Origin of the sequence: Pantoea sp. Mb-10, from assembly GCF_021272205.1 — a bacterium.
GTDB lineage: Bacteria > Pseudomonadota > Gammaproteobacteria > Enterobacterales > Enterobacteriaceae > Pantoea.
This window is the reverse complement of the sequence record NZ_JAJSDX010000008.1, coordinates 1-56,973: the sequence shown is the minus strand read 5'-3', so window position 1 is coordinate 56,973 and position 56,973 is coordinate 1. Positions and strand designations below refer to the sequence as shown.

Here is a 56,973-nt window from a genome sequence, read left to right as displayed (position 1 = left end):
GGTGGCGCATCTCATTGCTGCGTGGCACAGCGGCACAACGTGGGTCGTGGAGCCGCACGTCGACACCTTGCCCGCGCGGCTGGCGCACGAAGCGACGCTGGTTTCCACGCAGCAGGCGCTGCAGCAGGCGGATATCGTGGTGATGCTGGTGGATCATGCGGCGTTTCGTGCCATTCCGGCCGAACGCGTCACCCAGCCGTGGATTGTTGATACCAAAGGCGTCTGGCGCTAGCGCCCCGCGCTGCCAACGCCAAAAGGGGGTGGCCGATAGCATAGCCACGCCCCACGTTTAAGCCGGGAGCTCCATGTCTGTTTACGTCAATGTCGCGTCTCTGGAATGGGAGAGCGCTTTTTTTGATCAATCTTGCGCGCGCCTGACGCTGGACGGGGAAACCCCGTTAGCGCAGGCGCTCACGCAGCCTTACGCGCTGTGGCAGACTAAAGTGCCCGCTGCGCGCAGCGACGTGATTGATGCGCTGGGGGAGCACGGCTTCCACCTGGTAGAGGGTGAGGCGGATCTTGCCATCACGCTCAAACGTACTGAACGGCAAACCGGTGTCCGCATTGCGCGTGAAGCGCACATTCCCGCGCTGCGCCGCGCTGCGCAGCAGGCGTTTAGCCTGAGCCGCTTCCGCGCGCCCTGGTTTCAGCCTGAGGACAGCGGACGCTTCTATGCGCAGTGGGTTGAGAATGCCGTGCGCGGCACCTTCGACCATCAATGTTTGATCGCCTGTGATGAACACGGTGCGCTACAGGGGTTTGTGTCGATGCGGGAAGCCGACGGTGACATGCGGATTGGCTTACTGGCGGTGCTACCGGAAGCGCAGGGCTGCGGCGTGGGTCAGCGTCTACTGCTGGCGGCGGCAGACTGGGGACGGGCCCGCCAGTTGGAACGGCTGCACGTTGCCACACAGCTCAGCAATCTCACGGCAATGCGACTCTACCTCCGCAGCGGTGCCCGACTCGAGAGCACCGCGTACTGGTTTTACAGGAAGGCACCATGATCCCTTTTAATGCGCCCCCGGTTGTGGGCACTGAACTTGATTATATGCAGTCGGCGATGTCCAGCGGCAAGCTGTGCGGCGATGGTGGATTTACGCGCCGCTGCCAGCAGTGGATGGAGCAGCACTTCGGCAGCAGAAAGGTGCTCTTGACGCCTTCCTGTACCGCATCGCTGGAGATGGCGGCGCTGCTGCTGGATATTCAGCCGGGTGACGAGGTGATCATGCCGAGCTACACCTTTGTCTCAACGGCCAATGCTTTTGTGCTGCGCGGGGCGACCATTGTGTTTGTCGATATCCGCCCGGATACGCTCAACATTGACGAAACGCTAATCGAAGCGGCGATTACCCCCAAAACGCGCGCCATCGTGCCGGTGCATTACGCGGGGGTGGCCTGTGAGATGGATACCATTATGGCGCTGGCGGCCAAACACCAGCTGTATGTGATTGAGGATGCCGCGCAGGGCGTGATGTCGCAGTACAAAGGCCGTGCACTGGGGACCATTGGTCACATCGGTTGCTTTAGCTTCCATGAAACGAAAAACTACACGGCCGGCGGCGAAGGCGGAGCAACATTGATTAATGATGCCGCGCTGGTGGAGCGGGCGGAAATCATTCGCGAGAAAGGCACCAATCGCAGCCAGTTTTTCCGCGGTCAGGTGGATAAATACACGTGGCGTGATATCGGCTCCAGCTATCTGATGGCCGATCTGCAGGCAGCCTATCTGTGGGCGCAGTTGGAGGCCGCTGAGCCCATCAATCAACAGCGTTTGCGGCTCTGGCAGCGCTATCACTCGGCGCTTCAGCCGCTGGCCGCGCAGGGACGCATCGAACTGCCGGTCGTGCCAACGCACGTGCGTCACAATGCGCACATGTTTTACCTTAAGCTGCGCGACAGCGACGATCGCCACGCGCTGATAAACTGGATGAAAGAAGCAGAAATTTTAACCGTGTTCCACTACATTCCGCTGCACACATCGCCTGCGGGACAGCGTTTTGGTCGTTTCCACGGCCAAGATGTACACACGACGCGCGAAAGCGAGCGTCTGCTGCGTTTGCCGCTGTTCTATAACCTGTCGGATAACAATCAGCGCACGGTGATCAGTTCGCTGCTGAGTTTCTTCGCCTGATGTCGCTGGCAAAAGCGTCGGTTTGGACCGCCAGCTCTACGCTGGTGAAGATTGCTGCCGGTTTGCTGGTGGTGAAGCTGTTGGCGATAAGCTTTGGCCCGGAAGGGGTGGGGCAGGCGGGGAATTTCCGTCAGCTTATCACCGTGCTCGGCGTGCTGGCGGGCGCCGGTATTTTTAACGGCGTGACCACCTATGTGGCGCAATTTCGCGCGCAGCCCGCGCGGCTGCGCGCGTTAACCGGCTCTGCGTCAGCCATGGTGCTGGGCTTTTCCAGCCTGGTGGCACTGATTTTTCTGCTGGCGGCCGCGCCGATCAGCCACGCGCTCTTCGGCCACGAACGGTATGCGAACGTCGTGCGCATTGTCGCCTTCCTGCAGATGGGTATCGCCTGGGCTAACCTGGCGCTGGCGCTGCTCAAAGGCTTCCGCGATGCGCGCGGGAATGCGCTGGCCCTGATCTTCGGCAGCCTGCTCGGGGTGATCGGCTATGTGCTGTGCTGGTGGATTGGCGGCTACGCCGGTGCGTTGGTGGGCCTGGCGCTGGTGCCAGCGATGCTGGTGATACCGGCAGTTATCCGGCTGCGCCATCATCGCGCTGAATTACCGCTGCGCTGGTTGGTGCCGGTATGGCAGCCCGCGCAGGTGAAAAACCTGGCAAAATTTACCCTGATGGCATTGATCACCGCCGTGACGCTGCCCGTCGCGTGGGTGATGATGCGAAATCTGCTGGCAGCGCAGCAGGGCTGGGCGCAGGTGGGGCTGTGGCAGAGCGTCACGACCATTTCTGATGCCTACTTACAATTTATCACCGCCACGTTCAGCGTCTGGCTGCTACCCACGCTGGCGCGTCTGGAGCAAAAGCGGGAGATCGCCCGCGAGATTGGCCGCGCGCTGCGCTTTGTGCTGCCGGCGGTGGCGGCCGCCAGCTTTTGCGTGTGGCTGCTGCGCGATGTGGCCATCTGGCTGCTGTTCTCACCGAAGTTTACCGCCATGCGCGACCTGTTTGTCTGGCAGCTGTGCGGAGACGTATTCAAAGTAGGCGCCTACGTTTTCGGGTATTTGGTAATAGCCAAAGCGTCGCTGCGTTTCTATATTCTCACCGAAGTCAGCCAGTTCGTGCTGCTGACCGCGTTTGCACACTGGCTGATCCCCTTGCACGGGGCCACAGGCGCAGCGCAAGCTTATCTGGCGACCTATGTGGTCTATTTCGCGCTCTGCTGTGGCGCTTTTACAATGTATTGCCGAAGAACATGACTTTATTTCACGTGCTGGGTTCTGACATCCCGCATCACAACCAGACGGTTTTACGCTTTTTCAACGATGTGCTGAGCAGCGAGTTTCCCACTGCAACGCCGCGCCGCGTCATGGTGGTATCCCGCGCACCGGACACGCTGCGAGATTACACCCGGCTGGATATTGAAACCTTTGCCAGCAAACGTGCGCTGGCAGAGGCGGTTGCCGCGCGCGCCGCCGATCGCACGCAGCGCTTTTTTTTCCACGGGCAATTTAATCCCTTCATATGGCTGGCGCTGCTGCGCGGCAAAATTCGCGCGCAGCAGGCGTATTGGCACGTGTGGGGCGCGGATTTGTATGAGGAGCGTCGCGGCCTGAAATTCCAGCTGTTTTATCTGCTGCGGCGCCAGGCGCAGCGGCGCGTTGCGCGCGTATTTGCCACGCGCGGCGATTTACACCATTTCGCTCAGCGCGCACCCGACGTGCCGCAGTCGCTGCTCTATTTTCCCACCCGGATGCCAGACGTCGCGGTTCCCGTACCGCAAGCGCCGCACGAACTCACCATGCTGCTCGGCAATTCAGGCGACCGCAGTAATCGCCATATTGAAGGTCTGGCGGCGATTCATGCGCAGTTCGGCGATGCGGTAAAGGTGATCGTGCCGCTGGGTTATCCTGAGAATAATCATGCTTATGTTGATCAGGTTGCGGCGGTAGCACAGCAGTTTTTTCCACAGGGTCAGGTCACACTGCTGCGTGAAAAGCTCGATTTTGACGCCTATCTGCAAGTGTTAAGCCGCTGTCAGCTTGGCTATTTTATGTTTGAGCGCCAGCAGGGCATCGGCACGCTGTGTCTGCTGATTCAGGCCAATATTCCGTTTGTGCTTACGCGCAACAATCCGTTCTGGCGCGATCTCAGCGAGCAGGGTTTGCCGGTGCTGTTCAGCGATGACGAGCTGGACGCGGCGCGTGTGGCTGAGGCCCGCCGCCAACTTATGCTGTGTGATAAATCTGCCATCGCGTTTTTCGCGCCGGGCTATTTAACCGGATGGCGCGACGCGCTGGCCGCGAGCGAAGGGGAATCCGCATGAGCCTGGCGCAGTTTAGCGGTCTGCTGGTGGTGTATCTGTTCTCACTGGGGTTTATTTTGACCCTGACGTGGCGCGAGTTTAAGCGGGTGCGCTTCAACTTCCATATTTTTTTCACCGTGCTGTTTTTACTGACCTTTTATTTCGGTTTTCCCCTGACCAGCGTGCTGGTATTTCGTTTTAACGTCAACGTGGTGCCCGCAGGCTATCTGCTGCAGGCGCTGCTCGCCGCCACCGCGTTTTACGCCATTTATTACGTCAGCTATAAAGTGCGCCTGCGGCCTGGCGGCGCACCGCCGGCAAAACCGTGGCTGCAGATGAACCGTGTTGAAACCCATCTGACCTGCCTGCTTCTGGCGCTGGTGGCGATAGGCACGGTAACGGTGTTTTTCATGCACAACGGTCTGCTGCTGTTTCGGCTCTCCGCCTATAACCAGATCTTCTCCAGCGACGTGTCGGGCGTGGCGCTGAAGCGCTTTTTCTACTTCTTTATTCCGGCCATGCTGATTCGCTACTTCCTGAAGCCGACGCAGGCACAATGGCTGAAGTTCCTCGCGGTATCAGTGATGTTTGGCTTGTTGACCTATGCCTTGGTGGGCGGGACGCGAGCCAACATCATCATCGCCTTTGCGCTGTTTCTGTTTATTGGCATAACGCGCGGCTGGATCACGCTGTGGATGTTGGTGGGCGCGGGGGTAATGGCGATTGGCGGCATGTTCTGGCTGGCGCTGCGTCGTTATAATCTGGATGTGGTGGGTGACGAAGCCTTCTACACCTTCCTGTATCTGACGCGCGACACCTTTTCGCCATGGGAAAATTTGGCGCTGCTGCTCCAGAACTATGACAAGATCGATTTTCAGGGATTGGCGCCCATGTGGCGTGATTTCTATGTGTTTATTCCCAGCTGGCTGTGGCCCGATCGGCCGTCGATGATCCTGAACAGTGCCAACTACTTTACGTGGGAAGTGCTAAATAACCACTCCGGACTGGCTATTTCACCCACGCTGTTAGGCTCGCTGGTGATCATGGGCGGCGTGTGGTTCATTGCACCCGGTGCCGTCGCCGTAGGGCTGCTGATGAAAGGTTTTGATACCCTTTATCAGCAGGGCCGTAGCGACAGTAACCGCTATACCGGCGCCATCCTTCAAAGTTTCTGCTTTGGCGCGGTCTTCAACATGATTGTGCTGGCGCGTGAGGGGTTAGACGCCTTTGGCTCGCGCGTCGTGTTCTTCTGCCTTATTTTTACCGCCTGTGTGATGGTGGCTAAATTGCTGTATCGGCTGCTGGCGCGCGCGGGACTTATTCGTCCGCGCGCCACGGTCTTACACAGCGCTTCTTAACCTTTGGGTACGACGGGAAAACGCATCAATGGAAAGCGATAAGCCGCGCTATAGCCTGCGCGGAATCGAACTGCACGCATTCAGTGACATGGAGAGTTTTCTGCATTTTTTAGTGCCACAAGGCGTGCCACGCTGCGGCACGCTGGTGGCGATCAACGCCGAGAAAATGCTCACGCTGGAGCAGGATGCGCAGCTGCGCGCGCTCATTGCCGAGGCGGAATTTAAATATCCGGATGGCATCAGTATCGTGCGCTCGCTGCGCAAGAAATATCCTCAGCTTGAGGTTAACCGTATTGCCGGAGCCGATCTTTGGGAAGCGCTTATGGCACGCGCAGGACGTGAAGGCATTCCGGTGTTTCTGATCGGCGGTCAGCAAACGGTACTGCAGGAAACCTGCGCCAAGCTGCGTCAGCAGTGGAACGTGAATATCGTCGGCAGCCAGGATGGCTACTTTGCCCCGGAGGAGCGCGCTGCGCTATTTGCGCGTATCGCGGCCAGCCAAGCACAGATTGTGACGGTGGCGCAGGGCTCGCCGCGTCAGGAGCTGTTGATGCGTGACTGCCGTGCGCACTGGCCGCATGCGCTCTATATGGGCGTTGGCGGGACTTACGATGTGTTCACCGGACACGTGGCGCGCGCGCCAAAAAGCTGGCAAAAACTGGGGCTGGAGTGGCTCTATCGCCTCATCAGGCAACCTTCACGCTGGCGACGTCAGTTAAAACTGCTGAAATATTTGCGTTACCACCTGCGTGGCGATCTCTGATATCGCTGGTTTTTTCCACAATTGAGGCGGGTGCCGGACGCAAATTGCAGTATTTATCGACGGAATGCACAAAGCGTAAGCAAATGCGCTTTTTTTCTAAAAAAAGCGCTGGACAGGATCGGGTCAAGTCCGTAGTATGCCCATCCGCAACGGCGCTACGCGCCCGTAGCTCAGCTGGATAGAGCGCTGCCCTCCGGAGGCAGAGGTCTCAGGTTCGAATCCTGTCGGGCGCGCCATTTATCTTGGGCGCAAGAGCTTCGGTGGTTGGATTGACCGCGTTATGCAGTGAAAAGTAAGCGTTTAGCGCTTACGCACCAGAATTATGGTGGCTATAGCTCAGTTGGTAGAGCCCTGGATTGTGATTCCAGTTGTCGTGGGTTCGAGTCCCATTAGCCACCCCAGATTTTGCTGGGACATGCGAAGGTGGCGGAATTGGTAGACGCGCTAGCTTCAGGTGTTAGTGTTCTTACGGACGTGAGGGTTCAAGTCCCTCTCTTCGCACCAGGCAAAATTACGCGGTAGCGTGAAGGCAGTACAAAGTAGTAAAAAATCGGCGAGTAGCGCAGCTTGGTAGCGCAACTGGTTTGGGACCAGTGGGTCGGAGGTTCGAATCCTCTCTCGCCGACCATATTCGAAAAGCCTGCTTGAAAAAGCAGGCTTTTTTCGTTTTGTGCTACAAAGAGGATGAGAACCTCCGAAGGCGATTTGCGCCGAGCGCAGCGAGACAACGCTGCGCCAGCAGCGGCCCGAAGGGCGCTTACCGGCGGTAAGCGTCATCCTCTCTCGCCGACCCTATTCGAAAAGCCTGCTTGAAAAAGCAGGCTTTTTTCGTTTTGTGCGCCTAAGCGCGCGTGAAGAGTCTCCGCCACGTCCGTAGAGGGTCTGTGATTAAGGCCGAACGCGTGCTTGGGCGCAGCGTTTATCTTGGGTTGTCGTCAGATTGAGACGTATAACCTATTGAAGATAAGCCGTTTTACGCAACCTTGCATTGGCTGTCGCTGTGCGGCGACGCATAGCGTGCGCGTTGTCACAGATTGGCGACATACGGCGAGCCAGGTGGCGTTGTACATTTCCACAGGTTATTGAATAATAATGATTTATGTTTTCTGCCGCACCTTTGGCACGCCTTGTGCAATACTAACTGTGTAGATGCTCATTCCACTCCTTATGTTTGCTGATGCAACATAAACCTGGGAATGACGCAGAGCCCCTTATGGTATCCGTTGTCCAATCGGCAGTAACGCGCAAGCGCTACTGTAGTCAGAAGGACATTACGTTGAGTCGGATACCCTCAGTTGTCTTAGCGACCTGATGTTACACCTGCCACCGGCAGGTGTTTTTTTTTGCGTCGACGCTGCGCCGGCGTGTTTCAGGCATAAAAAAGCCGGGACAAGCCCGGCGTATGTGATACGTAGACAGCGTTATGCGGGGGGATTGGTTTTCAGCGTGCGCAGTAACCCTTCACGGCGCATTTTCGCTGCATCCTCTGGGCGGTGCAGTCGGTCGTAAACATCCGCTAACCAAGCGAAATCAAACGCATCCGGCCGCTGGGCCAGCGCCTGTTCAAACGCCTCTGCCGCCTGCTGCCATTCGCCGTGGCGCATGAGCATCTGTCCCAGCGTACTGTGCAGCAGCGGCGTGGCGCCGTGCTGTTTAATTTGCTGGCGTAGCGCTTTCTCTAGCGCCTGTGGATCGCCACTGTTGATGCGCGGCATTAACAGCACCAGCCGATCGTCATACTGGCGCTTGAGGCCTTCCAGTACGATAGCCTGCGCCGTATCGTGGTCGTCACACTCAATCAAATGTTCTGCCATCGCCACCTGCAGCGCCGTTTCCTGACGCGTCTTACGGCTCTGGTTGCGCCACCATTTTTTCAGCCCTTCGCTGCCCTGATCGGCCATGGCCTGATTCATCAAGCCCAGCCATGCCTGCTGCTGTAGCGCGTGACGCTTGTCTTCATCGTTAAGCTGCACTTTTTGCATAGCGGGCAGGATGTCCAGCAGCGCGCCCCACGCGCCAGTGCGAATATATGCCTGCTCGGCGAGACGCAGCACTTCAGGATGGCGCGGTGCGACCTCCAGCAAGCGATCGATACCGTGGCGCGCCGCGTGATCCTCATTGCGCGCCAGCTGCAAGCGCACGCGGGTAATCTCCACGGGAATGGTATCGTTCTCAGAGAGTTCAGCGGCGCGTGACAGATGCTGGTTCGCCCGCACCTCGTCTCCGCGCTGCTGCGCCGCCTCGGCGGCCAGCAAATAGTTGGCAACCGGCTGTTCAGCGTGATCGGCGTTTTTAGACAGCAGTTTCTCAACCTGTTTAAAGTCGCCTTCTGCCAGTTTCATCAGGGCGTTCTGCGTGTGGCGCTGGGCGCTGCGGCGCTTGCGGCTCATAAACCAGCCGCGCGTGCGTGCGCCGGTCCGAAACAGGCGACGCAGTACCCATTCAACCAGCAGAATGACCAGAAGACTTAGGATCAAAATGATCGCCAGACCGGTGACGCTGGTTTCGATATTCCAGTTATCGGTCTGGATCAACACATATCCCTGATGCCCGGCAACCATCGGGCCCAGTACCACGCCAGCAATCAGCAGCAGGAAAAGCACCAATACTTTCAGCATGGTTAGCCTCCCTGTTGCTGCGCTGAAACCGACGGCTGTGCCAGTAAGTTTCGCACGCGGGTTTGCATCAATTTTTCCAGCAGGGCCTGACTTTCCAGCGTATCGGGAACATCCATCGCGATATTTTGCTGGCTCAGCTCATCCAGCTGTGCGAGGAACGCTTTGGTGGCGGCATCATTGGTGTCGTACCAGGCGCGCACCCACGTGGAGACGGCATCAATAGACTGCTTATAGATTTCATCCTGATGACGCGGAACGGCCTGAGCGGCAATTAACAGACGTGAGCGAATATTCTCGCGGAGGTACACATCCTGATTCGGCGCCAGCAATGGTTGTGCGGTGTTATCACGACGGCGGATGGTAATGAAATCATCCATAAAGTTGTGCCAGCTCTTCACCAAATTCTGGCGCCACTCTTTGAGCGAGCTGGAGAGTTCGCCGCTGTCGGCATCCATCGGTGAGTCGTCGCTGTCGTTATCAGCCAGGCGGAGATTGTCGACGCCGTTCGAAAGCTGATTGAGCTTGAGAATGATGCCATCGTAGTCCACCTGGCTCACCGCAGAGAGCGTGCTAATATCCTGCGTCAGCGCGCGGCGCACGTTCATGACGCTGGGATCGTTCATCTCAGCCAGACTGGTGTCGGCGCTTTTCAACAGCGCGGCGGCGGTGGTGACATCTTGATCGCTCCACAGCTTGCGGCCCGCGAGCTTGACCAGGTAGTCCGCCTGCGCCAGCAGCCAGGTGCGGGTATCATTGCCGGAAATGGTGGCGACTTTGTCGCGCAGGCTTTCCAGCTCTTTGGCGCTGTTATCCTGCTGCGTGCGCGCTTCCTGCAGCGCGGCTTGGGTGCTATCGAGCTGTTGGGTGAGTTGTTTTTTATCGCTGCCCAACTGCTGCTGCAGGGCGCTTAACTGCTCGCTGAGTGCCTGGTTGGTTTGCGCCTGTGAATCGGCCTGATGTTTCCCATTAAGGTAAAGTCCGGCGCCAATCGCCAGCGCGATGACAATCGCCACGGCACTCAGCATTTTTCCATCACGTTTTTTATCGCGCGGTGGTTTGCCGGGTTGAGTCGACGGCTTGTCCGCTGAAGTGGTTTCTTCAACCATGGCGGAGGCGTCTTTTTGTTCCGTCATTATGGCTTTCCCATTGTTAAGTTCAGCGTAACGCGCGCAGCAGCGCGTCGTTATCGGCACCATCGGCTACGTCAACGTCCTGCCAGCCTAATTCGGCAGCCTGCGTAGCCAAACGTTCACTGACGACAATCAGTCGGCAGTGCAAAAGCCATTCCCGGCGATCGATTGGCGGAAATAGCGCAAACAGTTGTTGTAACATCTCGCCGCTGGTTACCACCAGCGTGGTAATACCGCGATCGCGCCAGCGACGACCTTCAATCGCGCCGTCATAGCGCTTTTCACAGCGTTGATAACACTCGCAATACGCCACGTGCGCGCCGCGGGCAACCAGCGTTTCCGCCAGCAGCTCACGGCCTGGGCTGCCGCGCAGGATTAACGCACGCTTGCCGTTCACCTGCTGGAGAGCATGAAGACGCACCAGCTCTTCGCTGGTTTCCCGCGCATGAGGATAGTCTACTTTCAGATTTGTGACGGTATGCAGCGCCAGCGCGGTGCTGCGCCCAATAGCATAATAGTCGAGGTCGTCTCGCCATGCCGCTGCGCTCGCCTGCATAACCGGATGCGCGAAGTGCACCACTTGCTGTGACAGGAGAAAAACCAGATCGCCTGGCTGCAGCGTGGCAAGCGTTTGTGGCAGAGAAGAGAGATCGCGACCCGGCGTAAATTCAATGAGCGGGAGCGTCCACGCCAGCTTGCCAAGCGTACGCAGTCGGGCGACCAGTTCGCTGGCGGCGGGCTCTGGCCGGGTCACAAGAATCGTCATACGGGCGGCTGTCCCTGATAGACTTCATGCAGGATTTCACGCGCGCCGCCGTTGAGCAACTCGTCGGCCAATGAAATGCCCATGTGTTCAGCCTGATCGCGGGGGCCGCGGCGTTCGCCGACCACCATTTGATGGCCATCTGGCGAGCCCACCAGCCCGCGTAGCCACAGCTCATCGCCTTCCAGCACGGCGAAGCTGCCAATCGGCACCTGGCAACCGCCTTCAAGACGGGTATTCATGGCGCGTTCCGCACGCACGCACACCGCCGTATCACTGTGATTAAGGGCGCTCAGCAGCGTGATCAACTCGGCGTCATCGAGCCGGCATTCAATACCCACGGCGCCTTGTCCCACGGCGGGCAGCGAATATTCAGCGGGCAGCGCCTGGCGGATGCGGCTCTCCAGCCCCAGTCGCTTTAGGCCTGCCGCTGCCAGAATAATGGCGTCGTATTCACCTGCATCAAGCTTACTGAGACGGGTGCCGACGTTGCCACGCAGCGAGCGAATAATCAGGTCGGGACGACGGGCGCTAATTTGACACTGACGACGCAGGCTCGAGGTGCCAACAATGGCGCCCTGAGGAAGCTCATCAAGGGAGGCGTAACGGTTAGAAACAAAGGCGTCGCGCGGATCGTCGCGCTCGCAAATCGTTACAAGGCCTAACCCTTCAGGAAACGCGACGGGCACATCTTTCATGGAGTGCACCGCAAGATCGGCGCGATTTTCCAGCATCGCCTGTTCAAGCTCTTTAACAAACAGTCCCTTACCACCTACTTTGGCGAGCGGCGTATCAAGGATGATGTCACCTTTGGTGACCATCGGCACCAGCTCAACGCGCAGGCCGGGATGGGCCGCCATTAGACGCTGTTGAACATATTGTGCCTGCCATAAAGCGAGGGGACTTTGCCTGGTAGCAATTCTGAAAATTTTGTTTAACATGCTGTTAACCATTTTGATCGTTCATCGATTATCCTATCATTGATAGGGGAATGCTGTCAGTTTCAACGGATTGAAAAGGCCGCGCGGATAAAACAGGGTGTCAAATGCCCCGTTCTGCCCAGTTCGCGCCCTGAAAAAGCAGAGAGTGAGCGGAACATGCTAAACTGTCAGCTAGCGTAACTTTCTTTACGGTCAATCCTCCTGGTGTTAAATTGATCACGTTTCCAGCAATTATTTGCCCACGATCTTTATTATTAAGCGGTGAATGCGGGAAGCAGGGTGTTTAACACTGGGACAATCAGGCGAAACGTCTTGTACCTCTATATTGAGACACTGAAACAGAGACTGGATGCAATCAATCAGCTGCGCGTTGATCGCGCGCTGGCTGCCATGGGGCCTGCCTTTCAGCAGGTCTACAGTCTGCTGCCAACATTATTGCATTGTCATCATCCCTTGATGCCGGGCTACCTTGAGGGGAGCGTTCCGCATGGCATCTGTTTCTTCACGCCTGATGAAAACCAGCTGCAACTCTTGCAACAGCTCGCCGGTGACCAACCGCTTAACCTGAACGCCACCGCCAAAGGTGAGCGTCCTATTACCGGTATCTATTCCATGGGCAGCACCTCGTCGGTGGGGCAGAACAGCGTCTCCGATCTCGACATTTGGGTATGCCATCAATCCTGGCTCGACAACGAAGAACGCCTGAATCTGCAGCGTAAGTGTACCTTGCTGCAAAAATGGTGCGTGTCGATGGGTGTGGAAGTGAGCTTCTTCCTGATTGACGAAAACCGCTTCCGTCACAATGAAAGCGGCAGCCTGGGCGGTGAAGATTGCGGCTCGACCCAGCATATTTTGCTGTTGGATGAGTTTTACCGCACCGCCGTGCGTATGGCTGGCAAACGTATTCTGTGGAATATGGTGCCCGGCGAAGAAGAGCATCATTACGACGATTACGTGATGTCGCTCTACTCGCAAGGCGTGCTGACACCCAATGAGTGGCTGGATCTGGGCGGCATCGGCACGTTGTCAGCGGAAGAGTATTTTGGTGCCAGCCTGTGGCAACTGTATAAGAGCATCGACTCCCCCTACAAAGCCGTGCTGAAAACCTTGCTGCTAGAGGCCTACAGCTGGGAGTACCCCAATACGCAGCTACTGGCTATGGACATCAAGCAGCGGCTGCACGATGGGGAGATTGTCTGCTTTGGCCTCGATCCTTACTGCATGATGCTGGAGCGCGTTACGCGCTACCTCACCAGCGTGGATGACATGGCGCGCCTGGACCTGGTGCGCCGCTGCTTCTATTTAAAAGTGTGCGAGAAGCTCTCCAGCGAAGAGCATCACGCTCACCGTTCGGGATGGCGGCGCGAGATCCTGTCCCAGTTAGTCAAAGAGTGGGGCTGGGATGACGAAAAGCTGGCGGTGCTGGATAACCGCGCCCAGTGGAAAATCGAACGCGTGCGCGAAGCCCATAATGAATTGTTGGATGCGATGATGCAGAGCTATCGCAACCTCATCCGCTTTGCGCGTCGCAACAATTTAAGCGTCAGCGCCAGCCCGCAGGATATTGGGGTGCTGACCCGTAAACTGTACGCCGCGTTCGAAGCGCTGCCAGGCAAAGTCACGCTGGTGAATCCGCAAATTTCGCCGGATTTGTCAGAAGAACATCTGACAATCATCCACGTGCCGGAAGGGCGTGCTAACCGCGCGGGCTGGTATCTGTACAACCAGGCGCCGGACATGGATTCGATCATTAGCCACCAGCCGCTGGAGTACAACCGTTACCTGAACAAGCTCGTGGCTTGGGCGTGGTTCAATGGCTTACTTACCAGCAAAACGCGTCTGCACATGAAAGGGAATGCGTTTTGCGACCTGCCGCGACTGCAGGAGTTGGTTAACGATGTGTCGAGCCACTTCCCGCTGCGTCTGCCCGCGCCAACGGCAAAAGCGCTCTACAGCCCGTGTGAAATTCGCCATCTGGCCATCATCATCAACCTCGAACAGGATCCCACCGCCGCGTTCCGCAATCAGGTGGTGCACTTTGATTTCCGTAAGCTTGACGTGTTCAGCTTTGGCCAGCAGCAGCAATGCCTGATTGGCAGCGTGGACCTGCTGTACCGCAACTCCTGGAATGAAGTGCGTACGCTGCATTTCAGCGGTGAACAGGCGATGATCGAAGCGCTGAAGACCATTTTGGGCAAAATGCATCAGGATGCTTCTCCGCCGGATACGGTGGAAGTGTTCTGCTACAGCCAGCACCTGCGTGGGCTTATTCGCACCCGCGTTCAGCAGCTGGTGTCAGAGTGTATTGAGCTGCGCCTCTCCAGCACGCGTCAGGAACCCGGTCGCTTCAAAGCGCTGCGTATGGCTGGCCAAACGTGGGGGCTGTTTTTTGAGCGCATGAGCGTTTCGGTGCAGAAGCTGGAAAATGCCGTGGAGTTTTACGGCGCGATTTCTAATAACAAGCTGCACGGTTTGTCGATCAAAGTGGAAACCCAGCAAACGCCGCTGCCGCCCGTGGTCAATGGCTACGCCAGCGAAGGGATTATTCAGTTCTTCTTTGAAGACACCACCAACGATCGCGGCTTCAATATTTATATCCTTGACGAAAGTAACCGCGTTGAGGTGTATCACCACTGTGAAGGCAGCAAAGAAGAGCTGGTGCGCGATGTCAGCCGGTTCTACTCCTCCTCGCACGATCGGTTTACCTACGGTTCCAGCTTTATCAATTTCAACCTGCCGCAGTTCTACCAGATCGTGAACACCGGTGAACGCTTCCAGGTGATTCCGTTTCGCAGTCAGACGCTTGCCCAACTCTGCGCCACGCCACCGGACAACGACAACGGTGACTTCCAGCCGCGCTACCAAATGCATTGATACTGCGCGCTCTGGCGCAAGGCAGACGTTTATGCTCTGACGGCCGCGTGGATTTGCGGCTATTTCCTGTTGCTTTTACACCATCAACTGCGATGATAAGCAGCCATGGCTTAAGGAAAAAACGAGCAGAAAACATGAGAAAAATGATAAGCCAGCTTGGCATGGCGCTGGCGCTGGCCAGCCTTGTCGGCTGTGGCCTGAAAGGACCGCTGTATTTCCCCCCGCAGGAAAAATCGACCACCGGCAAACAGCAGGTCACTGAGCAGCAGAAAAAAGCCGCGCAGAACGCCGATGTGAATGGTCTGGTGACCAGCAAACCGGGTATGCAGGCGAACTAATTTCTATGAGTCATCCGGCGGAGCAGAAAATGCAGTTCTCAAAAATGCACGGTCTCGGCAACGATTTCATGGTTGTGGATGCCGTCACGCAAAACGTTTTTTTTTCGCCGGAACTGATTCGCCGCCTGGCGGATCGGCATCTGGGGATCGGCTTTGATCAGCTGCTGATCGTTGAACCGCCTTACGATCCCGATCTGGATTTTCACTACCGCATATTCAACGCTGACGGCAGTGAAGTGGCGCAGTGTGGTAACGGCGCCCGCTGTTTTGCGCGCTTTGTTCGCCTGAAGGGCTTGACCAACAAAAGCGATATCCGCGTCAGCACCCAGACCGGACGCATGGTGCTCAGCGTCACCCACGACGAGCTGGTGCGCGTTAACATGGCAGAGCCCAATTTTGAGCCACAGCAGGTGCCACTGCGTGCAAACAAAGCCGAAAATCTCTATTTGCAGCGCGTCGCCGAACAAACGGTGATGTTTGGCGCTGTCTCCATGGGCAATCCGCACTGCGTTATCCAGGTGGAAAGCGTCACCAGCGCGCCGGTTGAGACGCTTGGCCCCGCGCTGGAGAGCCACGAACGCTTTCCCGAGCGCGTTAACGTCGGCTTTATGGAAGTCGTGAACGCCGAGCATATTCGCCTGCGCGTGTATGAACGGGGCGCAGGTGAAACCCAGGCGTGCGGCAGCGGCGCGTGTGCGGCCGTGGCCTGCGGTATTCAACAGGGTATCCTGGCAGAAAACGTTCGCGTTGATTTACCGGGCGGCACGCTGCATATCGCCTGGAAAGGCGCCGGTCAGCCGCTGTTCATGACAGGTCCAGCTACACACGTCTACGATGGGTTTATTCATCTATGAAAAATATCGAAGAGCAAACCGACAGCGCGGTTTTGCTGGACGATCGGTCGGTTAGCGATTATCTGCGCCAGAATCCCGATTTTTTTATCCGTAATGCGCGTCAGGTAGAGCAGATGACGGTGCCGCATCCGGTGCGCGGAAGCGTGTCGCTGGTGGAGTGGCACATGGCACGCCAACGCAACCACATTCGGCAGCTCGAAGAGGAGATCACGCTGCTGATGGAGCAGGCCACGGCCAACCATCAGCTGTTTGATCGCCTGCTGGCGCTGCAAGGCCATCTGGCCGCCGCCGATAGCCTGCAGGACATGCTAACGCGACTGCATCGCTGGGCGCGTGAGTTGGGCTTGGCCGGTGCCAGTCTGCGTCTGTTTAACGATCAATGGCACATCGGCGCGCCCTCTGATTTCACGCAGCTTGGGCTGTCGCGTCAGGCCTTTGAGCCGCTGCGCATTCAGCGTTTTGGCGATGCGCACCATTATCTCGGCAATCTGAACGGTCCTGAACTGCTGCTGCTTCTGCCGCAGGCCAAAGCGATTGGCTCGGTGGCGATGTCGCTGATGGGCGAGCACGGCGAGCTGGGCGTGTTGATCTTTACCAGCCGTGATAATCAGCACTATCAGGCGGGCATGGGCACGCTACTGCTACAGCATTTGGCGCAGATGCTGCCCGAGCTGCTGTCCCGTTGGATCGCGCGTGCATGAGTCCGCTGCTGCCCGCCGTTGATGGCTTTCTGCGCTATGTCAAAGTTGAACGCCAGCTCAGTCCGTTGACGCAAAAAAACTATACCCGCCAGCTACACGCCATCGTCGCGCTCGCCGACGAAATGCACATCGTGAGTTGGGCGCAGCTCGAGCCGGCGCAGGTGCGCCAGCTGGCGGCGCGCAGTCGGCGCGGCGGCCTGCAAGCCAGTAGCCTGGCGCTGCGCATGTCGGCGCTGCGCAGCTTCCTTGACTGGCAGGTCAGCCAGGGGATGATAAGCGCCAATCCCGCGAAAGGAATTGCCACACCGCGTAACGCTCGCCATTTGCCGAAAAACATGGACGTGGATGAAGTTAACCAGCTGCTGGAGATCGACTTAAGCGATCCGCTGGCAGTGCGTGACCGCGCGATGTTGGAAACGATGTACGGCGGCGGCTTGCGTTTATCGGAACTGGTGGGGATGGATTGCCGTCATCTTGACCTGGATGCCGGTGAAGTATGGGTGCTGGGCAAAGGCAGCAAAGAGCGTCGCGTACCTATTGGGGGCACGGCCGTCACCTGGCTTAAGCACTGGTTTACCCTGCGCGACACCTTCGCGCCAAAGGATGATGCGGTGTTTATCTCCTCACGCGGCAGCCGTATTTCCGCGCGTAATGTCCAAAAGCGCTTCGCCGAATGGGGAATTCGCCAGGGCGTTGCGAGCCATATTCATCCACATAAGCTGCGCCACTCGTTTGCCACGCACTTACTGGAATCAAGCGGCGACCTGCGCGCGGTACAGGAACTGCTGGGACACGCCAATCTGTCCACCACACAAATCTATACCCACCTTGATTTTCAGCACCTGGCGACGGTGTACGATGCCGCGCATCCGCGTGCTAAACGAGGAAAATCGTCATGAAGTTTTATCGCTCGCTCGGTCCGATCAAGGCGATCACCTTCGATCTGGACGACACGCTGTATGACAATCATCCGGTGATCCGCAAAACCACCGCCGAGGCGCACGCCGCGCTGCAGGCTTATCATCCTGCGCTGCACGACTTCACGCCTGCGGATTATCAGGCGATACGCGACGCGCTGCTGGCGCGCGAGCCGGACATTTATCACGACGTGTCAGAGTGGCGTCGACGCTCGGTAGAGCAGGCGCTGCTGAATGTTGGCCTGACCGCCACCGAAGCCCGCGCGGGTGCACATGAGGTGATGGCCGTGTTTCACCGCTGGCGCAGCGACGTGGCGATGCCGGACGAGACGCACCGCACGCTGGCGTGGCTGGCCGATCGCGTACCGCTGGTGGCGATCACGAACGGCAACGCCGATCCTGAAAAGCTCGGTATTCATACCTATTTTCAGTTTGCGCTCCGTGCCGGTCCGCACGGCCGCGCCAAACCGTGGCAGGACATGTATCACCTGGCCGCCGAACGACTGGCCCTGGCGCCTGAACATATTTTGCACGTTGGCGACGATCTCACCACTGACGTGGCGGGCGCGCTGCGCGCCGGGCTGCAGGCGTGCTGGATCAACCTGCGCGCCGGTAACCTGATGCACATTGCCGATGCCCGGCAACTCCCGCATCTCGAAATTCATCAGTTGGCAGCGCTGACCGCGTTGATATAATAGCTGTAAATATATCCAGCTGCATGCCTTCCGCTTTTGCTTGCCGCGCGCCGCGGCAGCCGCGAACGAGAAGGGATGCGCCCCCCACATCTTTAAACGGTGCTTATGGACGTTTCTGAACTGCTTAACGGCTTGAATGACAAACAGCGCGAGGCGGTGGCCGCTCCGCGCAGCAACCTTCTGGTGCTAGCCGGTGCAGGCAGTGGTAAAACGCGCGTACTGGTGCACCGCATCGCTTGGCTGCTGTCGGTAGAGAACTGCTCGCCGTATTCCATTATGGCCGTGACCTTTACCAATAAAGCGGCGGCGGAGATGCGCCATCGCATCGATCAGTTGATCGGCACCAGCCAGGGCGGCATGTGGATAGGCACCTTTCACGGTCTGGCGCACCGTTTGCTGCGCGCTCATCACCTGGATGCCGGGCTGCCGCAGGATTTCCAAATTCTCGACAGCGACGATCAGCTGCGCCTGCTCAAGCGCCTGATCAAGGCGATGAATCTGGATGAGAAGCAGTGGCCCGCGCGTCAGGGCATGTGGTACATCAATGGCAAAAAAGATGAGGGCCTGCGGCCCAAGCACATCGAAAGCTACGGTAACCCGGTTGAACAAACCTGGCTGCGTATCTATCAGGCTTACCAGGAAGCGTGCGATCGCGCCGGACTGGTGGACTTCGCCGAACTGCTGCTGCGCGCGCATGAGCTGTGGCTGAACAAACCGCACATTCTCAACCACTACCGCGAACGTTTTAGCAACGTGCTGGTGGATGAGTTCCAGGATACCAACAACATTCAGTACGCCTGGATTCGCATGCTAGCCGGGGAGACCGGCCGCGTGATCATCGTGGGCGATGACGACCAGTCAATCTATGGCTGGCGCGGCGCGAAGGTCGAGAATATCCAGCGCTTTTTGCAGGATTTCCCCGGCGCGGAGACCATTCGCCTGGAGCAGAACTACCGCTCTACCAATAACATCCTGAAAGCGGCTAACGCCCTGATCGCCAATAACAATGGACGCCTCGGCAAAGAGCTGTGGACCGACGGCAGCGACGGAGAAAAGATCTCGATTTACTGCGCCTTTAATGAGCTGGATGAAGCGCGCTACGTGGTGAATCGCATCAAAACCTGGCATGAAAACGGCAACGCGCTACAGGATTGCGCCATTCTTTATCGCAGTAACGCCCAGTCGCGCGTACTGGAAGAGGCGCTATTGCAAGCCAGTATGCCGTATCGTATTTACGGCGGTATGCGCTTCTTCGAACGCCAGGAGATCAAAGACGCGTTGGCCTACCTGCGCCTGATGGCGAATCGTAATGACGACGCGGCGTTTGAGCGCGTGGTTAACACGCCGGTGCGCGGCGTCGGCGATCGCACCCTTGACGTGGTGCGCCAGACGGCGCGTGAACGCCAGCTGACGCTGTGGCAGGCGACGCGTGAACTGCTGCAGAACAAAGCCCTGGCTGGCCGCGCCGCCGCTGCGCTTCAGCGTTTCTGCGAGCTGGTGGAGTCGCTGGCCACTGAAACCGCCGAGATGCCGCTGCACGTCCAAACTGACCGGGTCATCAAGGATTCCGGCCTGTGGGTGATGTATGAACAAGAGAAAGGCGAAAAAGGCCAGGCGCGTATCGAAAACTTAGAGGAACTGGTGACCGCAACGCGCCAGTTCAGCTACCAGGACGAAGATGAAGATCTGATGCCGCTGCAGGCGTTTTTGTCGCATGCGGCGCTGGAAGCCGGCGAAGGGCAGGCGGACAAATGGCAGGATGCGGTGCAGCTGATGACGCTGCATTCGGCGAAAGGCCTTGAGTTCAGTCAAGTGTATATCGTGGGTATGGAAGAGGGCATGTTCCCCAGCCAGATGTCGCTGGATGAGGGCGGACGGCTGGAAGAGGAGCGTCGCCTGGCCTACGTCGGCGTAACCCGCGCCATGCAAAAATTGACGCTGACCTACGCGGAAACGCGTCGCCTTTATGGTAAGGAAGTGTATCACCGTCCGTCGCGCTTTATCGGTGAACTGCCAGAAGCGTGCGTGGAAGAGGTGCGCTTACGTGCCAGCGTGAGCCGTCCGGTGAGCCATCAGCGTATGGGAACGCCCGTTGCCCAAAACGACAGCGGCTTCACGCTGGGCCAGCGCGTGCGCCACGCCAAGTTTGGTGAAGGCACCATTATCAACCTGGAAGGCAGCGGCGAGCACAGCCGCTTGCAGGTGGCCTTTACCGGACAGGGAATCAAGTGGCTGGTCGCTGCCTATGCCCGACTGGAAACGGTGTAGCGCGGTTGCGCTACCTTGACGACTTTTTCGTCTCAGCGTAACATGCGCCCACTATTATCAAGAGAGGACAATGCCTTGGACGCGCCCAGTCGATGCTGGCTCTATCCCCTGGTTTCCAGGATCATCTAAGGCTACCTCTCTGCTGGTAGCCTTCGATGTTATCAGCGACCTCCCTCTACACTCTCGTCGCATGAGTCAGCACTGATTTATCCTTGAAGCGAAAGTTTCCGCGTTCAGGCTTTGCCGTGCCCGTTTTGCCTTCGGCATCCCGGTTCACCGCCTTGTCCCATGAAGTCTGCAATGGGGAGTATTGCTATGCTGAGCGCCTTTAAACTTGAGCGCGATCGCCTGACGCGCATCGAGCTGGAAGAGAATAACGATAACCTGCACACCTCGGTGTGGGTGGATTTGATTGAGCCCGACGACAGCGAGCGTGAGCGCGTGCAGTCTGAACTGGGGCAAAGCCTGGCGACCCGGCCGGAGCTGGAAGATATCGAAGCCTCCGCGCGTTTTTTTGAAGACGAAGATGGCCTGCACATCCACTCCTTCTTTTTCTTTGAGGATGCCGAAGATCACGCCGGAAACGCCACGGTGGCGTTCACCATTCGTGAGGACCGCCTTTATACGCTGCGCGAGCGTGAACTGCCCGCGTTCCGTCTTTACCGCATGCGCGCGCGCAATCAGACGCTGATTGATGGCAACGCCTATGAGCTGCTGCTGGATCTGTTTGAAACCAAAATCGAACAGCTGGCGGACGAGATTGAAAACATCTACAGCGCACTGGAAAAGCTGAGCCGCGTGATCATGGAGGGCCAGCAGGGCGAAGAGTATGACGAGGCGCTGTCGCGTCTGGCGGAGCTGGAGGATATCGGTTGGAAAGTGCGTCTGTGTCTGATGGATACCCAGCGCGCGCTGAACTTCCTGGTACGCAAAGCCCGGCTGCCCAGCAACCAGCTGGAACAGGCGCGGGAAATTTTGCGCGACATCGAATCGCTGCTGCCGCATAACGAATCGCTGTTCCAGAAGGTGAACTTCCTGATGCAGGCGGCGATGGGCTTTATCAATATCGAACAGAACCGCATCATCAAAATCTTCTCGGTGGTCTCGGTGGTGTTCCTGCCGCCGACGCTGGTGGCCTCCAGCTACGGCATGAACTTTGAGTTTATGCCAGAACTGAAGTGGAGCTTTGGCTACCCAGGCGCGATTGGCCTGATGATTCTGGCCGGGCTGGCACCGTACCTCTATTTCAAACGCAAAAACTGGCTGTAAGCGAAACGCCCGCTTCCTGCATCTTCTGCGTCGCCCGCCTGTGGCGACGACTTGAATTATGATGAAGGAAGCGTAACCTGTTGCCTCCTCTCACTTTTCGCGTCCGAGCTTATGTCACGTTTCTCCTTATGGCAGCAGTGGACTCTGTTGCTGATCGCCTCGCTGCTGTTGGGCGTTGTTCTCCAGCTTTTCCATCTCCCCGCCGCGCTATTATTGGGGCCGATGATCGTCGGCACATTCATGGGGCTGTCCGGCGCCACGGTGCGCATTGATAAACGTTTCTTTGTGGGCGCGCAGGCGGTGCTGGGCTGCATGATTGGCCAGAGTTTGTCGCCCGCCATTCTGACACCGCTGCTGCACGACTGGCCGATTGTGCTGGCGGTGCTGCTGCTGACGCTGGCGGCCAGCGGGCTCTCTGGCTTCTTGCTGGTGCGCTTTAGTCACCTGCCGGGGCCGACTGGCGCCTGGGGCTCGTCCCCGGGGGGCGCATCGGCGATGGTCGCGATGGCCGGTGATTTTGGTGCGGATGTGCGCCTGGTGGCGTTTATGCAGTATCTGCGCGTGCTGTTCGTGGCCACCGCCGCGGCGGTGGTGGCGCGTATTGGCCTCGGCAGCGAAGGCGGCACAGCGGATCTGGTGTGGTTTCCGCCGCTGCAGAGCGGATTTTTACTGACGTTGCTGGTGATGGCGCTGGGTGCCTGGCTCGGGCAAACGCTGCGTATTCCCTCTGGCGCGTTGCTGCTCCCCGCATTGATGGGCGCGACCCTGCACGGCACGGGTATCGCTACGTTGCAGGTGCCGGAGTGGCTGCTGGCGCTGGCCTACGCGCTCATTGGCTGGAGCGTGGGGCTGCGCTTTACGCGTCCCATTTTCTTTCTGGCGCTGCGCACGCTGCCGCAAATGCTGGCCTCTATTTTCGGGTTAATGCTGCTCTGCGGCGGACTGGCCTGGATGCTGACGCGCGTGCTGCACGTGGATTTAATGACCGCTTATCTGGCGACCAGTCCGGGCGGGTTGGATACCGTAGCGATCATCGCCGCCGGTACCCGCGTTGATATGGCGTTTGTTATGGCCATGCAGACGCTGCGTCTGTTCACTATTCTGCTCACTGGCCCGGCGATGGCGCGCTTTATTTCACGCTTTGCGCGTGCGGGCTGAGAACCGCACGGCATCAACAATAAAGATGGCCAGCGCCAGCCAAATAAAGCCAAACGTAACCAGCTTGTCGGTGGTTAGGTGTTCACCGTAAAACAGCACCGCCAGCAGGAACATCAGCGTTGGGCCGAGGTACTGAAAGAAGCCCACCGTGGAGAGGCGCAGACGCGCGCAGGCCGCCGCGAACAGCATCAGTGGAATCGTCGTGACGATCCCGGCTGCCACCAGCTTGAGGTTCAGCATCAGCGGATTGGCGCTGAGGTGGCTGGTGGCGCTGTCGGCAAAACCAAACAGATAAATCGCCGCCAGCGGGAACAGCCAGGCGGTTTCAATGAGCATGCCGCTCTGCGCATCGACCTGAATCTTTTTACGTAGCAGAGCGTAGAACGCAAAACTCAGCGCCAGGCCCAGTGCGATAATGGGCAGCGAGCCAAACTGCCACAGCTGCACCAGCACGCCGAGGGTCGCCAGCGCCACGGCCAGCCACTGCAGCCTGCGAAAACGCTCGCGCAGGAACAGCATGCCAAACACCACATTAATCAGCGGGTTGATAAAATAGCCGAGGCTGGCTTCCAGCATGTGCTGATTGTTCACCGCCCAGATAAACAGCAGCCAGTTACCACCGATGGTTAGCGCCGTAAGCGCCAGCAGCAGCACTTTTTTGGGCTGCGTCACCACTTTCGAGACCTGTTTCCAGCTTCGGCTCAGGGTAATTAAGATCAGCATAAACAGCGCCGACCAAATCACGCGGTGAGTCATGATTTCGGTGGGAGGAACGGCTTTAACCAGCTTGAAGTAGGCCGGTGCGATGCCCCAGATAAAGTAAGCGCCGAGCGCGTAACCGATGCCCTGCCGCGTTTGTTGCGTATCCATGATGCGTGTCCAGAAAGTGGCGTGCAAGTGAGAGACGTTAACCGATGAGGTAAGTGGCGGTGGCGGTGGCGATGTAATCGCCCTGCTGATTATGCAGCTCAACCCGCGCCACGGCGACCTTATTGCCCGCGCGCAGCAGCGTGCTGGCCGCCAAAAAGCGCTCGCCGCGGCCGGGCCGGAGGTAATCCACGCGCATATCAATGGTGCCCATGCGCGCCAGACGCTGACGCAGCATCTCTTCACTGATCTGCGCGTCACGCGACAGCGCGTGGCTAACGCACACCAGACCGGCCGCCACGTCCAGCACCGAGGCGATGACGCCGCCGTGTAGAATCTGCTGTGCCGCGTTGCCGACCAGCATGGTTTTATTGGCGAAGCTGAGTTCGGCATAGTTGGCGTCCAGACGATCCAGCTCCAAACCCAGCGCCTGATTAAACGGCATGTGATACACGAAAATTTCGCCAATCAAGTGGCGCGCTTCCTGCGGTGTCAGCAACGGGGATGACATAAACCTTGCCTTAAAATGTTAACGAGTTGTGTATCTTAAGCTGCCCCTGCATCGCTTTCCAGTTTCAAAAATCGCCGCTGAACAATGTGGCGCTTTGCGTGTAGAATGGCCTGCTTTTTGAACCGTCGCCCTGATGAGACGATACATTGACGCCGTTCTTTCGGAGAATATTATGCGTAAGCTTTACGCTTTGATCGCTGCGGCATTGATGCTGCCTGCGCTGGCTTTGGCTGATGAAGCCACAATAAAAGAGGTGCACGATGCCCCTGCGGTGAGAGGCAGTATCATTGCCAATCTGCTGGAGAAGCACGATAACCCGTTTGTGCTGTACCCTTACGAAAACAACTATCTGCTCTATACCTACACCAGTGACATGAATAAAGAGGCGATTTCGTCTTACAACTGGGCAGACAAAGCCAAGAACGATGAAGTAAAATTCCAGCTCAGCCTGGCATTTCCGCTGTGGCGGGGCATTTTGGGCGACAACTCTGTGCTGGCCGCCTCTTATACTCAGCGTTCGTGGTGGCAGCTTTCTAACCGTGGTGCGTCGTCGCCGTTCCGCGAAACCAACTATGAGCCGCAGATTTTCCTCGGCTGGGCCACGGATTACGATTTCGCAGGCTGGACGCTGCGCGATGTTGAACTGGGCCTGAACCATCAGTCCAACGGCCGCAGCGACCCGACCTCACGCAGCTGGAACCGCGTATATGCCCGTCTGATGGCGCAGAACGGTAACTTCCTCGCGGAAATCAAACCTTGGTATCGTCTGCCGGAAAGCGCGAACAATGACGATAACCCGGACATCACCAAATACATGGGTTACTACCGCGCGAAGCTGGGTTACATGGTCGGTGACAGCATCTACAGCGTGGAAGGCAACTACAACTGGAACAGCGGCTACGGCGGCGCCACCTTCGCCTGGAGCTATCCTATCAGCGAGCACGTGCGTTTCTATACCCAAGTTTTCAGCGGTTATGGTGAATCGCTCATCGACTACAACCATCGTCAAACGCGCGTGGGCGTGGGCGTAACGCTTAACGATCTGTTCTAAATAGTCAAAACAGGATTACCGTGGCAACATCGGCAGTGCTAAATCAGGAAATGCTGGCGCAGCAGGTTCTTCATGACACCTTCGGCTATCAGCAGTTTCGTCCCGGCCAGCAAACGATTATCGAAACGGCGCTTGCCGGACGTGACTGCCTGGTGGTTATGCCCACCGGCGGCGGTAAGTCGTTGTGCTATCAAATTCCCGCGCTGGTGCGCGATGGGTTGACGCTGGTGGTTTCGCCGCTGATTTCGCTGATGAAAGATCAGGTCGATCAGCTGCTGGCCAACGGCGTCGCGGCGGCCTGTCTGAATTCAACGCAGACGCGCGAACAGCAGCAGCAGGTTATGGCAGATTGCCGCACCGGCAAGTTAAAGCTGCTGTATATCGCGCCGGAGCGGCTGATGATGGATAACTTCCTCGACGGCTTGCAGCACTGGAATCCGGTGATGCTGGCCGTGGATGAAGCGCACTGCATTTCGCAGTGGGGCCATGATTTCCGGCCGGAATACGGTGCGTTGGGGCAGCTGCGTCAGCGCTTCCCGGCGCTGCCAGTGATGGCGCTGACCGCCACCGCCGATGAAACCACGCGTAATGACATTGTGCATCTGCTGCAGATGCACGATCCGCTGATTCAACTGAGCAGTTTTGACCGTCCTAATATTCGCTATACGCTGGTGGAGAAATTCAAACCCAGCGAACAGCTGCTGCGCTACGTGCAGGAGCAGCGCGGCAAAAGCGGCATCATCTACTGTAACAGCCGCGCTAAAGTAGAAGATACTGCGGCGCGTCTGCAAAGTCGTGGCCTGAGCGCAGGGGCCTATCACGCCGGCATCGACAGCGAACAGCGGGCGCGCGTGCAGGAAGCGTTTCAGCGTGACGATCTGCAAATTGTGGTCGCCACCGTGGCGTTTGGCATGGGCATTAACAAGCCCAATGTGCGCTTTGTGGTGCATTTTGATATTCCGCGCAACATTGAATCCTATTATCAGGAAACCGGACGTGCCGGGCGCGATGGTCTGCCTGCCGAAGCGATGATGCTCTACGATCCGGCGGACATGGCGTGGCTGCGCAAGTGTCTTGAAGAGAAAATGCCGGGTCCGCTGCAGGACATTGAGCGCCACAAGCTGAATGCGATGGGGGCGTTTGCCGAGGCGCAAACCTGCCGTCGTCTGGTGCTGCTGAACTATTTTGGCGAAGGGCGTCAAAAGCCCTGCGGTAACTGTGATATCTGCCTCGATCCGCCGCGCCGCTATGACGGCCTGGTGGAAGCGCAGAAGGCGCTCTCCTGTATTTATCGCACCGGGCAGCGCTTTGGCATGAGCTATATTGTTGAAGTGCTGCGCGGCTCAACCAACCAGCGCCTGCGCGATAATGGTCACGATAAGCTGCCGGTCTACGGCATCGGACGCGATCAAAGCCAGGAGCACTGGATCAGCGTGCTGCGTCAGCTGATTCACCTTGGCATGGTGACGCAAAATATTGCCCTCCATTCGGCGCTGCAGCTGACCGAAGCGGCGCGACCGGTGCTGCGTGCGGAAGTGCCGCTGATGTTAGCGGTACCGCGTACCGTGGCGGTGAAAAGCCGCAGCGGCAACGCGCCTAAAGTCTACGGCGGCAATTACGACCGCAAGCTGTTTGCCAAGCTGCGTAAGTTGCGTAAAGCCATTGCCGATGAAGAGAATATCCCGCCGTACGTGGTGTTTAATGACGCAACGCTGATCGAAATGGCGGAGCAGGTGCCGGTGACGGCCTCCGAGATGCTGAGCGTCAACGGCGTGGGCCATCGCAAGCTGGAACGCTTTGGTAAGCCCTTCCTGTTAATGATTAAAGAACATCTTGATGAAGCCTAAAGGAAAGACAACATGCTGATGTTATTTGCCACCGTGGCGCTGGTGCATTTAGTGGCGCTGATGAGCCCTGGCCCGGATTTTTTCTTTGTGTCACAAACCGCCGCCAGCCGATCGCGTAAAGAAGCCATGCTTGGCGTGCTGGGTATTACGCTGGGCATTGTTATTTGGGCCGGTGTGGCGCTGATGGGGCTGCATCTGATTCTGGCCAAAATGGCGTGGCTGCATGACATCATTATGGTGGGTGGCGGCTTATATCTGTTGTGGATGGGCTGGCAGCTGCTGCGCTCCGCGCGCCACCGTCATCGGCATCCGCACAGCGCGCCACCTACGGTGGAGCTGCCGAAGCGCGGCATGAGCTTTTTAAAGGGATTTCTCACAAACCTGTCTAACCCCAAGGCCATTATCTACTTTGGCAGCGTTTTTTCTCTGTTTGTGGGGAACGATGTCGGTGCCATTGAGCGCTGGGGTCTGTTTTTACTGATTGTCGGTGAAACCTTTGCCTGGTTTACGCTGGTGGCCGCGATTTTTGCGCTGCCGTGGATGCGCGATAAGTACCAGCGCCTGGCAAAATGGGTGGACGGCACCGCTGGCGTGCTGTTTGCGGGCTTCGGTCTTCATTTGATCATCTCACGCTAAGCGCGACGTTTCCCCCGCCGTCGCGGGGGAGGCGGTGCGTCAGGCGATGCGTCGCGCGCTGGCTAGCAGCGCACCTACGGCCATAAACAGGCCGCCAAAGATACGATTTAACCGCTTCATCTGCTTCGGCCCTTTAATCCATCCGGCGATGCGCGTTGCCAGGGTGGCATAGCCAATCATTACGATGATATCCACCACAATGGTGGTGACGCCCAGGATCAGGTACTGCATCAGCTGAGGCTGATGCGGCTGGATAAACTGCGGGAACAGCGCGGCAAGAAACACAATGCTTTTGGGATTGGTGAGGTTCACCAGCAGCGCGCGCTGAAACAGCCGACGGCGCGGCATGGCTTTGGCGACGGCGTTGAGATCGATGCCGCCCGCTGCCCGCCACTGTTGAATGCCAAGCCATACCAGATAGGCCGCGCCGGCCCATTTCAGCACTTCAAACGCGACCATCGACTGAGAAAACAGCGCGCCCAATCCCGCACCCACCAGCACGATATGCACCGCCAGGCCAAGCTGCAAACCGGTAATCGACGCTACCGTGCCGCGATAGCCGTGGCTGATGCCGGTGCTCATGGTGTTGATGGCACCTGAGCCCGGAGAAAGGCTAAGAATTGTTGTGGTAAGCAGGTAGGTTAACCACCATTCAATGGTCATGGGTGACATTCCCTGAAGTAAGCGAAGTATGACACAATACGCCAGAACATCGCGGCACGCTATTCAGTGGATGCCTGCTAATGACGTTTTTTCCAGGAGGACGGATGCAGCATCACAAACAGAGCTGGCTCGGGCGTGAAAAGGCCTTTGCGGCGTTTGCGACCGGTCCGCTGCTGGACTTCTGGCGCCATCGAGAAGAGTGCGAATTTACCGGCGTTGGCAACCTCACGATCCGCTATGTCCGTTTTACTTCGCCGCAGCATCGTCGCGTGATTTTGATTGTGCCGGGACGCATTGAGAGCTACATCAAATACCCTGAGCTGGCCTACGATCTGTTTCACTGCGGCTACGACGTGGTGATCATCGATCATCGCGGGCAGGGCCGCTCCGATCGCCTGCTGGCCGATTCGCACCGGGGTCACGTGGTGGCGTTTAACGATTACGTTGACGATCTGGAAACGCTTTACCTGAAAGAGATCGTCAGTCATCACTATGAACAGCGCTACGTGCTGTCGCACTCGATGGGCGGCGCGATCCTCGCGCTGTTTCTGGCGCGCCAGCCGCAGGCGTTTCACGCCGCGGTATTCTCCGCTCCAATGTTTGGCATTGTGCTGCCGCTGCCGCCTTTTCTGGCGCATCGCATTCTTGACTGGGCCGAAAAGCTGCCGGCGCTACGCGATGGCTACGCGCTGGGAACCGGTCGCTGGCGTGCGCATCCGTTTGGCATGAATCGCCTAACGCACAGCCATGAACGCTATCGCCGCAGTCTGCGTTTCTACGCTGACGATCCAGCGATCCGCGTGGGCGGCCCGACCTATCATTGGGTGCGCGAAGGCGTACAGGCTGGGCGCGACATTCTGGCGCAGGTGGCGAATATCACCACGCCCACGCTGCTACTGCAGGCAAGCAAAGACGATGTGGTGGATAACCGATCGCAAGATGCCTTTTGCGCCGCGATGGCGCAGGCCGGCCATCCCTGTGAAGGCACCACGCCGTATGTTATTCAGGGCGCGCGTCATGAGATCCTGTTTGAATCCGATGCCATGCGTGCAGAAGCCCTCAACGCGGCGATCGCTTTTTTTGAGCGCCACGTTTAACCCTATAGCCCTTACCCGAGGTTTTACATGTATCACATTGTCGCATCCGATCTGGATGGCACGCTGCTTTCACCGGACCATCGCCTGACGCCTTTCGCAAGTAACACCCTTCAGGCGCTGGTGGCGCGCGATATCCACTTTATTTTTGCGACCGGACGCCACCACATTGATGTCGGTCAAATGCGCGATAAGCTGGCTATCCCGGCGTACATGATCACCTCCAACGGCGCGCGCGTGCACAATCCGGCGGGCGAGTTGGTGTTTAGCCACAACCTTGACGCCGACATCGCCAGCGATCTCTACGGCCTGCACTATCAGGATCCTGAGATCCTGACGCACGTTTATCGCGACGATGAGTGGTTTATTAACCGTCACGCACCGGAAGAGCAGGACTATTTCCGCGAATCGGTGTTTATGTATCAGGTTTACCAGCCCGGTATTCTGCCTACCGATGGCATCAGCAAAGTGTTTTTCACCTGTGACGATCCCGCGCGGCTGGTGCCGCTGGAGCAGGCGATTGAGGCGCGCTGGGGCGATCGCGTTAACGTCAGCTTTTCGCTGCCAACCTGTCTGGAAGTGATGGCGGGCGGCGTATCAAAAGGGCATGCGCTGGAGGCCGTTGCGCGCCAGCTGGGTCACTCGCTCGACGCCTGCATCGCTTTTGGCGACGGCATGAACGACGTTGAGATGCTAAGCATGTCTGGTAAAGGCTGCATCATGCGCAATGCGCAGCAGCGTTTGAAAGATACGCTGCCAACGCTGGAAGTGATTGGCAGCAACGCTGAAGACGCGGTACCGCATACGCTGCGTAACCTGTTTCTTGCGTAAATAAGGGCCGGGAAAACCGGCCCTTATCGATCACATCTGCGCCTGTTTATGCTTGTGCTCGCTCAGCATGGTGAGCAACAGCAGTACTACCGCTAACGCCGAACCGGCAATCATCACAATAAATCCGCCGTCCCAGCCGAAGAAATCCACGGTATAGCCGACGATAGCGCTGGCAGCGACCGATCCGCCAAGGTAGCCAAACAGGCCGGTGAAGCCCGCTGCCGTCCCGGCCGCTTTTTTCGGGGCCAGCTCCAGCGCGTGCAGGCCGATCAGCATCACCGGGCCGTAGATCAGGAAGCCGATCACGATCATGCACAGCATATCGATACCCGGATTGCCCGGTGGGTTGAGCCAGTACACCACGGTGGCGATGGTCACCAGCGTCATAAAGAACACACCCGTGGCGCCGCGGTTGCCGCGAAAGACCTTGTCTGACATCCAGCCGCACAGCAGGGTGCCTGGGATGCCCGCGTATTCATAAAAGAAGTAAGCCCAAGACGATTTATCCAGCGTAAAGTGCTTGACCTCTTTTAAATAGGTCGGCGACCAGTCGAGAATGCCGTAGCGCAGCAGATAGACAAAGACGTTGGCCAGCGCGATATACCACAACAGCTTGTTGGGCAGGATGTACTGCATAAAGATCTGTTTTGCCGTCAGCTCCTGTTCGTGATTTTCGCTGTAATCGGCCGGATAATCATTTTTCCACGCTTCAATCGGCGGTAACCCGCATGACTGCGGTGTATCACGCATCAGCGCGAAGGCAATAATCGCGACCAGAATCGCGCCGAAGGCGGGCATGTAGAGCGCCGCTTTCCAGTCGTTGAACCACGCCATACCCAGCAGGAACAGCAGCGGGGGAATGCCGCCGCCGACGTTATGGGCGCAGTTCCAGACGGACACAATTCCGCCACGCTCTTTCTGTGACCACCAGTGCACCATCGTGCGTCCACAGGGCGGCCAGCCCATGCCCTGAAACCATCCGCACAAAAACAGCAGCACAAACATCACCATGATGCTGGAGGTTGCCCACGGCACAAAGCCCATAAACAGCATCACGGCTGCGGCCAGAATGAGCCCGGCGGGCAAGAAAACGCGAGGGTTTGAACGGTCAGAGACCGACCCCATGATGAATTTTGAAAAGCCGTAGGCTATAGAAATACCGGACAGTGCAAAGCCGAGATCCCCGCGCGAGAAGCCCTGTTCCACCAGGTACGGCATTGCCAGCGCAAAGTTTTTGCGTACCAAATAGTAGGCAGCATAGCCAAAGAAAATGCCGATGAAAATTTGCCAGCGTAGCCGGCGATAAAGGGGATCGACGTGCGCGTCGTCGACCCGCGGGCGGTGCGGTGCAGGTTTGAAAATACTTAACATGTGAGGCCCTCCAGGGCGCGATAATAGTTATAAATTCCCAGCAGGTTAGAGCGGCAATCATTGACGCCTTAATTGGAAAGCGGCTTTCCAATTCGCGCAAAGAATAGAGAGCCAAAGCGAAGGTTACTGTGATGTATGACACATTTGTTACAGCTTGATGACAGTGAGGCGCGAAAACAGCCAAGAAATGGTGGATTTCGCGCATAAGAGAGGACGGTGTGCGCGGAGGTTAGGCTATGCGTATTGATTGTTTTATTTTTACTCACTTGTAAACCAGAAAAGCGCGTTTCGCGGCGGCGCTTTGTTTACACTAGCGCCACCGTAAATTGTGAGATCGCGACCGTGCTGTTATTGATCGTTACCACCGTACTTTGGGCGTTTTCGTTTAGCTTAATTGGCGAATATCTTGCCGGGCAGGTGGATTCCTGGTTCTCGGTGCTGATGCGCCTCGGCCTTGCCGCCCTGGTTTTTCTGCCGTTTCTGCGTTGGCGCGGCTATCAGGTCTCTACGCTGTTGCTCTACATGCTGGTAGGCATGCTGCAACTGGGTGTGATGTACCTGTTGAGCTTTGAAGCCTATTTGTATCTGAGCGTGCCGGAATTTTTGCTGTTTACCGTGATGACGCCGCTCTACGTCACGCTGATTTATGACCTGTTGAAGCGACGTCCGCTGCGTATCGGCTATGCCTTCAGCGCGCTGCTGGCGGTCGCGGGCGCGGCAATCATTCGCTATGACAAAGTCAGCGACCACTTCTGGTTTGGCTTGTTACTGGTGCAGGCGGCCAATATCTGCTTTGCCATCGGCATGGTGGGCTATAAGCGGCTGCAGGAAACGCGGCCAATGCCGCAGCATACGGCGTTCTCCTGGTTCTATCTTGGCGCGGTGATCATCGCTATTGTGGCGTGGACGCTGTGGGGAAATCCCCATAAATTACCGACCACTTCCTTGCAGTGGGGCGTGCTGGTGTGGCTGGGCGTTGCCGCATCGGGATTGGGCTATTTCATGTGGAATTACGGCGCGACGCAGGTGGATGCGGGCACGCTGGGCATCATGAACAACATGCATGTGCCCGCCGGCCTGTTGGTGAATCTGGCGATTTGGCAGCAAACTCCGCACTGGCCGAGCTTTATTGCCGGGGCAGCGGTGATCGTCGCGTCGCTTTACGTGCACAAGCGCTGGATTCTGGGGAACGCCACCGCCCGCGAAGAGGGCGGTCGGTAACCGAGAGGTCGGCGCTCATCACGTCGACCCGCGGCTTACGCCTTTTTCGCCGGGGCGGGGCGCTGGATCAGCGTCATGCCTTTCAAGAAATTGCGTAGGATTTGATCGCCGCACTCGCGGTAGTTTTTGTGATCGGGATTGCGAAAAATCGCGCCAATTTCCGCCTGCGAGACCTTGAAGTTCGCTTTTGCCAACACATCGGGAATGTCGCTGGTTTTCAGGGCAAAAGCGATACGCAGTTTTTTCAGGAAGATATTGTTGCTCATGCGGCGCTCTACCGACGGCGCAGGCGCATCGTCGCTTTTACCGCGACGGTAAAAGATCAGGCCATTGAGAAAATAGCCCATGAGCACATCGGGCAGTTTGCGAAACGCGGCGTCATCCTCTTTCTTCAGCCACGCCTGCACATCTTCCAGCGGCACGTCACTTCCCGCCAGGGCAAAAATCTCCACCACTTTGCTATCGCTCAGGTCAAGCATATAGCGCACGCTGCGCAGAACATCGTTATTGGTCATGGTGAAACTCTCCGGGGTAGCGAACAAAGCGGCGCATTATAGAGCAGGCAGAGCGGGGATAACAGCGCGGGCGAGGGCAATCGCCCGCCAATCAGTTTGACGCTAACGGCAATGTGCCGGGACGAGAAGCGTCGCGCACGTACGGCAAGTGTTCGCACGCGTGCTGTCGGGCGAAGCGCACAAAGGCTTCCAGCACCGGCTGACGTTGCTCGCCGTCGCGGGCGGCCGCATAAAGACGGCTCCAGAGACCGTCACCCAGCGTGCGCGTCACCACCAGGCCTTGCTGCTCAAAACTTTCAACCACCCAGTGCGGCAGCGCTGCGATGCCCATGCCCGCCGACACCATCTGAATCAACAGCAGGGTGTTATCCACATTTTTCAGCGCGGGAGAGACGCCAGCCGGCTGCAAAAAGTGTCGCCAGATATCCAGACGCTGGCGCTGCACCGGATAAATCATCAACACCTCATCGGCCAAATCTTCCGGTGAGATCGGTGCACGCTGCGCCAGGGGATGATCGGGCGCCAGCACTAAGCGCACTTCATAGTCAAACATGGGCGTATAAAACAGACCGCTGCGCGGCAGAATGTCGCTGGTCAGCACCACGTCCAGTTCGCCTTGTTGCAACGCGGGTTGGGGATCAAACGTCACGCCAGATTTGAAATCCATCATGACCTGCGGCCAGTGTTGGCGAAAATTATTCAGCGCTGGCGTCAGCCATTGAATGCAGCTGTGACACTCGATGGCGATGCGTAATGTGGTCTGGCGGGGCTCGTCACAGGCCTGAAGCGCCTGCTGAATCTGCGGTAGAACCTGCTCGGCTAACTGCAGCAATATTTCTCCCTGCGGCGTAAAACGCAGCGGCTGACTCTTGCGTACAAACAGCCGAAAGCCCAGCCGCTGTTCCAAATCGCTGAACTGATGCGACAGCGCTGATTGCGTCTGATGCAGCTGAGCGGCGGCGGCGGCTAACGAGCCGGTATTACGTAACGCCTGCAGCGTTCGCAGGTGTTTAAGTTCGATCATGAGCGTCCTTCACATCGAGAGAGCACGAAATGCGCGTGTGCCTATACAGTACCTGCAGTTCATGGCGGTGTAAACATCTGGACGGCTAAACAGCGTGCGTGGCGACAGGATTAATTTGGCGGGTTGCCCCTGTGGCGCACAGGGGCAAGGCCTGCATGACGGTGGCAGTTCGACGTTGCGTGTGGCGGGGAAGAAAAAACGGGCGCTTGCGCGCCCGCGTGCTATTCGGCTTTGGGCGCGACACCGTACTGTCTGAACCACGCCAGCATGCGCGTCCAGGCGTCTTTGGCAGACTCCGCGTGGTAGCTTGGACGATAATCGGCGTTAAAGGCGTGACCCGCCTCGGGGTAGACCACGATCTCTGCGGTGGCGTTGGCGGCATGCAGCGCCTGGCGCATTTTCTCGACACTTTCCAGGGGGATACCCTCATCCTGTCCACCATACAGGCCCAGCACCGGCGCATTAAGATCCACCGCCACGTCGATTGGGTGCTTTTGCTGTTTAAGGGTTTTCTCGCCTTCGAGGCGCCCGTACCACGCCGCCGCTGCACGCACCTGCGGGTTGTGCGCCGCGAACAGCCAGCTAATGCGACCGCCCCAGCAGAAGCCGGTAATCGCCAGGCGCTGCATATCGCCACCGTGGCGTGCCGCCCAGTTGGCGACGTGATCGAGATCGGAGAGCACCTGCGAATCCGGCACTTTACTCACCAGCTCTTTAAACAGCGTGGGTATATCGGCATAGTCGTTGGGGTCGCCTTCGCGGAAATAGAGCTCTGGTGCCACCGCCAGATACCCTTCATGAGCAAGGCGACGGCAGATATCGCGAATATGCTCATGGACGCCGAATATCTCTTGTACCACCAGCACCACCGGCAGCGTACCTTCATACACTTTTGGCCGAGCATAAAAGGCGGGGAGATTTTCCCCCTGGCTTGGTACTGTGGTTTCGCCAGCGTAGAGGTTATCGCTGGTGGTAATAATGGTGCTGTCGGCCGTGGGTTGAACAGCCTGAGCAAAACCGCCAGCGGCTAAGGATGGGGCCCCGTTTTCTTCACTTTTCATGGTTTTCTCCGTGCTAGCGTGTGCGCAATCCCGTAACTATAGCCTGGCGCCATGGCTGAGGATGGCCGATTAGCGCGTGGGCGCGCATAGCGTCTTCTATTAACATTGCCAACGAATTTCCACAGCACCGTACGCGGCAAATCCGCATGAAGGGCGTTGATTGTGTGAAATTAATCACATTTTGATTGGCGATGATTGCAAGTTTCATTAGCGGAAGTGAAATTAGTCACATATTTGTGCTGATGCTTGGCGTAAAGTGGCGCGCTTATTCCCTTTCTTTATCAGGAGTCTGTTATGGCCCAGTCTGACGTTTTCCATCTTGGCATTACTCGAGCCGATCTGAAAGGCGCCCAGCTCGCCATCGTGCCGGGCGATCCGGAACGCGTGAAGAAAATCGCGGCGCTGATGGATAACCCACAACATCTGGCATCCCATCGCGAATTTACGACGTATCTTGCAGAGATTGAGGGAAAACCGGTTGTGGTGTGCTCAACCGGCATTGGCGGCCCTTCTACGTCTATTGCGGTTGAAGAGCTGGCGCAGCTGGGCGTGCGGACGTTTTTGCGCGTGGGCACGACCGGTGCCATTCAGCCGCACATCAATGTTGGCGATGTGCTGGTCACCACGGCGTCGGTCCGACTTGACGGCGCCAGCCTGCATTTCGCCCCGATGGTGTTCCCTGCGGTAGCCGATTTCGGCTGTACCACCGCGCTGGTGGCGGCGGCAGAGGCATGCGGGGCAACAACCCATATTGGGATTACCGCGTCATCTGATACCTTCTATCCGGGACAAGAGCGCTATGACACCTTCTCTGGACGCGTGGTCAGCCGGTTTAAAGGCTCAATGGAAGAGTGGCAGCAGATGGGCGTGCTCAATTATGAGATGGAATCCGCTACACTATTGACCATGTGCGCCAGCCAGGGGCTGCGTGCGGGCATGGTGGCGGGCGTCATTGTGAATCGTACGCAAAAAGAGATCCCTGATGCCGTCACAATGAAGCAAACCGAAAGCGATGCGGTAAAAATCGTGGTGGAAGCCGCCCGTCGCCTACTGTAGTGCGCGAGTCAGAGGATAATTCGAGACCAGGCTTATGGGTCATGCACTCAAAGCCTGACTAAACTGCGCACAGTCCCAGCTAAAACTGAGAAATTTCTTATGCGCAAAACGGTTATCCCTGCTCGTTCCCCCTTATTGGGTTCTCCTGCTGCCGCGCAGGCGCGCGTTGAAAATGCCGCCGCGCGTTTTCGTCAGGCCATGGCGGAGTCCAATTATCCGCTGGCACGCCAATGTTGTGAAGACGTGCTGCGCGTGATGCCGAATAATATGCAGGTGCTCAGTGACTATGCCTTGACGCTTATGCGTGTGGGTGAATACAAGAAGTCCTACAAAATCTATCAAAAAATTTATCACTCCTCTGCGGCACAGCGCGCCCAGGCCACGGAAACCTGGCTAGATGGTTTAGCGGAAGTGTGCGGCTGGCTGGACAAGATGGAGGAAGTCGCGCGCTACGGTCTGGAGTCGCTGCAGCAGTCCGATCGTCTTTTCCGGGACGGGAAAAAAGTGGCGTATCCCGCGCCAACCCCACCGCCGTTTAATCCCAACAAGCCAGCGGAAAATATCATTGCCTTCAGTTTGTACGGCAGCCAGCCGCGCTACTGCGAAACGATGATCAAAAACGTCGAGGTCGCGCGTGAGCTTTATCCAAACTGGATGTGCCGTATCTATCTTGACGACAGCGTGCCGCAACACGTTTGGCAGCGTCTGCGTCAGCCGAACACGCAATTGATCGATATGACCGGCAAGCAAGGCCTCTTTCCCACGCTATGGCGCTTTTTAGTTGTGGACGATCCCAGCGTGACGCGTTTTCTGGTGCGAGATGCCGACTCTCTGCTTTCTGAGCGCGAAGTGGCCGCGGTGGACGCTTGGCTACAGTCACCCTACTGGTTTCACCATATGCGCGACTATTTCTCACATACCGAACTGCTATTGGCAGGCATGTGGGGCGGCTGTCACGGCGTTTTCCACCATGTCGAGCAGCAGATGCGCGACTTCGTGGCCCAATACGCGGGCAACACGCGCTTTACCGATCAATATTTTCTGAAGGTGGCGCTGTGGCCCACGGTGCGTGAGAGTTTACTTAACCATGACGAGATTTTTCGCTTTCATCATGCGCAATCGTGGCCGGCACATCCACCAGTGCGCTGGCAGACGGCGCACTTTCACGTCGGCAGCAACGCCGGTTTTGCCAGCATGGCCGGTAAAGCGGTTAATCCCGAAAACGGCGTACAGCAGGTTGAGATCGCGTACGACGGTCATCAATGGTGCTATCCTGCGCGGGTGATCAATGCGTCGGAATGGGTGCTGCCTATGCCGTTTTTTCTTGTGGACGCCTGGAAAGCCGGGGATCTTCAGGTGCGGGCGCTGTGATCGCGCCTTTTGCCGCCGAATGACCCCGTTAAGGCATGCTGCCTTGAACTGACAACACCCGGACAAGCGCACATAAAATTGTCTGGACATCTATACAGTGCGACCTTACCTTTTCCTCAGCGAGACGATCCGCGGAGGAATTATGGATCAGCAACTTATCATTAGCGGCGCGTTGGCGCTGGCCGGTTTGGGCTTGGGCTGGCTGTGTGCTCAACTGCGCGCCGGTCATCAACACGCCAGCTTCGTGACCGAACGTCGTCTGCTGGAGGACCAGCAGCAGCGTCAGCAACAGCATCTTGAGCAATTACAGCAGCAGATCCAGCAGCGTGAGCAGGAGCTGCGCCAGCTGCACGGTACGCTTAGCGCCGCGCAGGAGCGACTGCAGCAGCTTGACTACTGGCGCGGCGAAAGCGAACAGCTTGCGCGTGAACTGCGTAATCAACTGGAAGTGAACAGCGCGCAGGAGGCCGAACTGCGTGAGGTCACCATTCGTCTTGAGGAGACGCGCTACGCCGCAGAGGAGAAGCAGCGTCTGCTCACCAACAGTGAACAGCGCCTGAGCGCTCAGTTCGAGAATTTGGCCAACCGCATATTTGAGCACAGCGGACGTCGCGTGGATGAGCAAAACCGCCAGAGCCTGAACGGCTTAATTGGCCCGCTTCGCGAGCAGCTTGAAGGTTTCCGCCGCCAGGTTAACGACAGCTTTGGTCAGGAAGCGCGCGAGCGCCATACGCTGACGCACGAAATCCGCCAGCTGCAGCAGCTCAATGCGCAAATGGCCCAAGAAGCGTTAAACCTCACCAAAGCGTTAAAAGGTGATAATAAGATCCAGGGCAACTGGGGTGAAGTGGTGCTCAGTCGCGTACTCGAAGCCTCTGGGCTGCGCGAAGGCTATGAGTACCAGACGCAGGTTAGCGTGCAGCTGGAGCAGCAGGGCAGAATGCAGCCCGATGTGATTGTGCGTCTGCCGCAGGGCAAGGATGTGGTCATTGATGCCAAGATGACGCTTATTGCCTACGAACGTTACTTTAATGCGGAAGATGAAGCGACTCGCGAGCAAGCTATCCAGGAGCATGTCAGCGCCATGCGTAGCCATATTCGCTTGCTGGGCCGTAAAGATTATCAACAATTGCCCGGTTTACGCTCACTGGATTATGTGTTGATGTTTATCCCTGTCGAGCCCGCTTTTCTGCTGGCGATTGACCGTCAGCCAGAGCTGATTTCCGAAGCGCTGCAGCAAAATATCATGTTGGTCAGCCCGACCACGCTGCTGGTGGCGCTGCGGACTATCAATAATCTGTGGCGTTACGAGCATCAGAGTCGCAACGCGCAGCGCATCGCCGACCGCGCGGCGCGCCTGTATGACAAGATGCGGCTGTTTGTCGATGACATGAGCGGCATTGGCCAGAATCTTGATAAAGCCCAGCAGAGCTATCGGCAGGCGATGAAAAAGCTCGCTGAAGGTCGGGGGAATCTGATCGCACAAAGTGAAGCGTTTCGCACGCTGGGCGTGGAGATCAAACGCCCCATTAATCCCCAGCTGGCCGCGCAGGCACTGCCGGACGAAGCAGATGAAAATGGAATGGACGATCGCAGTACGGATGAAAATGCAACGGATTCATCTGACGAGGTGCTGCGGCGCATCAATGAATAGCGCGGTGGTTACGTGCTCGGATCGCACGACTCTGATACACTTTGACGAGTATTGTTTGTGGAACAGGTAAACCCGATGGCAGATGAATCACAGCAGGAAACTACCCACTTTGGCTTCCAGACCGTAGCGAAAAGTGAAAAGGCCGACAAAGTCGCAGACGTGTTTCACTCCGTGGCGGCGAAATATGACCTGATGAACGACCTGATGTCGTTCGGCATTCATCGCGTTTGGAAGCGCTTTACCATTGACAGCAGCGGCGTGCGCCGGGGTCAGCGCGTACTGGATTTGGCTGGCGGAACCGGCGACTTAACCGCGAAATTTTCCCGTTTAGTGGGCGAAACAGGTCAAGTTGTATTGGCCGATATCAATAGCTCTATGTTGAAAATGGGGCGGGAAAAGCTGCGAAACCTGGGGGTAACAGGCAACGTCAGTTACGTACAGGCCAATGCGGAAGCCTTGCCTTTCCCGGATAATCATTTCGATTGCATCACCATTTCATTCGGTTTGCGTAACGTGACCGAAAAAGAGAAGGCGCTGGCGTCAATGTACCGCGTGCTCAAACCGGGTGGACGCTTACTGGTTCTGGAGTTTTCCAAGCCGGTGCTGGAGCCGCTGAGCAAAGCCTACGATACCTATTCATTCCATATTCTGCCGCGCATCGGGCAGCTGGTGGCAAAGGACGCTGAAAGCTACCGCTATTTGGCGGAGTCCATTCGCATGCATCCCGATCAGGAAACCCTGAAAGCGATGATGAACGACGCAGGCTTTGAAAATACCACCTTTACAAACATGACCGGTGGTATCGTAGCGCTGCACCGTGGCTTTAAGTTCTAAACGATCATGACTTTTACCCCGCTTATCACGGGCGGCCTTGAAACCGCCCTCAACCGCATTCTCTATCGTGACCGAAGCCTGAAAGCGGCACGCCAACGTTTGGTCGGTAAAGTGCTGACCTTGCGCCTGCAAGAGCTGGATTTTCCCGTGGTGCTGGTGTTTAGCGAACTGCAGTTGGATGTGCTAAGCGACTGGCAGGACAGCAGCGATTGCACCGTGACGCTTAACGTCAGCACGCTTCCCAAGCTGCGTGACCGCCAGCAGCTGACTCACCTGATTCGCAGCGGTGAACTCAATGTGGACGGCGATCTGCAGGTGGTGCAGCAGTTCTCGGCGCTGATGGATTTGGCTGAACTGGATCCGGCGGAGTATCTGGCGCCGTGGATGGGCGACATTGCCGCGCAGGGCGTCAGTCAGGCTGCACAGCAGGCGCTGGCGTTTGTGCAAAAGCGCGTGCTGCGTCGGCGCGATGACCTTGGTCAGGTGCTGACTGAAGAGTGGCGCGTAGCGCCGGGTGCGCTGGAGCAGGCTTGGTTCAGTGATGAGGTTGAGGCGATGGAACGTTCGCTTAATGCGTTTGAAGCGCGTTTGGCACAGCTGGAGGCGAAATGACGCTGGGAGAAATTCGGCGCTTATACTTTATTATCAAGATCTTCCTGACGTACGGTCTTGATGAGTTGATTCCCCGTATGCGCATCACCTTGCCGCTGCGATTGTGGCGGCGCACCATATTCTGGATCCCGAACCGGCACAAAGACGCAGAGATGGGTATCCGTCTTCGCCTGGCGATGGAGCAGCTTGGGCCCGTATGGATCAAGTTTGGTCAGATGCTTTCGACCCGTCGCGATCTGTTTCCGCCGGCAATTGCCGACGAGCTGGCCATTTTACAGGACCGCGTAGCGCCTTTTGACGGCCACAAAGCCAAAGCGCAGATTGAGCACTCCATTGGCGGCCCCGTAGAGACGTGGTTTGAGGATTTTGACATCACGCCGCTGGCCTCGGCCTCGATTGCGCAGGTGCACACGGCCACGCTGAAGTCTAATGGCCGCCAGGTGGTGATAAAAGTGATTCGCCCGGACATTTTGCCGGTGATTAAAGCGGATATGCGGCTGATCTACCGTCTCGCGCGCTGGGTACCGCGTTTGCTGCCGGATGGCCGACGCCTGCGTCCGGTTGAAGTGGTGCGCGACTACGAAAAAACCTTGCTGGATGAACTCAATCTGCTGCGCGAAGCGGCAAACGCCATTCAGCTGCGCCGCAATTTTGAAAACAGCAGTATGCTTTACGTACCGGAAGTATTTTCTGACTACTGCAGCGAAACCATGATGGTGATGGAGCGCATCTACGGTATTCCGATTTCGGATGTGGCGACACTGGAGCAGCACGGCGTCAACATGAAGCTACTGGCTGAGCGCGGCGTGCAGGTGTTTTTCACCCAAGTATTCCGCGACAGCTTCTTCCATGCCGACATGCATCCCGGCAATATTTTTGTCAGTTACGACCATCCTGAAGATCCGCAGTACATCGGGATCGACTGTGGCATCGTGGGATCGTTAAACAAAGAAGATAAGCGCTATTTGGCTGAAAACTTTATCGCCTTCTTTAACCGTGACTACCGTAAGGTTGCCGAGCTGCACGTCGATTCCGGCTGGGTGCCGCCAGATACCAACGTAGAAGATTTCGAGTTTGCGATTCGCACCGTGTGTGAGCCCATTTTTGAAAAGCCGCTGGCGGAAATCTCGTTTGGTCACGTCTTGTTGAATCTGTTTAACACCGCGCGGCGCTTCAATATGGAAGTCCAGCCACAGCTGGTACTGCTGCAAAAAACCTTGCTGTACGTTGAGGGCATTGGTCGCCAGCTTTATCCACAGCTGGATCTGTGGAAAACCGCCAAGCCGTTCCTCGAAGACTGGATTAAAGATCAGGTCGGCATTCCAGCCATTGTGCGTGCGGTGAAAGAAAAAGCGCCTTACTGGGCGGAGAAGCTGCCAGAGCTGCCAGAATTGTTCTACGACAGTTTACAGCAGCATAAATTATTGCGGCACAGCGTGGATCGGTTAGTTAACGATTTGAACGCACAGCGCACGCGGCACCATCAGTCGCGCTACCTGTTTGGCGTAGGGGCGACGCTGCTGTTAACTGGCACCGCCGTGCTGCTCAGTCGCCCGGATTGGGATTTCTTCCCGGCACTCTTAATGGCGGCGGGCATCGTCACCTGGCTGGTCGGCTGGCGTAAGACAATCTGATTGTTTGGCCAGTACAAATCGCGTAATGTCGCTGGCTTAAGCCTAAATCCATAGGGGCTTTTGCGCATTACACACAACCGTTTTTACAGAATCACAGAGGCATATCTCATGGGCGGTATCAGTATTTGGCAATTGTTAATCATTGCCGTCATTGTTGTCCTTTTGTTCGGTACCAACAAGCTTCGTAACCTGGGTTCGGATTTGGGCTCTTCTATTCGCGGCTTCAAAAAAGCCATGAGTGATGAAGACGACAAAAAGGATCACCCGAAAGAGCAGGACGCTGACTTCAACGCCAAAAACCTGGCTGACAAACAGCATACCTCGGCGAGCAAAGACGACGCCCAAGATAAGTAAGGTAAAACCGTGTTCGATATTGGGTTTAGTGAACTGGTATTGGTGTTCGTGATCGGCTTGATTGTACTGGGCCCACAGCGCTTACCCGTCGCGGTGAAAACCGTCGTGGGCTGGATTAGAGCCATACGATCTTTGGCCGCTAACGTACAGCACGAGCTGGCGCAGGAGTTGAAACTGCAGGAGCTGCAGGACAGCTTGAAAAAGGTGGAAGAAGCCGGGCGCGGTACGCTCTCTCCTGAGCTTAAGCAGTCGATGGAAGAGCTGCGTAAAACGGCGGATTCCATGAAGCGCTCGGTTCAGCAAAGCAGTGAGATCGAGAAAGAGGAGGATGAAGCGAACACCATTCATCAGACTCGTCCTGCGCCAGCACCGTCCGAAACCGCCCCAGCGCACACCGTGGCGTCAGAAACGGCGCACGGCGTCCGCGAACCTGCGCCGCTGCCGGAAGAAACGCCCGGTGCCAGCGCCGTGAAACCAGAGAATGCGCATGCGTCTGACAGCACTGCGGCAGCCCCTTCTGCTAAAGATGAACGATAATCATGGCCGTTGAAGATACCCAACCGCTCATCAGTCACCTGATTGAGCTGCGCAAGCGTCTGTTAAACTGCATTATTGCAGTCTTTGTTATCTTTCTTTGTCTGGTCTACTTCGCGAACGACATTTATCACGCCGTCGCGTCACCGCTGATTAGCCAAATGCCGGTGGGTGCGAGCATGATTGCCACCGACGTGGCATCGCCCTTTTTTACGCCTATCAAGCTCACCATTATTGTCTCGGTATTCCTGGCCGTGCCGGTGATTTTGTATCAGGTGTGGGCCTTTGTCGCGCCCGCGCTTTATCGCCACGAGCGCAAGCTGGTCATGCCGCTACTGTTCTCCAGTACGCTGCTGTTTTATGTGGGCGTGGCCTTCGCGTACTTCATTGTGTTTCCGCTGGCGTTTGGCTTTTTTGCAAAAACCGCGCCGCAGGGCGTAACTATCGCAACCGACATCACGAACTACCTCGATTTTGTGATGACCATCTTTATGGCGTTTGGCGTTGCCTTTGAGGTGCCGATTGCGATTGTGCTGATCTGCTGGACCGGCATCACTACGCCAGAGGATCTGAAAAAGAAGCGGCCTTACATTTTGGTAGGCGCCTTCGTGGTGGGGATGCTGCTTACGCCGCCTGACGTTTTTTCGCAAACTTTGCTCGCTATTCCGATGTACTGCCTGTTTGAAGTCGGCGTATTCTTCTCCCGCTACTATGTGGGTAAAGGGCGTCATGCGTTACAGGATGAGGAACAGAACCCTGAATCCTGATGTCCTTTAGACAGGGCATTTCGTCACGGAACGAAATGAAAAGAGACGCTAAACCGCCCACCCGTTGGGCGGTTTGTCTATCCGGCGTTCGCTGCGCGCGAACGAGGATAGAAGCCATTGGGAGAGAACATGTTTGATATCGGTGTAAACCTGACCAGCACGCAGTTCGCAAAAGATCGCGATAAGGTGGTAAAACGTGCGCGTGAAGCAGGCGTCACCGGCCTGTTAATCACCGGCACTAATGCGCTGGAAAGTCAGCAGGCACGTCAACTGGCCGCCGCGCATCCCGGCTTTTGCTGGTCAACTGCTGGGGTGCATCCGCATCATGCCAGCGAGTGGTCGGCGGAAACGGCGAATACGCTGCGCCGTCTGGCGGAGAGTGAGCAAGTCGTGGCGATCGGCGAATGCGGACTGGATTTTAATCGTAACCTCGCCGCGCATGCGCAGCAGGAGTATGCGTTCGATGCTCAGCTGGCACTGGCCGCAGAGTTGCAGCTGCCGGTGTTTTTACACTGCCGTGAAGCGCACGAGCGTTTTGCTGCCGTACTGGAACCGTGGTTGCCCAAACTGGTTGGCGCGGTGGTGCACTGTTTTACCGGCACGCGCGATGAACTCGCCGCGTGTCTTGCGATGGGGTTATCCGTGGGCATCACCGGCTGGGTCTGTGATGAGCGCCGCGGCCTGGAACTGAGAGAGATGCTGCCGCTGATTCCGTCTGAGCGGCTACTGCTGGAAACTGACGCGCCCTATCTTTTGCCGCGCGATATGCGTCCACGTCCTACGTCGCGGCGCAACGAGCCCTGCTTTTTGCCGCACATTGTGCAGCAGGTGGCAATGTGGCGGGGAGAAGAGGCCGACGCATTAGGGGCCGTGGTGGATCGCAACGCGCGTCAGCTGTTTAGACTGGCTTAAAGCTTACGAAACTGCTTGTTATCAACGCTGCGCATGACCTGTTTATTCAACAAGTTAAGCAGCAGTACAGAGCGGGTTTCACCGTCGGGCTCGGCAAAAATTGCGCGCAGCCCTTCAAAGGTACCTTCGGTGATGATCACTTCATCCCCGCTTTGTGGCGTTTCTGGATCAAGCAGGATTTGCGGCACGTCGGTTTGCAGCGCGGCAATCACGTCCGACGAGACCGTCGCGGGCAGGGTGCCAAATCGGACAAAGTGGCTGACGCCGCGCGTGCTGCTAATGGTGGTGGTGTGAATCGCTTCCGGATCGAATTCGATAAACAGATAGTTAGGGAACAGCGGCTCGCTGACGGTGGTGCGCTTACCGCGCACGATTTTCTCCAACGCAATCATCGGGCTAAGGCAGGTCACCGCTTGCCGCTCAAGATGCTCTTTCGCACGCATCAGCTGCCCACGTTTGCAATAGAGTAAATACCAGGATTCCATAACTGCTCCGAAAGAATGGACCTCAAGAATATCAAACCTGCTGTCAGAGTTATAGCGCATCAGTACGGCTAAGCCCCGCCAAAAACGCTAATTCGAGGCTGTTTTATCCGTTCGTTGCGGCACTGCGGCGCTTTCCAGTAAGAATTGACGGCTGGCGCGCATCTGTATCAGACTCCCCTTTCATCATTAATAAGAACACGAAAAGGACCGGCAAATGGAACTGTTTCTGTTAAGCAACGGTAGAATGTCCAGCGAGGCGCCGCTGCTGAGTTATGCCCATCCGCAGTTACACGCGACGATCGCCCGTCGCGGCATTACTTCCGCGGTGCTGGTGCCTTATGCCATTCTGCGAGGCGACCCTGCGCAACGCGCGCAGGAGTTAACTGATTCGCTTGGCATTACCGTGCGTACGCTGGGTGAGTTTGCGTCGCCGCGGGTGGCCATTGAACAGGCGGAACTGATTCTGGTCAGCGGCGGGAATACGTGGTTCCTGAACCAGATGCTGCATGAGCAAGGCTTGATTGTGCCTATTCAGCGTGCTGTCCGTGAGCGCAATGTGCCCTACGTTGGCTGGAGCGCCGGCTGTAACGTGGCGACACCGTCGATTCGCACCACCAATGATATGCCGGTGCGAAGCAGCGTCGTGCTGCCCGCGCTCGGGCTATTCCCGGTGCAGATCAACCCGCACTATCTGGATGCGCACGTCAGCGGCCACATGGGGGAAACCCGCGACGAGCGGCTGGCAGAGTTTTGCGCCGTGAATCCCGATGAGTCCGTGATCGCCCTGCGCGAGGGCAGTTTCCTCCACGTGAGCGATAATCATTTTCGCTACTACAGCGCGCGCGGCGAGGATTTTAAAGTCTTTCGTCATCATGCCCCGATCGCCGCGTATCACGATACGCTGCCTCTGCAGCCGCTGGTGCCTTTTGTTTGCGCGACGGTTTAACGCAGAAACCTTAACATGCCAGCGCGAACAAACTTATAATCGCTGCTTCACTCTGGCCGGAAGCTAACGCCGCATGAAATATCAGGATTTACGAGACTTCATCGCGCTGCTCGAGCAGCGCGGCGAACTGAAACGCATCACTCAGGAAATCGATCCTGAGCTAGAAATGACCGAGATTGCCGATCGCACGCTGCGTGCTGGTGGCCCGGCGCTCCTGTTTGAAAATCCGAAAGGATACAGCATGCCGGTGCTGTGCAACCTGTTTGGCACGCCCAAGCGGGTGGCCATGGGCATGGGGCAGGAAGACGTCAGTGCGCTGCGCGAAGTCGGTAAGCTGCTGGCGTTCTTAAAAGAGCCCGAGCCGCCGAAAGGTTTCCGCGATCTGTTTGATAAAATGCCGCAGTTCAAACAGGTGCTGAATATGCCGACTAAGCGTCTGCGCCATGCGCCGTGCCAGGAAGAGGTGTTTAGCGGCGATGATGTTGATCTGTCGCGTATTCCGGTGATGCGATGCTGGCCAGGCGATGCCGCGCCGCTGATTACATGGGGATTAACCGTGACGCGCGGCCCCCACAAAGAGCGGCAAAATTTGGGTATTTATCGCCAACAGGTGATAGGTAAAAACCGCGTGATCATGCGCTGGTTATCGCACCGCGGCGGCGCGCTGGATTTTCAAGAGTGGTGCAAAGCGCATCCGGACGAGCGTTTTCCCGTTTCGGTGGCGCTTGGAGCCGATCCGGCTACCATCCTGGGTGCCGTCACCCCGGTGCCAGACACGCTCTCTGAGTACGCGTTTGCCGGACTGCTGCGCGGCAACAAAACGGAAGTGGTGAAATGCGTCTCCAATGACCTCGAAGTACCGGCAAGCGCGGAGATTGTGCTGGAAGGGTATATCGAAGCGGGCGACATGGCACCGGAAGGACCATACGGCGATCACACCGGCTACTACAATGAAGTAGACAGTTTCCCGGTGTTTACCGTAACGCACGTGACGCAGCGCCGTCAGCCTATTTATCACTCCACTTACACAGGACGGCCACCGGATGAGCCTGCTGTGCTGGGCGTGGCGCTAAACGAAGTGCTGGTGCCTATCCTGATCAAACAGTTTCCGGAAATTGTGGATTTTTATCTGCCACCGGAAGGTTGCTCCTACCGCTTGGCGGTGGTGACGATCAGGAAGCAGTATGCCGGTCACGCCAAACGCGTGATGTTTGGCGTGTGGTCGTTCCTGCGCCAGTTTATGTACACCAAGTTTGTGATTGTATGCGACGAGGATGTGAATGCGCGTGACTGGAATGACGTGATCTGGGCGATCACCACCCGCATGGACCCGGCGCGAGATACGGTGCTGGTTGAAAATACGCCGATAGATTACCTTGATTTTGCCTCGCCGGTGTCTGGCCTTGGGTCGAAAATGGGCCTGGATGCCACCAATAAATGGCCCGGCGAGACCACGCGCGAATGGGGAACGCCGATCGTGAAAGATCCCGCCGTAACGGCGCGTATTGACGCGATCTGGGATGAGCTAGCTATCTTTGCCAAATCGCCGCCGCGTTAACGGCAGCAGAGCAACAGAAAAAGGGAACGTATGACGACGTTAAGCTGCAAAGTGACTTCGGTTGAAGCCATTACCGATACCGTTTACCGCGTTCGGTTGATTCCGGCGGCAGCGTTCAGCTTCCGCGCGGGGCAGTATCTTATGGTGGTGATGGACGAGCGGGATAAGCGTCCGTTTTCGCTGGCCTCAACGCCGATGGAAAAAGACATCATTGAGCTGCACATCGGGGCGTCTGACCTGAATCTCTACGCCATGGCGGTGATGGATCGCATTAAAAACGATCGTCAGATCACGGTAGATATGCCGCACGGCGACGCCTGGCTGCGCGAAGAGAGTGGGCGGCCTATTATCTTAATTGCCGGAGGCACGGGCTTTTCTTACGCCCGCTCGATCCTGCTCACCGCGCTGGCAGAAAATCCCGATCGCGATATCGCCATTTACTGGGGCGGACGTGAACTGATGCACCTGTACGATCTGGATGAGCTTGACGCACTTGCGGTGAAGCATCCCAACCTCAAGGTGATCCCGGTTGTCGAACAGCCTGCCGAAGGGTGGCAAGGACGCAGCGGTACGGTGCTGACCGCGGTGATGCAAGATTTTGCTTCACTGCATGAACATGACATCTACATTGCGGGGCGTTTCGAAATGGCGAAGATTGCGCGGGAGCGGTTTTGCAGTGAGCGCGGCGCGCTGGAAGATCGCATGTTTGGCGATGCCTTTGCGTTCATTTAAAGGTGGGCCCAGACAGGCCACCAAAAAAGCCCGCCCATCAGGGCGGGAGCATGTGCAACATTCAACGTATTAAATGCGTTCAAAAATCGTCGCAATTCCCTGACCCAAACCAATACACATGGTCGCCAGACCAAATTGCGCATCGCGGCGTTCCATAAGATTGATCAGCGTGGTGCTGATCCGCGCGCCAGAACATCCCAGCGGATGGCCCAGCGCGATTGCGCCGCCGTTGAGATTCACTTTTTCATCCAGCCGATCCAGCAGACCTAAATCTTTTAGGCACGGCAGCGTTTGGGCGGCAAACGCTTCGTTGAGCTCAAACAGATCGATATCCTCTGTCGTCAGCCCGGCGCGTTTGAGCGCTAACTTGCTGGCGGGCACCGGACCGTATCCCATGATAGAGGGATCGCAGCCCATCACCGCCATGCTGCGAATGCGCGCACGCGGCGTTAATCCTAACGCGCGCGCGCGGCTTTCGCTCATGATCAGCATGGCCGCTGCGCCATCCGAGAGCGCGGAGCTGCTGCCCGCGGTGACGGTGCCGTTAACCGGGTCAAAGGCGGGCCGCAGCGCCGCTAATCCCTCCAGGCTGGTTTCTTCGCGAATCACCTCATCGGTGGTATAGCGCTTCAATACGCCATTCGCGTCGTGGCCGTAGGTCGGAACGATTTCACGCGCAAAGTCACCGCGCTGTGTGGCAGCCCAGGCGCGCTGATGAGAGCGCACGGCAAAAGCATCTTGCTGCTCGCGACTGATATTGTGCATGCGCGCCAGCATTTCAGCGGTCAAGCCCATCATGCCCGCCGCTTTGGCTACCGTGCGGCCCAAGCCGGGATGAAAATCCACGCCGTGGCTCATCGGCACGTGGCCCATGTGTTCTACGCCGCCAATTAAACAGCTGTGTGCGTCTCCCACCATGATGGCGCGTGCGGCGTCGTGTAGCGCCTGCATGGAGGAGCCGCACAGGCGATTCACCGTGCTGGCTGGCACGCGATGAGGGATTTCCGCGAGCAGCGCGGCGTTGCGTGCGATATTAAAACCTTGTTCCAGCGTCTGTTGGACGCAGCCCCAAATAATGTCATCCAGCGACGCCGGATCCACCGCCGGATTACGACTCAGCAGTTCACGCATCAGGTGCGCGGAGAGATCTTCCGCGCGTACCTGACGAAATGCGCCGCCCTTCGAACGTCCCATTGGCGTGCGCACGGCATCGACAATCACCACATTTTCCATTTTCATTACCTCAGGCACTTTGCAGCGCCGCTTCATCAATCGGTTGCACCACGGGATACCAGCTTTGATGCTGATGCGCTTTTTGCTGCAGCAGTTCTGGCAGCGCGTAAAGCGGGCCGAGTGAAACATAGCGTTTGGCTTGATCCACCACATTGCTGATACCGAGCGTGTCCATAAAGCGGCACGCGCCACCGCGAAAAGGCGGGAATCCCAGCCCGTACACCAGCGCCATGTCGGCTTCCGCTGGCGAGGCAATGATCTTCTCCTCGAGGCAGCGCACCACTTCGTGCAGCATCGGCAGCATCATACGATTGATGATCTCTTCGTCGCTGAACACCCGGCGCGGTTCGCAAACAGGTTCAAGCAGCGCGTCAACGGCGGCATCGGCACGCTTCTGTGCCTTGCCTTTTTTGTCCTGTTCCCACAGGTAAAAGCCCATGCCGTTTTTCTGACCATAGCGTTTCGCGTCAAACAATACGTCGATGGCGTCGCGAGAGTCTTTTTGCATGCGTGCGGGAAACCCCTCGGCCATGACATGTTGAGCGTGATGGGCCGTATCAATACCGACCACATCCAACAGCCACGCCGGCCCCATTGGCCAGCCAAACTGTTTTTCCATCACTTTATCGATTTGGCGGAAGTCAGCGCCGTCGCGCAGCAGCAGGCTGAAGGCGGCGAAATAGGGGAACAGCACGCGGTTCACGAAGAAACCGGGGCAATCGTTAACCACAATCGGGGTTTTGCCCATTTTGCTTGCCCAAGCCACCACTTTACTCAGCGTGGCTTCGTCCGTTTGTTCACCGCGAATGACTTCCACCAGGGGCATGCGTGGGACGGGATTAAAGAAGTGCATGCCGCAGAAATTTTGCGGTCGCTTAAGCGCTTTCGCCAGCTGACTAATGGGAATGGTCGACGTGTTGGACGCGAGGATGGCATCCTCACGCAGATGCTGCTCGGTTTCTGCCAGTACTTTCGCTTTGATTTGAGGATTTTCAACCACCGCTTCTACCACGACGTCGGCGCGTTCGAAACCGGCATAATCCAGCGTCGGTTGTATGGTCGTGAGCACGCTTGCCAGCTTCGTGCCATCAATTTTGCCGCGCGCCAACTGTTTGTTCAGCAATTTGCTGGCTTCGGTCATGCCGAGCGTAAGGGCTTGTGGATTGATATCTTTAAGCTGAACCGGTACGCCTTTCCATGCGGATTGGTAGGCAATACCTCCGCCCATGATGCCCGCGCCTAACACCGCTGCGTGGTGCGGTGCGCCAGCGGCGGCGCTGTGTTTCTTCGCCAGGCCTTTGACATATTGATCGTTCAGGAAAATGCCGACAAGCGCCCGGGCAACGTCGCTCTGCGCCAGCGGCACAAACGCTGCGGTTTCCAGCTTCAGCGCATCGTCACGGCCTAAACCGGCGGCGGCTTCAATGGTTTTAACGGCCGAAATTGGCGCGGGATAGTGCTTACCGGCCGTTTGCATCACCATGCTTTTAGCAATGGTGAAGCTCATGGCCGCTTCGATAGGGCTCAGCTTCAGCGGCGCCAGCTTCGGCGCACGGCGCGCCTGCCAGCTGCCTTCTACGATGGCATCCTGCAGCATGGTCAGCGCCGCGCTGCGTAAGTGCTCCGCGCTGACGACCGCATCAACCAGTCCCAGCTTCAGGGCGCTCTCGCCGTCAACGTCTTTGCCTGCGGCGATAATCTCCAGCGCGCTGTCGGCGCCGAGCAGGCGTGGCAAACGTACGCTGCCGCCAAAGCCCGGCATAATGCCCAGCTTGGTTTCGGGCAGGCCGATGCGCGCGCCCGGCGTAGCGACGCGAAAATCGGTGGCCAGCACGCATTCGCAGCCGCCGCCCAGCGCATAGCCGTCAATGGCGCACACGGTGGGCACGGGCAGATCTTCCAGGCGATTAAAAATGCTGTTCGCAAAGGCCAGCCACTGACTCAGCTTCTCTTCTGGGGCATCGAACAGGGACAAAAATTCTGTGATATCGGCCCCGACTATAAAGGCCGGTTTGGCGGAGGTCAGCAGCAGTCCACGCAGCGTTGACTGCTGTTCCAGTACACTTAGGGCTTCGCCTAAGGCCGCAACCGTTTTGGTGTCCAGTTTATTTACTGAACCTGGCGCATCGAAAACCAGCTCGGCGATGCCATCGTCAAGCCAGTGAATTGAAAGCGTATCGCCTTGGTAGAGCATGTCCGTCTCCTGAAACGCGAAAGGTGATCTGGTCATACCAGATGTTCAGGAGTGTGGGTGTCAGGTTAATTTTTTGCAAACGAGAGTTTGCTTATTTGATACGGGGATCACAGCGCGCGCAACGGGGCATCGGGCAGGCCGCTGTGCTACACTGCGGCCACTTTCGCGACATCGGAGACAAGTCAATGGATTCACTGAAAACCCTGTATCACGCGCATATCGCAACGCTGCAGCAGCGGGCGCAACAGGTGCTGGCGCGCTTTAAGTTAGACGCCATGCTCATTCATTCCGGCGAGTTAATGAGCGTGTTTCTTGACGATCACACCTATCCGTTCAAGGTGAATCCCCAATTCAAAGCGTGGGTGCCGGTGACGCAGGTGCCCAATTGCTGGTTGTGGGTTGATGGCGTAAACAAACCCAAGCTGTGGTTCTATTCGCCAGTGGATTACTGGCACAACGTTGAGCCGCTACCCACAAGCTTCTGGACGCAAGATGTTGACGTAGTCGGCTTAAAAAACAGCGACGAGATTGCACAGCGCCTGCCTGCCCAGCGTACAAACGTTGCCTATATTGGGCCGGTGCCTGCGCGAGCGTCACAGCTGGGTATTCAGGCTGAGCACATCAATCCCAAAGGGGTCATCGACTTCTTGCACTACCACCGCAGCATCAAAACCGACTATGAGTTGGCCTGTATGCGTGAAGCGCAGAAGTTGGCGGTTGCTGGGCATCGCGCTGCGAAAGAGGCGTTTTTCTCCGGCATGAGCGAGTTTGATATTAATCAGGCGTATCTCACCGCAACCGGCCACCGTGATACTGACGTGCCCTACGGCAATATTATTGCGCTTAACGAGCACGCTGCGGTGCTGCACTACACCAAGCTCGACCATCAGCCGCCGGCTAAGCGCCACAGCTTTTTGATTGATGCCGGGGCAGAGTATCTTGGCTATGCGGCCGATCTAACCCGCAGTTATGCTGCGAAGAGTAAATCGCGCTACGCCGACATGGTTGAGGCAATGAATAAAGAAGAGCTGGCGCTGATCGCCACGTTGAAGCCTGGCGTGCGCTACACCGACTACCACGTGCAAATGCATCAGCGTATTGCACGTTTGCTGCTGAAGTTCGAACTGGTGAAAGGGCTGACGGAAGAGGCGCTGGTGGCCGAAGACCTCACCGGCCCCTTTATGCCGCACGGCTTAGGTCATCCGCTGGGCCTGCAGGTGCATGACGTGGCAGGTTTCATGCAGGACGATACCGGCACGCATCTGGCGGCGCCGTCACAGTATCCTTATTTGCGCTGTACGCGCGTGCTGGAGCCGGGCATGGTACTGACCATCGAGCCGGGGTTTTATATCATTGACTCACTGCTGGCCCCCTTACGCGGCGGCAAATTCAGCCAGTACTTTGACTGGCAGGCGATTGACGCACTGAAACCTTACGGCGGTATCCGTATTGAAGACAACGTGGTGATTCATCCCCACCGCAATGAGAATATGACGCGCGATCTGCATCTGGCCTAATGGACGCTTACGATATTCCCGCTGAGGCCGTGAGCGTCAGCGAGGAAACCATTAAAAAAAGTCGCTTCATTACTCTGCTCGCCCATACGCGCGGCGTCGACGCTGCGCGTGCCTTTGTCCAGCATGTAAAAAGCATGCATCCCACCGCGCGGCACCACTGCTGGGCGTGGGTTGCGGGTGCGCCGGATGATTCCCAGCAGCTGGGTTTTTCTGACGACGGTGAGCCTTCCGGTACCGCAGGAAAACCGATGCTGGCGCAGCTGATGGGAAGTGGCGTGGGCGAGATCACTGCAGTCGTGGTTCGCTATTATGGCGGTATTATGCTTGGCACCGGCGGGCTGGTAAAAGCTTACGGCGGTGGTGTACAGCAGGGTCTTAAGCGGCTGCCCCGGCAGCGCAAGGTACCCATGCAACGTTTTTCATTGCAGTGCGACTACGCGCAGCTTGGCGACATTGAGCGTCTACTGCAGCGTTTTGACGGCAGGCTTGAAGAGAGCCATTATCAGGATCGCATTCTGCTGCGCGTGGCGCTGCCTCATGCGCAGATTGAAGGCTTCCAGCAAAACCTTTCTGACTACAGCCGCGGGGCGCTGACGCTGACCGCGCTGGATTCCTAACTCGTATCGTTTAAGGAACGGCTGAATGCATTTTCGCGCCATTACCCGCATTGTGGGCCTGTTGGTGATTTTGTTCTCGGTAACCATGATCGTGCCAGGCTTGGTCGCGTTAATTTATCGTGACGGCGCCGGCCGCGCGTTTAGTCAGACGTTTATGATGGCTATCGCGATTGGCTCCCTGCTATGGTGGCCGAACCGCAAACAAAAAACAGAGCTGAAACCGCGTGAAGGCTTTTTGATCGTCGTGCTGTTTTGGACCGTGCTGGGCAGCGTAGGGGCCATGCCCTTTATTTTTGCCGAGCAGCCCCACCTCTCATTTACCGATGCGTTTTTCGAATCCTTTTCAGGGCTAACCACCACCGGTGCGACCACGCTCACGGGACTGGACTCGTTACCTAAAGCCATTCTTTTTTATCGACAAATGCTGCAATGGCTGGGCGGGATGGGGATCATTGTTCTGGCGGTGGCCATTCTGCCTATTTTGGGCGTTGGAGGGATGCAGCTGTACCGTGCTGAAATGCCGGGGCCGTTAAAAGATAACAAAATGCGCCCGCGCATTGCCGAAACCGCGAAAACGCTGTGGCTCATCTATGTGCTACTGACTGTCGCCTGCGCGCTGGCATTATGGCTAGCGGGAATGCCAATGTTTGACGCGATTGGTCACAGCTTTTCAACCATCGCGATTGGGGGCTTTTCCACGCATGACGCCAGTATTGGCTACTTTAACAGTCCAACGATTAACACCATCGTAGCGATATTCTTGCTGATATCAGGCTGTAATTATGGCCTGCACTTTTCTCTCTTGAGCGGCCGTAACCTGAAAGTGTACTGGCGCGATCCTGAGTTTCGGATGTTTATCGGTGTGCAGCTGACGCTGGTTTGCATTTGTACGCTGGTGCTGTGGTTCCACCACGTTTATGACAGTGGTTGGCAAACGCTCAATCAAGCCTTCTTCCAAGTGGTGTCGATGGCGACGACCGCCGGCTTCACCACAGATAGCATCGCGCGTTGGCCGCTTTTCTTGCCTGTCCTGCTTTTATGTTCCGCCTTTATTGGCGGTATGGCGGGTTCCACCGGGGGCGGCCTGAAAGTGATCCGCATCCTGCTGCTGTTTAAACAAGGATCACGAGAGCTAAAGCGGCTGGTGCATCCCAACGCGGTGTACACGATCAAGTTAGGGAATCGCGCACTGCCTGAACGCATTCTTGAGGCAGTCTGGGGCTTTTTCTCTGCTTACGCCCTGGTGTTCTTGCTGAGTATGCTGGCAATTATTGCCACAGGCGTCGATGACTTCTCAGCGTTTGCAGCGGTCGCGGCTACGCTTAACAACCTGGGACCCGGCTTGGGCGTTGTGGCGGACAACTTTACGTCTATGAACGACGTCGCCAAGTGGATCTTAATCTTAACCATGCTGTTTGGACGCCTTGAAGTGTTCACGCTGCTGGTTCTTTTCACGCCGACTTTCTGGCGTGAATAATCGAAACAGGATGAAGTAATGAAAGCGTTAATTCTTTTTTCCAGCCGCGACGGGCAAACGCGCGAAATTGCGGCGCGTGTCGCGCAGACGTTAACTCCGCAGCAAATGTGTGATGTATTGGACTTAACAGAGGTCAAACACCTTGAATGGGAGCAGTACGATCGCGTGCTGATTGGCGCCTCTATTCGTTACGGGCATTTTCATCCAGCATTAATGAAGTTTGTAACGCACCATCAAGCGCAGCTACAGCAGCGCGTCAGCGGTTTCTTCAGTGTGAACCTGACGGCGCGTAAAGCGGATAAGTGTACGCCTGAGACCAATGCCTACACGCGTAAGTTTTTGACTGAATCTCCCTGGCAGCCCGATTGCTGCGCGGTTTTTGCCGGGGCGTTACGCTATCCGCGCTACCGTTGGTTTGATCGCATCATGATTCAACTCATCATGCGCATGACCGGCGGCAAAACGGATACCTCAAAAGAAGTGGAATACACAGACTGGAATAAAGTAGCAGTATTTGCCGCTGATTTTGGTCGTTTACCCAGCAAATCGTCGTAAAATAGAGCGTAGTGGCGAAAAATAGGACGAACGATCATTTTTTTGCAATAAACCCTTGTCAGCCGGAATTAACGCCCTATAATGCGCCACCACTGAGACGGCAAAGCGGCAACGCAGACGGCTCAGCAGGGCGCGGAGTGATTCGCCCCGCCGGAGAAAAAC

Annotated in this window: 54 protein-coding genes, 4 tRNA genes and 1 other RNA gene (1 of these 59 only partly in view); 44 read left to right on the top strand and 15 right to left on the bottom strand. The window is 57.0% G+C overall.

From position 1 onward, the window contains the following. From wecC to LU196_RS16625, 12 genes are all read left to right on the top strand, one after another. Positions 1-232 carry the final stretch of a UDP-N-acetyl-D-mannosamine dehydrogenase gene (gene wecC / locus LU196_RS16680; RefSeq protein ID WP_232760638.1) on the top strand. 1,028 nt of this gene lie to the left of the window's left edge, so the window shows 232 of its 1,260 coding nt (coding positions 1,029-1,260); its start codon lies off the left edge, out of view; its stop codon occupies positions 230-232. A 73-nt stretch (positions 233-305) separates the two neighbouring features. Beyond that, on the top strand, positions 306-1,004 hold the full coding sequence (gene rffC, locus LU196_RS16675) for a dTDP-4-amino-4,6-dideoxy-D-galactose acyltransferase (protein WP_232760636.1): 699 nt from the start codon (positions 306-308) through the stop codon (positions 1,002-1,004). After that, complete coding sequence (rffA, locus tag LU196_RS16670) at positions 1,001-2,131, top strand: dTDP-4-amino-4,6-dideoxygalactose transaminase (RefSeq protein ID WP_232760635.1); 1,131 nt, start codon at positions 1,001-1,003, stop codon at positions 2,129-2,131. The genes rffC and rffA overlap by 4 nt, the downstream gene beginning before the upstream one ends. Beyond that, positions 2,131-3,384, top strand: a complete 1,254-nt coding sequence (gene wzxE / locus LU196_RS16665; protein ID WP_232760634.1) for a lipid III flippase WzxE — start codon at positions 2,131-2,133, stop codon at positions 3,382-3,384. The genes rffA and wzxE overlap by 1 nt, the downstream gene beginning before the upstream one ends. After that, positions 3,381-4,451 carry a TDP-N-acetylfucosamine:lipid II N-acetylfucosaminyltransferase gene (locus LU196_RS16660; protein ID WP_232760632.1) on the top strand — a complete coding sequence of 357 codons (1,071 nt, stop codon included), beginning with the start codon at positions 3,381-3,383 and terminating at the stop codon, positions 4,449-4,451. Before wzxE ends, LU196_RS16660 begins: the two co-directional genes overlap by 4 nt. Further along, the gene (gene wzyE, locus LU196_RS16655; RefSeq protein WP_232760629.1) at positions 4,448-5,788 is read left to right on the top strand and encodes an ECA oligosaccharide polymerase; all 1,341 of its coding nucleotides are present in this window, start codon (positions 4,448-4,450) and stop codon (positions 5,786-5,788) included. Before LU196_RS16660 ends, wzyE begins: the two co-directional genes overlap by 4 nt. 28 nt (positions 5,789-5,816) lie before the next feature. After that, entirely contained in the window at positions 5,817-6,551 is a 735-nt protein-coding gene (wecG, locus tag LU196_RS16650) for a lipopolysaccharide N-acetylmannosaminouronosyltransferase (protein WP_232760628.1), read from the top strand. Between the two features lie 159 nt (positions 6,552-6,710). Further along, a tRNA-Arg gene (locus tag LU196_RS16645) sits at positions 6,711-6,787 on the top strand. Positions 6,788-6,876: 89 nt separating this feature from the next. Then, positions 6,877-6,952: transfer RNA gene (locus LU196_RS16640), tRNA-His, on the top strand. A 16-nt stretch (positions 6,953-6,968) separates the two neighbouring features. Next, positions 6,969-7,055 (top strand) — tRNA-Leu (locus tag LU196_RS16635). A gap of 47 nt (positions 7,056-7,102) precedes the next feature. Further along, positions 7,103-7,179, top strand: a tRNA-Pro gene (locus LU196_RS16630). 35 nt (positions 7,180-7,214) lie between these two features. Continuing rightward, positions 7,215-7,344: non-coding RNA, RtT sRNA (locus LU196_RS16625), on the top strand. 628 nt (positions 7,345-7,972) lie between these two features. Here LU196_RS16625 and hemY read toward each other — a convergent pair. From hemY to hemC, 4 genes are read right to left on the bottom strand one after another with little or no spacing between them, the layout of a single operon-like run. Beyond that, positions 7,973-9,169: a protoheme IX biogenesis protein HemY gene (gene hemY / locus LU196_RS16620; RefSeq protein WP_232760626.1), complete on the bottom strand. Its 1,197-nt coding sequence runs from the start codon at positions 9,167-9,169 to the stop codon at positions 7,973-7,975. A 2-nt stretch (positions 9,170-9,171) separates the two neighbouring features. Continuing rightward, positions 9,172-10,302, bottom strand: coding sequence for a uroporphyrinogen-III C-methyltransferase (gene hemX, locus LU196_RS16615; RefSeq protein ID WP_232760624.1), 1,131 nt, complete (start codon positions 10,300-10,302; stop codon positions 9,172-9,174). Positions 10,303-10,324: 22 nt separating this feature from the next. Then, complete coding sequence (hemD, locus tag LU196_RS16610; protein ID WP_232760622.1) at positions 10,325-11,065, bottom strand: uroporphyrinogen-III synthase; 741 nt, start codon at positions 11,063-11,065, stop codon at positions 10,325-10,327. Next, positions 11,062-12,003 (bottom strand): hydroxymethylbilane synthase, encoded by a 942-nt coding sequence (gene hemC, locus LU196_RS16605; protein ID WP_232760621.1) that lies wholly within the window; start codon positions 12,001-12,003, stop codon positions 11,062-11,064. The genes hemD and hemC overlap by 4 nt, the downstream gene beginning before the upstream one ends. Positions 12,004-12,315: 312 nt before the next feature. Here hemC and LU196_RS16600 point away from each other — a divergent pair, with 312 nt between their 5' ends. From LU196_RS16600 to LU196_RS16560, 9 genes are all read left to right on the top strand, one after another. After that, positions 12,316-14,877 (top strand): class I adenylate cyclase, encoded by a 2,562-nt coding sequence (locus LU196_RS16600; RefSeq protein ID WP_232760620.1) that lies wholly within the window; start codon positions 12,316-12,318, stop codon positions 14,875-14,877. 134 nt (positions 14,878-15,011) lie between these two features. Continuing rightward, the gene (locus tag LU196_RS16595) at positions 15,012-15,215 is read left to right on the top strand and encodes an LPS translocon maturation chaperone LptM (RefSeq protein WP_232760618.1); all 204 of its coding nucleotides are present in this window, start codon (positions 15,012-15,014) and stop codon (positions 15,213-15,215) included. 29 nt (positions 15,216-15,244) lie between these two features. After that, entirely contained in the window at positions 15,245-16,069 is an 825-nt protein-coding gene (gene dapF / locus LU196_RS16590) for a diaminopimelate epimerase (protein ID WP_232760617.1), read from the top strand. Continuing rightward, the gene (locus LU196_RS16585; protein WP_232760615.1) at positions 16,066-16,770 is read left to right on the top strand and encodes a DUF484 domain-containing protein; all 705 of its coding nucleotides are present in this window, start codon (positions 16,066-16,068) and stop codon (positions 16,768-16,770) included. The genes dapF and LU196_RS16585 overlap by 4 nt, the downstream gene beginning before the upstream one ends. Then, positions 16,767-17,669 (top strand): tyrosine recombinase XerC, encoded by a 903-nt coding sequence (gene xerC / locus LU196_RS16580; RefSeq protein ID WP_232760613.1) that lies wholly within the window; start codon positions 16,767-16,769, stop codon positions 17,667-17,669. The genes LU196_RS16585 and xerC overlap by 4 nt, the downstream gene beginning before the upstream one ends. Beyond that, positions 17,666-18,382 carry a 5-amino-6-(5-phospho-D-ribitylamino)uracil phosphatase YigB gene (gene yigB, locus LU196_RS16575; protein WP_232760612.1) on the top strand — a complete coding sequence of 239 codons (717 nt, stop codon included), beginning with the start codon at positions 17,666-17,668 and terminating at the stop codon, positions 18,380-18,382. The genes xerC and yigB overlap by 4 nt, the downstream gene beginning before the upstream one ends. A 105-nt stretch (positions 18,383-18,487) precedes the next feature. Beyond that, positions 18,488-20,650: a DNA helicase II gene (gene uvrD / locus LU196_RS16570; RefSeq protein ID WP_232760610.1), complete on the top strand. Its 2,163-nt coding sequence runs from the start codon at positions 18,488-18,490 to the stop codon at positions 20,648-20,650. Positions 20,651-20,965: 315 nt separating this feature from the next. Then, positions 20,966-21,919: a magnesium/cobalt transporter CorA gene (gene corA, locus LU196_RS16565; protein ID WP_232760784.1), complete on the top strand. Its 954-nt coding sequence runs from the start codon at positions 20,966-20,968 to the stop codon at positions 21,917-21,919. Between the two features lie 111 nt (positions 21,920-22,030). After that, entirely contained in the window at positions 22,031-23,077 is a 1,047-nt protein-coding gene (locus LU196_RS16560; RefSeq protein ID WP_232760608.1) for an AbrB family transcriptional regulator, read from the top strand. Here LU196_RS16560 and rarD read toward each other — a convergent pair. Continuing rightward, complete coding sequence (gene rarD, locus LU196_RS16555; protein WP_232760607.1) at positions 23,054-23,947, bottom strand: EamA family transporter RarD; 894 nt, start codon at positions 23,945-23,947, stop codon at positions 23,054-23,056. The two genes, LU196_RS16560 and rarD, sit on opposite strands and share 24 nt — an antisense overlap. A 37-nt stretch (positions 23,948-23,984) precedes the next feature. Continuing rightward, the gene (locus LU196_RS16550) at positions 23,985-24,455 is read right to left on the bottom strand and encodes a thioesterase family protein (RefSeq protein WP_232760606.1); all 471 of its coding nucleotides are present in this window, start codon (positions 24,453-24,455) and stop codon (positions 23,985-23,987) included. A 172-nt stretch (positions 24,456-24,627) separates the two neighbouring features. On the opposite strand from LU196_RS16550, the gene pldA reads away from it, so the two are divergent. The 3 genes from pldA to rhtC are packed head-to-tail and all read left to right on the top strand — an operon-like array spanning position 24,628 to position 27,989. After that, positions 24,628-25,506, top strand: coding sequence for a phospholipase A (gene pldA, locus LU196_RS16545; protein WP_232760605.1), 879 nt, complete (start codon positions 24,628-24,630; stop codon positions 25,504-25,506). Between the two features lie 20 nt (positions 25,507-25,526). After that, entirely contained in the window at positions 25,527-27,353 is a 1,827-nt protein-coding gene (gene recQ / locus LU196_RS16540; protein WP_232760603.1) for an ATP-dependent DNA helicase RecQ, read from the top strand. 12 nt (positions 27,354-27,365) lie between these two features. Beyond that, positions 27,366-27,989 (top strand): threonine export protein RhtC, encoded by a 624-nt coding sequence (rhtC, locus tag LU196_RS16535; RefSeq protein WP_232760601.1) that lies wholly within the window; start codon positions 27,366-27,368, stop codon positions 27,987-27,989. A 39-nt stretch (positions 27,990-28,028) separates the two neighbouring features. On the opposite strand, the gene rhtB is transcribed toward rhtC, so the two are convergent. After that, a complete protein-coding gene (gene rhtB / locus LU196_RS16530; RefSeq protein ID WP_232760599.1) occupies positions 28,029-28,652 on the bottom strand; it encodes a homoserine/homoserine lactone efflux protein in 624 nt (207 codons plus the stop codon). A gap of 104 nt (positions 28,653-28,756) precedes the next feature. On the opposite strand from rhtB, the gene pldB reads away from it, so the two are divergent. Next, the gene (pldB, locus tag LU196_RS16525; RefSeq protein ID WP_232760598.1) at positions 28,757-29,749 is read left to right on the top strand and encodes a lysophospholipase L2; all 993 of its coding nucleotides are present in this window, start codon (positions 28,757-28,759) and stop codon (positions 29,747-29,749) included. Positions 29,750-29,776: 27 nt separating this feature from the next. Next, positions 29,777-30,577 (top strand): sugar/pyridoxal phosphate phosphatase YigL, encoded by an 801-nt coding sequence (yigL, locus tag LU196_RS16520; RefSeq protein WP_232760596.1) that lies wholly within the window; start codon positions 29,777-29,779, stop codon positions 30,575-30,577. A 30-nt stretch (positions 30,578-30,607) separates the two neighbouring features. Here the strand turns inward: yigL and glpT are convergent, their stop codons facing one another. Then, complete coding sequence (glpT, locus tag LU196_RS16515) at positions 30,608-31,948, bottom strand: glycerol-3-phosphate transporter (RefSeq protein ID WP_232760595.1); 1,341 nt, start codon at positions 31,946-31,948, stop codon at positions 30,608-30,610. A gap of 342 nt (positions 31,949-32,290) precedes the next feature. On the opposite strand from glpT, the gene LU196_RS16510 reads away from it, so the two are divergent. Continuing rightward, positions 32,291-33,169 (top strand): carboxylate/amino acid/amine transporter, encoded by an 879-nt coding sequence (locus LU196_RS16510; RefSeq protein ID WP_232760593.1) that lies wholly within the window; start codon positions 32,291-32,293, stop codon positions 33,167-33,169. Between the two features lie 35 nt (positions 33,170-33,204). Here LU196_RS16510 and LU196_RS16505 read toward each other — a convergent pair whose 3' ends face one another. The 3 genes from LU196_RS16505 to LU196_RS16495 form a co-directional block, all read right to left on the bottom strand. Next, complete coding sequence (locus LU196_RS16505) at positions 33,205-33,684, bottom strand: DUF1456 family protein (RefSeq protein ID WP_232760592.1); 480 nt, start codon at positions 33,682-33,684, stop codon at positions 33,205-33,207. A gap of 91 nt (positions 33,685-33,775) precedes the next feature. Then, positions 33,776-34,708 (bottom strand): HTH-type transcriptional regulator MetR, encoded by a 933-nt coding sequence (gene metR, locus LU196_RS16500; protein ID WP_232760591.1) that lies wholly within the window; start codon positions 34,706-34,708, stop codon positions 33,776-33,778. Positions 34,709-34,929: 221 nt separating this feature from the next. After that, complete coding sequence (locus LU196_RS16495; protein ID WP_232760590.1) at positions 34,930-35,769, bottom strand: dienelactone hydrolase family protein; 840 nt, start codon at positions 35,767-35,769, stop codon at positions 34,930-34,932. A 294-nt stretch (positions 35,770-36,063) separates the two neighbouring features. On the opposite strand from LU196_RS16495, the gene udp reads away from it, so the two are divergent. The 10 genes from udp (at position 36,064) to tatD (ending at position 45,497) form a co-directional block, all read left to right on the top strand. Continuing rightward, entirely contained in the window at positions 36,064-36,825 is a 762-nt protein-coding gene (udp, locus tag LU196_RS16490) for a uridine phosphorylase (protein ID WP_232760588.1), read from the top strand. A 99-nt stretch (positions 36,826-36,924) separates the two neighbouring features. Continuing rightward, positions 36,925-38,196, top strand: coding sequence for a tetratricopeptide repeat protein (locus tag LU196_RS16485; RefSeq protein WP_232760586.1), 1,272 nt, complete (start codon positions 36,925-36,927; stop codon positions 38,194-38,196). Between the two features lie 142 nt (positions 38,197-38,338). After that, entirely contained in the window at positions 38,339-39,850 is a 1,512-nt protein-coding gene (gene rmuC, locus LU196_RS16480; protein WP_232760585.1) for a DNA recombination protein RmuC, read from the top strand. A gap of 75 nt (positions 39,851-39,925) precedes the next feature. Further along, the gene (gene ubiE, locus LU196_RS16475; protein WP_232760583.1) at positions 39,926-40,684 is read left to right on the top strand and encodes a bifunctional demethylmenaquinone methyltransferase/2-methoxy-6-polyprenyl-1,4-benzoquinol methylase UbiE; all 759 of its coding nucleotides are present in this window, start codon (positions 39,926-39,928) and stop codon (positions 40,682-40,684) included. 6 nt (positions 40,685-40,690) lie between these two features. Continuing rightward, positions 40,691-41,296 carry an SCP2 domain-containing protein gene (locus LU196_RS16470; RefSeq protein WP_232760581.1) on the top strand — a complete coding sequence of 202 codons (606 nt, stop codon included), beginning with the start codon at positions 40,691-40,693 and terminating at the stop codon, positions 41,294-41,296. Then, positions 41,293-42,930: a ubiquinone biosynthesis regulatory protein kinase UbiB gene (ubiB, locus tag LU196_RS16465; protein WP_232760579.1), complete on the top strand. Its 1,638-nt coding sequence runs from the start codon at positions 41,293-41,295 to the stop codon at positions 42,928-42,930. The genes LU196_RS16470 and ubiB overlap by 4 nt, the downstream gene beginning before the upstream one ends. Before the next feature lie 108 nt (positions 42,931-43,038). Next, the gene (gene tatA / locus LU196_RS16460; protein ID WP_232760578.1) at positions 43,039-43,284 is read left to right on the top strand and encodes a Sec-independent protein translocase subunit TatA; all 246 of its coding nucleotides are present in this window, start codon (positions 43,039-43,041) and stop codon (positions 43,282-43,284) included. A gap of 9 nt (positions 43,285-43,293) precedes the next feature. Beyond that, entirely contained in the window at positions 43,294-43,821 is a 528-nt protein-coding gene (gene tatB, locus LU196_RS16455) for a Sec-independent protein translocase protein TatB (protein ID WP_232760577.1), read from the top strand. Positions 43,822-43,823: 2 nt separating this feature from the next. Beyond that, positions 43,824-44,585, top strand: coding sequence for a Sec-independent protein translocase subunit TatC (tatC, locus tag LU196_RS16450; protein ID WP_232760575.1), 762 nt, complete (start codon positions 43,824-43,826; stop codon positions 44,583-44,585). Between the two features lie 129 nt (positions 44,586-44,714). Continuing rightward, complete coding sequence (tatD, locus tag LU196_RS16445; protein ID WP_232760574.1) at positions 44,715-45,497, top strand: 3'-5' ssDNA/RNA exonuclease TatD; 783 nt, start codon at positions 44,715-44,717, stop codon at positions 45,495-45,497. Here the strand turns inward: tatD and rfaH are convergent. Beyond that, positions 45,494-45,982, bottom strand: coding sequence for a transcription/translation regulatory transformer protein RfaH (gene rfaH / locus LU196_RS16440; RefSeq protein ID WP_232760572.1), 489 nt, complete (start codon positions 45,980-45,982; stop codon positions 45,494-45,496). The genes tatD and rfaH overlap by 4 nt on opposite strands. Positions 45,983-46,196: 214 nt before the next feature. Here rfaH and pepE point away from each other — a divergent pair, with 214 nt between their 5' ends. The 3 genes from pepE to fre all read left to right on the top strand — a co-directional run bounded on the left by pepE (position 46,197) and on the right by fre (position 49,218). Then, on the top strand, positions 46,197-46,928 hold the full coding sequence (gene pepE, locus LU196_RS16435) for a dipeptidase PepE (protein WP_232760571.1): 732 nt from the start codon (positions 46,197-46,199) through the stop codon (positions 46,926-46,928). A gap of 73 nt (positions 46,929-47,001) precedes the next feature. After that, complete coding sequence (gene ubiD / locus LU196_RS16430; RefSeq protein ID WP_232760570.1) at positions 47,002-48,486, top strand: 4-hydroxy-3-polyprenylbenzoate decarboxylase; 1,485 nt, start codon at positions 47,002-47,004, stop codon at positions 48,484-48,486. Positions 48,487-48,516: 30 nt separating this feature from the next. After that, positions 48,517-49,218 carry an NAD(P)H-flavin reductase gene (gene fre / locus LU196_RS16425; RefSeq protein WP_232760568.1) on the top strand — a complete coding sequence of 234 codons (702 nt, stop codon included), beginning with the start codon at positions 48,517-48,519 and terminating at the stop codon, positions 49,216-49,218. 69 nt (positions 49,219-49,287) lie between these two features. Here the strand turns inward: fre and fadA are convergent, their stop codons facing one another. Then, positions 49,288-50,451 carry an acetyl-CoA C-acyltransferase FadA gene (gene fadA, locus LU196_RS16420; protein WP_232760783.1) on the bottom strand — a complete coding sequence of 388 codons (1,164 nt, stop codon included), beginning with the start codon at positions 50,449-50,451 and terminating at the stop codon, positions 49,288-49,290. A 10-nt stretch (positions 50,452-50,461) separates the two neighbouring features. Further along, on the bottom strand, positions 50,462-52,645 hold the full coding sequence (gene fadB, locus LU196_RS16415; RefSeq protein ID WP_232760782.1) for a fatty acid oxidation complex subunit alpha FadB: 2,184 nt from the start codon (positions 52,643-52,645) through the stop codon (positions 50,462-50,464). Positions 52,646-52,830: 185 nt separating this feature from the next. Here fadB and pepQ point away from each other — a divergent pair, with 185 nt between their 5' ends. From pepQ to hemG, 4 genes are read left to right on the top strand one after another with little or no spacing between them, the layout of a single operon-like run. After that, a complete protein-coding gene (gene pepQ, locus LU196_RS16410) occupies positions 52,831-54,162 on the top strand; it encodes a Xaa-Pro dipeptidase (protein ID WP_232760567.1) in 1,332 nt (443 codons plus the stop codon). Beyond that, complete coding sequence (locus LU196_RS16405; RefSeq protein WP_232760564.1) at positions 54,162-54,779, top strand: IMPACT family protein; 618 nt, start codon at positions 54,162-54,164, stop codon at positions 54,777-54,779. Before pepQ ends, LU196_RS16405 begins: the two co-directional genes overlap by 1 nt. Positions 54,780-54,804: 25 nt before the next feature. After that, positions 54,805-56,256, top strand: a complete 1,452-nt coding sequence (gene trkH, locus LU196_RS16400; protein ID WP_232760563.1) for a Trk system potassium transporter TrkH — start codon at positions 54,805-54,807, stop codon at positions 56,254-56,256. Between the two features lie 18 nt (positions 56,257-56,274). Further along, positions 56,275-56,811, top strand: coding sequence for a menaquinone-dependent protoporphyrinogen IX dehydrogenase (gene hemG / locus LU196_RS16395; RefSeq protein WP_232778287.1), 537 nt, complete (start codon positions 56,275-56,277; stop codon positions 56,809-56,811). Here hemG and LU196_RS16390 read toward each other — a convergent pair. After that, positions 56,791-56,973, bottom strand: a 183-nt coding sequence (locus LU196_RS16390; protein ID WP_232760559.1) for a hypothetical protein, incomplete at its 5' end; no start/stop codon positions are given. The two genes, hemG and LU196_RS16390, sit on opposite strands and share 21 nt — an antisense overlap.

Bases quoted from the DNA above. Each gene is read 5' to 3' on its own strand.
- rffC (WP_232760636.1), top strand. From the start codon at position 306: ATGTCTGTTTACGTCAATGTCGCGTCTCTGGAATGGGAGAGCGCTTTT.
- rffA (WP_232760635.1), top strand. From the start codon at position 1,001: ATGATCCCTTTTAATGCGCCCCCGGTTGTGGGCACTGAACTTGATTAT.
- wzxE (WP_232760634.1), top strand. From the start codon at position 2,131: ATGTCGCTGGCAAAAGCGTCGGTTTGGACCGCCAGCTCTACGCTGGTG.
- LU196_RS16660 (WP_232760632.1), top strand. From the start codon at position 3,381: ATGACTTTATTTCACGTGCTGGGTTCTGACATCCCGCATCACAACCAG.
- wzyE (WP_232760629.1), top strand. From the start codon at position 4,448: ATGAGCCTGGCGCAGTTTAGCGGTCTGCTGGTGGTGTATCTGTTCTCA.
- wecG (WP_232760628.1), top strand. From the start codon at position 5,817: ATGGAAAGCGATAAGCCGCGCTATAGCCTGCGCGGAATCGAACTGCAC.
- hemY (WP_232760626.1), bottom strand. From the start codon at position 9,169: ATGCTGAAAGTATTGGTGCTTTTCCTGCTGCTGATTGCTGGCGTGGTA.
- hemX (WP_232760624.1), bottom strand. From the start codon at position 10,302: ATGACGGAACAAAAAGACGCCTCCGCCATGGTTGAAGAAACCACTTCA.
- hemD (WP_232760622.1), bottom strand. From the start codon at position 11,065: ATGACGATTCTTGTGACCCGGCCAGAGCCCGCCGCCAGCGAACTGGTC.
- hemC (WP_232760621.1), bottom strand. From the start codon at position 12,003: ATGTTAAACAAAATTTTCAGAATTGCTACCAGGCAAAGTCCCCTCGCT.
- LU196_RS16595 (WP_232760618.1), top strand. From the start codon at position 15,012: ATGAGAAAAATGATAAGCCAGCTTGGCATGGCGCTGGCGCTGGCCAGC.
- dapF (WP_232760617.1), top strand. From the start codon at position 15,245: ATGCAGTTCTCAAAAATGCACGGTCTCGGCAACGATTTCATGGTTGTG.
- LU196_RS16585 (WP_232760615.1), top strand. From the start codon at position 16,066: ATGAAAAATATCGAAGAGCAAACCGACAGCGCGGTTTTGCTGGACGAT.
- xerC (WP_232760613.1), top strand. From the start codon at position 16,767: ATGAGTCCGCTGCTGCCCGCCGTTGATGGCTTTCTGCGCTATGTCAAA.
- yigB (WP_232760612.1), top strand. From the start codon at position 17,666: ATGAAGTTTTATCGCTCGCTCGGTCCGATCAAGGCGATCACCTTCGAT.
- uvrD (WP_232760610.1), top strand. From the start codon at position 18,488: ATGGACGTTTCTGAACTGCTTAACGGCTTGAATGACAAACAGCGCGAG.
- corA (WP_232760784.1), top strand. From the start codon at position 20,966: ATGCTGAGCGCCTTTAAACTTGAGCGCGATCGCCTGACGCGCATCGAG.
- LU196_RS16560 (WP_232760608.1), top strand. From the start codon at position 22,031: ATGTCACGTTTCTCCTTATGGCAGCAGTGGACTCTGTTGCTGATCGCC.
- rarD (WP_232760607.1), bottom strand. From the start codon at position 23,947: ATGGATACGCAACAAACGCGGCAGGGCATCGGTTACGCGCTCGGCGCT.
- LU196_RS16550 (WP_232760606.1), bottom strand. From the start codon at position 24,455: ATGTCATCCCCGTTGCTGACACCGCAGGAAGCGCGCCACTTGATTGGC.
- pldA (WP_232760605.1), top strand. From the start codon at position 24,628: ATGCGTAAGCTTTACGCTTTGATCGCTGCGGCATTGATGCTGCCTGCG.
- rhtC (WP_232760601.1), top strand. From the start codon at position 27,366: ATGCTGATGTTATTTGCCACCGTGGCGCTGGTGCATTTAGTGGCGCTG.
- rhtB (WP_232760599.1), bottom strand. From the start codon at position 28,652: ATGACCATTGAATGGTGGTTAACCTACCTGCTTACCACAACAATTCTT.
- pldB (WP_232760598.1), top strand. From the start codon at position 28,757: ATGCAGCATCACAAACAGAGCTGGCTCGGGCGTGAAAAGGCCTTTGCG.
- yigL (WP_232760596.1), top strand. From the start codon at position 29,777: ATGTATCACATTGTCGCATCCGATCTGGATGGCACGCTGCTTTCACCG.
- glpT (WP_232760595.1), bottom strand. From the start codon at position 31,948: ATGTTAAGTATTTTCAAACCTGCACCGCACCGCCCGCGGGTCGACGAC.
- LU196_RS16505 (WP_232760592.1), bottom strand. From the start codon at position 33,684: ATGACCAATAACGATGTTCTGCGCAGCGTGCGCTATATGCTTGACCTG.
- metR (WP_232760591.1), bottom strand. From the start codon at position 34,708: ATGATCGAACTTAAACACCTGCGAACGCTGCAGGCGTTACGTAATACC.
- LU196_RS16495 (WP_232760590.1), bottom strand. From the start codon at position 35,769: ATGAAAAGTGAAGAAAACGGGGCCCCATCCTTAGCCGCTGGCGGTTTT.
- udp (WP_232760588.1), top strand. From the start codon at position 36,064: ATGGCCCAGTCTGACGTTTTCCATCTTGGCATTACTCGAGCCGATCTG.
- LU196_RS16485 (WP_232760586.1), top strand. From the start codon at position 36,925: ATGCGCAAAACGGTTATCCCTGCTCGTTCCCCCTTATTGGGTTCTCCT.
- rmuC (WP_232760585.1), top strand. From the start codon at position 38,339: ATGGATCAGCAACTTATCATTAGCGGCGCGTTGGCGCTGGCCGGTTTG.
- ubiE (WP_232760583.1), top strand. From the start codon at position 39,926: ATGGCAGATGAATCACAGCAGGAAACTACCCACTTTGGCTTCCAGACC.
- LU196_RS16470 (WP_232760581.1), top strand. From the start codon at position 40,691: ATGACTTTTACCCCGCTTATCACGGGCGGCCTTGAAACCGCCCTCAAC.
- ubiB (WP_232760579.1), top strand. From the start codon at position 41,293: ATGACGCTGGGAGAAATTCGGCGCTTATACTTTATTATCAAGATCTTC.
- tatA (WP_232760578.1), top strand. From the start codon at position 43,039: ATGGGCGGTATCAGTATTTGGCAATTGTTAATCATTGCCGTCATTGTT.
- tatC (WP_232760575.1), top strand. From the start codon at position 43,824: ATGGCCGTTGAAGATACCCAACCGCTCATCAGTCACCTGATTGAGCTG.
- tatD (WP_232760574.1), top strand. From the start codon at position 44,715: ATGTTTGATATCGGTGTAAACCTGACCAGCACGCAGTTCGCAAAAGAT.
- rfaH (WP_232760572.1), bottom strand. From the start codon at position 45,982: ATGGAATCCTGGTATTTACTCTATTGCAAACGTGGGCAGCTGATGCGT.
- pepE (WP_232760571.1), top strand. From the start codon at position 46,197: ATGGAACTGTTTCTGTTAAGCAACGGTAGAATGTCCAGCGAGGCGCCG.
- ubiD (WP_232760570.1), top strand. From the start codon at position 47,002: ATGAAATATCAGGATTTACGAGACTTCATCGCGCTGCTCGAGCAGCGC.
- fre (WP_232760568.1), top strand. From the start codon at position 48,517: ATGACGACGTTAAGCTGCAAAGTGACTTCGGTTGAAGCCATTACCGAT.
- fadA (WP_232760783.1), bottom strand. From the start codon at position 50,451: ATGGAAAATGTGGTGATTGTCGATGCCGTGCGCACGCCAATGGGACGT.
- fadB (WP_232760782.1), bottom strand. From the start codon at position 52,645: ATGCTCTACCAAGGCGATACGCTTTCAATTCACTGGCTTGACGATGGC.
- pepQ (WP_232760567.1), top strand. From the start codon at position 52,831: ATGGATTCACTGAAAACCCTGTATCACGCGCATATCGCAACGCTGCAG.
- LU196_RS16405 (WP_232760564.1), top strand. From the start codon at position 54,162: ATGGACGCTTACGATATTCCCGCTGAGGCCGTGAGCGTCAGCGAGGAA.
- trkH (WP_232760563.1), top strand. From the start codon at position 54,805: ATGCATTTTCGCGCCATTACCCGCATTGTGGGCCTGTTGGTGATTTTG.
- hemG (WP_232778287.1), top strand. From the start codon at position 56,275: ATGAAAGCGTTAATTCTTTTTTCCAGCCGCGACGGGCAAACGCGCGAA.